This is a genomic window from Paenibacillus sp. FSL E2-0177 (assembly GCF_037992975.1).
In the GTDB taxonomy this organism is placed as follows: Bacteria; Bacillota; Bacilli; order Paenibacillales; family Paenibacillaceae; genus Paenibacillus_AQ; species Paenibacillus_AQ odorifer.
The window spans coordinates 6,459,207-6,516,877 of record NZ_CP150307.1 but is presented as its reverse complement, the minus strand read 5'-3'; the positions used below and the strand labels follow the sequence as shown (position 1 = coordinate 6,516,877).

Annotated in this window: 52 protein-coding genes (1 of these 52 only partly in view); all 52 read left to right on the top strand. The window is 43.8% G+C overall.

Features of this window, described 5'->3' with window-relative positions; all coding sequences use genetic code 11:
* Positions 1–373 precede the first annotated feature (373 nt).
* Entirely contained in the window at positions 374–1,003 is a 630-nt protein-coding gene (gene upp, locus MHI25_RS29060) for a uracil phosphoribosyltransferase (protein WP_036681583.1), read from the top strand.
* Between the two features lie 58 nt (positions 1,004–1,061).
* Positions 1,062–2,222, top strand: coding sequence for a UDP-N-acetylglucosamine 2-epimerase (non-hydrolyzing) (wecB, locus tag MHI25_RS29055; RefSeq protein WP_076123932.1), 1,161 nt, complete (start codon positions 1,062–1,064; stop codon positions 2,220–2,222).
* A 178-nt stretch (positions 2,223–2,400) separates the two neighbouring features.
* Positions 2,401–2,634: an AtpZ/AtpI family protein gene (locus MHI25_RS29050; RefSeq protein ID WP_036681579.1), complete on the top strand. Its 234-nt coding sequence runs from the start codon at positions 2,401–2,403 to the stop codon at positions 2,632–2,634.
* Complete coding sequence (locus tag MHI25_RS29045) at positions 2,627–3,004, top strand: ATP synthase subunit I (protein WP_036681578.1); 378 nt, start codon at positions 2,627–2,629, stop codon at positions 3,002–3,004. The genes MHI25_RS29050 and MHI25_RS29045 overlap by 8 nt, the downstream gene beginning before the upstream one ends.
* 29 nt (positions 3,005–3,033) lie before the next feature.
* On the top strand, positions 3,034–3,801 hold the full coding sequence (gene atpB, locus MHI25_RS29040) for a F0F1 ATP synthase subunit A (RefSeq protein WP_340394700.1): 768 nt from the start codon (positions 3,034–3,036) through the stop codon (positions 3,799–3,801).
* Positions 3,802–3,906: 105 nt separating this feature from the next.
* The gene (gene atpE / locus MHI25_RS29035; protein ID WP_036681574.1) at positions 3,907–4,119 is read left to right on the top strand and encodes a F0F1 ATP synthase subunit C; all 213 of its coding nucleotides are present in this window, start codon (positions 3,907–3,909) and stop codon (positions 4,117–4,119) included.
* Positions 4,120–4,216: 97 nt separating this feature from the next.
* Positions 4,217–4,705, top strand: a complete 489-nt coding sequence (atpF, locus tag MHI25_RS29030; protein WP_076123930.1) for a F0F1 ATP synthase subunit B — start codon at positions 4,217–4,219, stop codon at positions 4,703–4,705.
* Positions 4,702–5,253: a F0F1 ATP synthase subunit delta gene (locus MHI25_RS29025; RefSeq protein ID WP_076123928.1), complete on the top strand. Its 552-nt coding sequence runs from the start codon at positions 4,702–4,704 to the stop codon at positions 5,251–5,253. The genes atpF and MHI25_RS29025 overlap by 4 nt, the downstream gene beginning before the upstream one ends.
* Positions 5,254–5,264: 11 nt before the next feature.
* Positions 5,265–6,776, top strand: coding sequence for a F0F1 ATP synthase subunit alpha (gene atpA, locus MHI25_RS29020; protein WP_036681566.1), 1,512 nt, complete (start codon positions 5,265–5,267; stop codon positions 6,774–6,776).
* Positions 6,777–6,967: 191 nt separating this feature from the next.
* The gene (atpG, locus tag MHI25_RS29015; protein WP_036681564.1) at positions 6,968–7,837 is read left to right on the top strand and encodes an ATP synthase F1 subunit gamma; all 870 of its coding nucleotides are present in this window, start codon (positions 6,968–6,970) and stop codon (positions 7,835–7,837) included.
* A gap of 238 nt (positions 7,838–8,075) precedes the next feature.
* The gene (atpD, locus tag MHI25_RS29010; protein ID WP_036681562.1) at positions 8,076–9,476 is read left to right on the top strand and encodes a F0F1 ATP synthase subunit beta; all 1,401 of its coding nucleotides are present in this window, start codon (positions 8,076–8,078) and stop codon (positions 9,474–9,476) included.
* 102 nt (positions 9,477–9,578) lie between these two features.
* A complete protein-coding gene (locus MHI25_RS29005; protein ID WP_036681559.1) occupies positions 9,579–9,995 on the top strand; it encodes a F0F1 ATP synthase subunit epsilon in 417 nt (138 codons plus the stop codon).
* A gap of 195 nt (positions 9,996–10,190) precedes the next feature.
* On the top strand, positions 10,191–10,448 hold the full coding sequence (locus MHI25_RS29000) for a DUF1146 family protein (RefSeq protein WP_036681556.1): 258 nt from the start codon (positions 10,191–10,193) through the stop codon (positions 10,446–10,448).
* Positions 10,449–10,648: 200 nt separating this feature from the next.
* Positions 10,649–12,025, top strand: a complete 1,377-nt coding sequence (gene murA, locus MHI25_RS28995; RefSeq protein ID WP_076123926.1) for a UDP-N-acetylglucosamine 1-carboxyvinyltransferase — start codon at positions 10,649–10,651, stop codon at positions 12,023–12,025.
* Positions 12,026–12,242: 217 nt separating this feature from the next.
* Positions 12,243–13,385, top strand: coding sequence for a stage II sporulation protein D (spoIID, locus tag MHI25_RS28990; protein WP_340394699.1), 1,143 nt, complete (start codon positions 12,243–12,245; stop codon positions 13,383–13,385).
* Positions 13,386–13,446: 61 nt separating this feature from the next.
* Complete coding sequence (locus MHI25_RS28985; RefSeq protein WP_076123922.1) at positions 13,447–14,190, top strand: M23 family metallopeptidase; 744 nt, start codon at positions 13,447–13,449, stop codon at positions 14,188–14,190.
* 272 nt (positions 14,191–14,462) lie between these two features.
* Entirely contained in the window at positions 14,463–14,750 is a 288-nt protein-coding gene (spoIIID, locus tag MHI25_RS28980) for a sporulation transcriptional regulator SpoIIID (protein ID WP_036681548.1), read from the top strand.
* Positions 14,751–14,879: 129 nt separating this feature from the next.
* Positions 14,880–15,878, top strand: coding sequence for a rod shape-determining protein (locus MHI25_RS28975; RefSeq protein WP_036681546.1), 999 nt, complete (start codon positions 14,880–14,882; stop codon positions 15,876–15,878).
* Between the two features lie 47 nt (positions 15,879–15,925).
* Complete coding sequence (locus MHI25_RS28970) at positions 15,926–16,804, top strand: flagellar hook-basal body protein (RefSeq protein ID WP_038573634.1); 879 nt, start codon at positions 15,926–15,928, stop codon at positions 16,802–16,804.
* Positions 16,805–16,855: 51 nt separating this feature from the next.
* Positions 16,856–17,677: a flagellar hook-basal body protein gene (locus tag MHI25_RS28965; protein ID WP_076099680.1), complete on the top strand. Its 822-nt coding sequence runs from the start codon at positions 16,856–16,858 to the stop codon at positions 17,675–17,677.
* Positions 17,678–17,687: 10 nt separating this feature from the next.
* A complete protein-coding gene (locus MHI25_RS28960; RefSeq protein WP_081393511.1) occupies positions 17,688–17,912 on the top strand; it encodes a DNA-directed RNA polymerase subunit beta in 225 nt (74 codons plus the stop codon).
* Between the two features lie 263 nt (positions 17,913–18,175).
* Complete coding sequence (fabZ, locus tag MHI25_RS28955) at positions 18,176–18,598, top strand: 3-hydroxyacyl-ACP dehydratase FabZ (RefSeq protein ID WP_036681536.1); 423 nt, start codon at positions 18,176–18,178, stop codon at positions 18,596–18,598.
* A 42-nt stretch (positions 18,599–18,640) separates the two neighbouring features.
* Positions 18,641–20,362, top strand: a complete 1,722-nt coding sequence (locus tag MHI25_RS28950; RefSeq protein ID WP_076219973.1) for a phospho-sugar mutase — start codon at positions 18,641–18,643, stop codon at positions 20,360–20,362.
* 128 nt (positions 20,363–20,490) lie between these two features.
* Complete coding sequence (locus tag MHI25_RS28945; protein WP_076219972.1) at positions 20,491–22,527, top strand: DUF5693 family protein; 2,037 nt, start codon at positions 20,491–20,493, stop codon at positions 22,525–22,527.
* Positions 22,503–23,636 carry a polysaccharide pyruvyl transferase CsaB gene (gene csaB / locus MHI25_RS28940; protein WP_280753238.1) on the top strand — a complete coding sequence of 378 codons (1,134 nt, stop codon included), beginning with the start codon at positions 22,503–22,505 and terminating at the stop codon, positions 23,634–23,636. Before MHI25_RS28945 ends, csaB begins: the two co-directional genes overlap by 25 nt.
* Before the next feature lie 6 nt (positions 23,637–23,642).
* Complete coding sequence (locus tag MHI25_RS28935; RefSeq protein WP_340394698.1) at positions 23,643–24,398, top strand: WecB/TagA/CpsF family glycosyltransferase; 756 nt, start codon at positions 23,643–23,645, stop codon at positions 24,396–24,398.
* Positions 24,399–24,514: 116 nt separating this feature from the next.
* Positions 24,515–25,642: an MraY family glycosyltransferase gene (locus MHI25_RS28930; RefSeq protein ID WP_036681523.1), complete on the top strand. Its 1,128-nt coding sequence runs from the start codon at positions 24,515–24,517 to the stop codon at positions 25,640–25,642.
* Positions 25,643–25,802: 160 nt separating this feature from the next.
* The gene (locus tag MHI25_RS28925; RefSeq protein WP_036681521.1) at positions 25,803–29,729 is read left to right on the top strand and encodes an S-layer homology domain-containing protein; all 3,927 of its coding nucleotides are present in this window, start codon (positions 25,803–25,805) and stop codon (positions 29,727–29,729) included.
* A gap of 154 nt (positions 29,730–29,883) precedes the next feature.
* A complete protein-coding gene (locus MHI25_RS28920) occupies positions 29,884–30,225 on the top strand; it encodes a hypothetical protein (RefSeq protein ID WP_036681520.1) in 342 nt (113 codons plus the stop codon).
* 542 nt (positions 30,226–30,767) lie between these two features.
* Entirely contained in the window at positions 30,768–33,539 is a 2,772-nt protein-coding gene (locus MHI25_RS28915; protein ID WP_179086293.1) for an Ig-like domain-containing protein, read from the top strand.
* A gap of 87 nt (positions 33,540–33,626) precedes the next feature.
* Positions 33,627–34,166, top strand: coding sequence for a hypothetical protein (locus MHI25_RS28910; RefSeq protein ID WP_076279128.1), 540 nt, complete (start codon positions 33,627–33,629; stop codon positions 34,164–34,166).
* Between the two features lie 153 nt (positions 34,167–34,319).
* Positions 34,320–34,589 (top strand): alpha/beta-type small acid-soluble spore protein, encoded by a 270-nt coding sequence (locus MHI25_RS28905; protein WP_036681516.1) that lies wholly within the window; start codon positions 34,320–34,322, stop codon positions 34,587–34,589.
* Between the two features lie 340 nt (positions 34,590–34,929).
* Positions 34,930–36,132, top strand: coding sequence for a methionine adenosyltransferase (metK, locus tag MHI25_RS28900; RefSeq protein WP_036681514.1), 1,203 nt, complete (start codon positions 34,930–34,932; stop codon positions 36,130–36,132).
* Positions 36,133–36,332: 200 nt separating this feature from the next.
* Complete coding sequence (locus MHI25_RS28895) at positions 36,333–40,367, top strand: Ig-like domain-containing protein (RefSeq protein WP_340394697.1); 4,035 nt, start codon at positions 36,333–36,335, stop codon at positions 40,365–40,367.
* 215 nt (positions 40,368–40,582) lie between these two features.
* Complete coding sequence (locus tag MHI25_RS28890; protein WP_340394696.1) at positions 40,583–43,315, top strand: stalk domain-containing protein; 2,733 nt, start codon at positions 40,583–40,585, stop codon at positions 43,313–43,315.
* Positions 43,316–43,372: 57 nt separating this feature from the next.
* A complete protein-coding gene (locus tag MHI25_RS28885; RefSeq protein ID WP_036681511.1) occupies positions 43,373–44,533 on the top strand; it encodes a sensor histidine kinase in 1,161 nt (386 codons plus the stop codon).
* Positions 44,534–44,537: 4 nt separating this feature from the next.
* Entirely contained in the window at positions 44,538–45,260 is a 723-nt protein-coding gene (locus MHI25_RS28880) for a response regulator transcription factor (RefSeq protein WP_036681509.1), read from the top strand.
* A gap of 135 nt (positions 45,261–45,395) precedes the next feature.
* Positions 45,396–45,839, top strand: a complete 444-nt coding sequence (locus tag MHI25_RS28875; protein ID WP_076123908.1) for a glycosyltransferase family A protein — start codon at positions 45,396–45,398, stop codon at positions 45,837–45,839.
* 137 nt (positions 45,840–45,976) lie between these two features.
* On the top strand, positions 45,977–47,989 hold the full coding sequence (locus tag MHI25_RS28870; RefSeq protein ID WP_340394695.1) for a helicase-related protein: 2,013 nt from the start codon (positions 45,977–45,979) through the stop codon (positions 47,987–47,989).
* Positions 47,986–48,840 (top strand): ComF family protein, encoded by an 855-nt coding sequence (locus MHI25_RS28865; protein ID WP_340394694.1) that lies wholly within the window; start codon positions 47,986–47,988, stop codon positions 48,838–48,840. The genes MHI25_RS28870 and MHI25_RS28865 overlap by 4 nt, the downstream gene beginning before the upstream one ends.
* Before the next feature lie 166 nt (positions 48,841–49,006).
* Complete coding sequence (locus tag MHI25_RS28860; RefSeq protein ID WP_076182297.1) at positions 49,007–49,417, top strand: TIGR03826 family flagellar region protein; 411 nt, start codon at positions 49,007–49,009, stop codon at positions 49,415–49,417.
* Between the two features lie 103 nt (positions 49,418–49,520).
* A complete protein-coding gene (flgM, locus tag MHI25_RS28855; protein ID WP_036678454.1) occupies positions 49,521–49,808 on the top strand; it encodes a flagellar biosynthesis anti-sigma factor FlgM in 288 nt (95 codons plus the stop codon).
* 12 nt (positions 49,809–49,820) lie between these two features.
* A complete protein-coding gene (locus tag MHI25_RS28850; RefSeq protein ID WP_076301444.1) occupies positions 49,821–50,321 on the top strand; it encodes a flagellar protein FlgN in 501 nt (166 codons plus the stop codon).
* A gap of 54 nt (positions 50,322–50,375) precedes the next feature.
* The gene (gene flgK, locus MHI25_RS28845) at positions 50,376–51,959 is read left to right on the top strand and encodes a flagellar hook-associated protein FlgK (protein WP_076106998.1); all 1,584 of its coding nucleotides are present in this window, start codon (positions 50,376–50,378) and stop codon (positions 51,957–51,959) included.
* A 15-nt stretch (positions 51,960–51,974) separates the two neighbouring features.
* Positions 51,975–52,892, top strand: coding sequence for a flagellar hook-associated protein FlgL (gene flgL, locus MHI25_RS28840; RefSeq protein WP_076205587.1), 918 nt, complete (start codon positions 51,975–51,977; stop codon positions 52,890–52,892).
* Positions 52,893–52,907: 15 nt separating this feature from the next.
* Positions 52,908–53,474 (top strand): DUF6470 family protein, encoded by a 567-nt coding sequence (locus MHI25_RS28835; RefSeq protein WP_076123902.1) that lies wholly within the window; start codon positions 52,908–52,910, stop codon positions 53,472–53,474.
* Between the two features lie 108 nt (positions 53,475–53,582).
* Entirely contained in the window at positions 53,583–54,029 is a 447-nt protein-coding gene (locus MHI25_RS28830; RefSeq protein ID WP_076123900.1) for a flagellar assembly protein FliW, read from the top strand.
* Between the two features lies 1 nt (position 54,030).
* A complete protein-coding gene (csrA, locus tag MHI25_RS28825; protein ID WP_076123898.1) occupies positions 54,031–54,273 on the top strand; it encodes a carbon storage regulator CsrA in 243 nt (80 codons plus the stop codon).
* Between the two features lie 245 nt (positions 54,274–54,518).
* Complete coding sequence (hag, locus tag MHI25_RS28820; protein WP_076123896.1) at positions 54,519–55,331, top strand: flagellin Hag; 813 nt, start codon at positions 54,519–54,521, stop codon at positions 55,329–55,331.
* A 76-nt stretch (positions 55,332–55,407) separates the two neighbouring features.
* Positions 55,408–55,932: a hypothetical protein gene (locus MHI25_RS28815; protein ID WP_076123894.1), complete on the top strand. Its 525-nt coding sequence runs from the start codon at positions 55,408–55,410 to the stop codon at positions 55,930–55,932.
* Between the two features lie 2 nt (positions 55,933–55,934).
* A complete protein-coding gene (locus MHI25_RS28810) occupies positions 55,935–57,614 on the top strand; it encodes a 6-hydroxymethylpterin diphosphokinase MptE-like protein (protein ID WP_254856997.1) in 1,680 nt (559 codons plus the stop codon).
* 6 nt (positions 57,615–57,620) lie between these two features.
* A protein-coding gene (locus MHI25_RS28805; protein WP_340394693.1) for an NAD-dependent 4,6-dehydratase LegB crosses the window boundary here: on the top strand, positions 57,621–57,671 show its beginning. It continues 951 nt past the right edge of the window; 51 of the gene's 1,002 nt are visible here — the first part of the coding sequence; it begins with the start codon at positions 57,621–57,623; the stop codon falls past the right edge of the window.

Here is a 57,671-nt window from a genome sequence, read left to right as displayed (position 1 = left end):
CGGGTTTGATGGAGGCTTTTTTGTTGCATATTGTTCACAAATATTACAGTAGGTATTAGATGAAATTGAATGAAATTAATCATGAAAGTTCATGGAACTTTCAATAAAATTAGTGAAAATAATGTGAATAGTATGAAAAAGCCGAAGTTGCACAACATAATCTAGGTTTTATAAGTGATTGGTTTCCTAATTAAGCCAATCATTACCTTTAAAAACAAGGAAATACAAAGGAATATGTTCAATGTGAGTTCAAGTACCATTCTGAGGTGAAATGCAGCGGCGGGAGTGCTATAATAGACAGGATTTAGCCACTGAGAAGCAAAGCGCTTTCTATGGCTATAGACAAGACTTACAATTACCGGAGGGACAGTAAATGGGAAAATTGGTGATTTGCGATCATCCTTTAATTCAACACAAACTAACATTTATTCGCGACGTTAGAACAAACACGAAGGATTTCAGAGAACATGTTGACGAAGTTGCCACATTGATGGCTTATGAGATTACACGTGATATTCCACTAGAGACCATTACGGTACAAACACCCGTCACTGAGACGGAAAGCAAAGTGATTTCGGGAAGAATGCTGGGGCTTATTCCTATTCTTCGTGCGGGTTTAGGTATGCTTGAAGGTGTACTGAAGCTTCTACCTGCGGCTAAAGTAGGACATGTAGGGCTTTTCCGTGATCCAGACACTCTTCAACCAGTGGAATATTATATCAAGCTTCCAACGGATGTACAGGAACGTGAGTTGATAGTAATTGACCCGATGCTTGCTACAGGCGGATCCGCAATTGCTGCGATTACCTCACTGAAGAACCGTGGTTGTACACAAATCAAAATGATGAACTTGATTGCAGCGCCAGAAGGTGTTGCAGCAGTTCAGGAAGCTCATCCGGATGTTGATATTTATGTAGCAGCGCTTGATGATCATTTGAATGAACATGGTTACATCGTGCCAGGTCTTGGTGATGCTGGTGACCGTCTTTATGGAACCAAGTAATAAGTAATTAAGTATTAAGTATAGTAATGCGAGAATATTTGATGAGAGGGTAGGGGTTATGTCCAAAATCAAAGTAATGACTATTTTCGGAGTGCGCCCCGAGGCTATCAAGATGGCTCCTCTGGTTCTTGAACTGAAGAAGCATCCTGAGCATATCGAATCAATAGTATGTGTAACAGCACAGCATAGAGAACTGCTCGATCAAGTGTTGGAAGTGTTTAATATCACCCCTGATTACGATTTGGACGTGATGAAGGACCGTCAGACCTTGAATGAGATTACTATTCGTGTGCTTGAAGGTTTGGAACCTGTACTGAAAGAAGTTAAACCTGACCTCGTGCTGGTGCATGGGGACACCTTAACAACGTTTTTAGCTAGTTACGCTTCCTTCCTGCAGCAAATTCAGGTTGGGCACGTAGAAGCAGGACTTAGGACATGGAACAAGTTGTCTCCGTATCCTGAAGAAATGAACCGTCAACTCACAGGTGTGTTAGCTGATCTGCATTTCGCTCCAACCGATTTGTCAGCTAACAATCTGAGACACGAGAACAAAAAAGAATCAAGTATTTATATCACAGGCAACACCGTAACTGATGTGTTTCAATATACCGTACAGCCGGATTACCGGCATCCTGTTTTGGATTTTGCTTCAGGAAAAAGACTTATTTTGATGACCGCTCACCGCAGAGAATCTCAAGGTGAACCGCATCGTAATATCTTCCGAGCTATTAAAAGAATCGCTGATGAATTCGAAGATGTCGCCATTGTTTACCCTGTGCATCCGAGTCCTGCCGTTAAGGAACCTGCGCATGAGATACTGGGAGGACATCCGAGAATTAAGCTGATTGATCCGCTGGATGTCGTGGACCTGCATAATTTTTATCCGCATACCCACTTGATATTGACCGATTCCGGCGGTCTGCAAGAGGAAGCTCCTTCTTATGGAGTGCCTGTTCTTGTGCTTCGTGATACAACGGAGCGTCCCGAAGGGATAGAGGCTGGAACGCTGGAACTTGTGGGCACGGACGAGGAGAAGGTGTATCAACGGACACATGCTCTTTTGACTGATAATGAGCTCTATCAGTCGATGAGTCGGGCCGCCAACCCGTATGGAGATGGCAAGGCTTCCCAACGGATTGTCAATGCGATTTTGCACCATTTTGGTGTTAATAAGGAACGTCCTGAAGAGTTTCACAGAATGTTCACAAAAAATAAATAATTTCAATTAAACTAATATCTGATCTGATTAAAATCAACATACAGTGAAACTGTACGGTTTATATGGTTTTGGAACGTTTTGCTGTGATTATTTTCATGTTTTCAAGGGTTTTTAGGCAATGTTCAATGAATTGACAAAGACTCAGGAAATTCAGTAAAATTAGTTGGGATTGTAGCCCATGAAAGAACAAAATAGCAAGGACAGCTTGTTACAGACCGCGCTTGTCATTGGAAGTGCAGGCACTTTGCTTGCCGCTTACATTCTTATTGGTTTTTTTGCGGCAAGATGGCTGAAAGACCTGATGGAGGGGCCGAAATATTGGCTCGCCATTGGCACTATAACTGGAATGATTCTGGGAATTGTGAATGTCGCCTTGTTAATTAAAAAATTTTTGGGGGAGCAGAATGGATAATATGACTCCCATGATCAATACCGTCACTAGAGTTACGCTCGTCCTTATGGCAGGACTCTTAATGGGCTGGGTGCTTCATCATGAGACCCGGGCGATTACACTGGGCATGACTCTGGGTCTGGTGGCGGGATTGGTAAACTTTCGTTATCTGGCCGTCAAGGTTCGACGGGTTACGCAGTCGATTGCGAGCAACGAAGGGAATGCCTTCAGCCTCGGTTTTGTTACACGGATTAGCTTCGCAATTTTGGTCACCATGTTCTCGGTCAAGATTGAGCATTTCTCCCTGGTAGCAACTGTTTCGGGCGTATTCATTCCTCAGCTTCTCGCCATTCCTGCGGGGATATATCTGAGTGTGAAGAATAAGCTTTAACCAGATTAAAGAGAAAGGGGGATGATACTATGCATGACATGCCGAAAATATTTGTCGGGGGAATACCGATAGATTTATCCGCCGTGTTGATGCTTCTGATCAGTTGTACAGTGGTGTTTGTTCTGGTTATGCTTTCGGTTCGTAAGCTTTCCGTTGAAAATCCATCCAAGCTTCAGAACTTCATGGAATGGGTTGTGGAATTTGTAGAGGGTGTCATAAGCAGTGCCATGGATCTGAAGAAAGGAAAACCTTACATATCTTTAGGGTTGACATTGATTCTGTTTATCTTTGTTTCCAATCTACTTGGATTGCCTTTCTCCGTTGTAACTGAGGCGCATGGACCTGTAACAGTGTTTGGCCACGTGATTGAAGCAACTAAGAACTTGGCGAATGGTGAGCATGCAGAAATTTTATGGTACAAGTCGCCAACTGCTGACATTAACGTCACTGCAGGATTGGCAATCATAGTATTTGTACTGATGAACTTTCTGGGCATTAAGCTCAACGGCAAACATTATTTCAAACACTACATCGAGCCGTTTCCAATCTTTTTGCCACTGAACATTATCGAAAACCTGGCAAAACCTGTAGCGTTGGCTATTCGTCTATTCGCTAACATTTTCGCCGGAGAAGTACTGATTACAGTCATTTTGAAGCTGGGGATTCTCAGTATTCCGTTCCTGGCTGTATGGCAGGGCTTCAGTATTTTCGTCGGGGCACTACAAGCGTTTATCTTTACGATTCTGACGATGGTTTATATCTCACAGATGACGATTCACGAAGAAGAAGCACATTAATGAACTGCTGCGAAGAGAACGGCTATCGTCTGATTTTCCTTCGTGGGAGATATCTTATATCATTAAACACAAATATGAACCGAAATTAAAGGAGGATATTTACAAATGGAATTTTTAGCAGCAGCAATAGCGGTTGGATTGGGTGCACTTGGCGCAGGTCTTGGTAACGGTATGATCGTTAGTAGAACAGTTGAGTCCATCGCTCGTCAACCAGAAGCGAAAAATGCTTTGCAAACAACAATGTTTATTGGTGTAGGTATCGTCGAAGTTATTCCGTTGGCAGCAACAGTTATCGCATTCCTGATTATGTTTACTTAATAAACCGTAGTTACGGTTTGGCGGGGACGGCCGATGCCATCCGCGCCTTACTTTTGTATACGTCCGCATGACGCGGTAACGGAAGGGAGTGACCTCAGTGGATATTGTTTGGACAAACATAGTATTTTCAATTGTCGCCTTTGGGATTTTATATTTCTTGCTTAGCAAGTATGCGTTCAGCAAACTTTTTGCAGTTATGGAGAAACGCCGTGAGCTGGTAATGCAGCAAATGGACGAAGCTGCGAAGACTAGAGAACAAGCGGTCGCGTATGTGGAAGAGCAGAAGCAAGCGCTGAACAGTGCACGCCAGGAAGCTCAACAGATTATTCAACAATCGCAAATCACAAGCAATCTACAGGTAGAACAAACTTTGGCACAAGCCAAAGCAGATGCAGCACGTGTCAAAGAAGAGGCCGTGCGCGATATCGAGAACGAAAAGAACAAAGCAGTGGAAGAGTTGCGCAGCGAAATTGGAACGGCATCTGTTCGTATTGCTTCTAAACTTCTTAAGAAAGAAGTTAGTGCTAACGGCGAGCAGGAGCAACTTGTGAACCAATACCTCAAAGAGGTAGGAGGCCAATCATGAGCCGCGATACGGTAGTTGCCAAGCGCTACGCTAGAGCATTGTACAGTGCAGCGGTAGAGAAAGGGATTACCCTTGAAGTAGAAGAAGAGCTCAAGGCAGTGGTTGGATTATTACATTCCGACCAAGAGATAAAGCGGTTTATTCTTGCACCGCGCATCTCGGAGTCCGACAAGCTGAAAGTGCTGCGCACAGCGCTTCAAGATAAGCTCTCTCCCATCGTGATGAACATTGTAGAATTGTTAGTAGAGCGAGGCAGAACCGATATTTTTGCCGATCTGCTGGATACGTATATCAAGATTGAAGGAGACGCTCTTGGCATTGGTGATGCTAAGGTATACTCTGTTTATTCTTTAAGTGAAGAAGAAAAAGCAGCTGTAGCTGCAGAATTCGGCCAACTCGTAAACCGTAAAATCCGGATTACGAATGTGGTGGACCCAAGCCTGTTGGGAGGACTGAAAGTTTATATCGGCGATACGCTGTATGACGGCAGTCTGTCTAACAAATTGGAGCGTCTCGAGAAATCCTTTAATGATAAGCATAGAAGATAGGGGTGAGGATATTGGGCATCAGACCTGAAGAGATCAGCACTTTGATCAAAAGTCAAATTGAGGAATATAAAGCCGATATCGAAGTTGCCGAAGTCGGCACCGTCATTCAAGTCGGCGACGGTATCGCCCGTGTCTACGGTCTGGAAAACGCAATGGCTGGCGAATTGCTAGAGTTCTCCAACGGAGTAGTGGGCATGGCGCTCAATCTGGAAGAAAGCAACGTCGGTGTTGTTATTCTGGGTGAGTACAAGGAAATTCGTGAAGGCGATCAAGTAAAACGTACAGGACAAATTATGCAAGTTCCTGTTGGTGAAGCTCTGCTCGGTCGTGTAGTTAACGCACTTGGTATGCCGCTTGACGGCAAAGGCCCAATTGCTACAACTGAATTCCGTCCTGTAGAAAATAATGCACCAGGTGTTATCGATCGTAAATCGGTACATGAACCGATGCAAACAGGTCTTAAAGCCATTGATGCGATGGTACCAATCGGTCGTGGACAACGCGAACTTATCATTGGTGACCGTCAAACAGGTAAGACTGCAATCGCAATTGACGCGATTATCAACCAAAAAGGCAACGGTATGAAATGTATTTATGTTGCCATTGGTCAAAAGCAATCCACAGTAGCACAGGTTGTAGAAACTCTTCGCCGTCATGGCGCTTTGGAATATACAATCGTTGTAACTGCATCGGCTTCCGAGCCGTCCCCATTGTTGTACATTGCTCCATACGCAGGTTGCGCAATGGGCGAATACTTCATGTACAAGGGCGAGCACGTACTGATCATTTACGATGACCTTTCGAAACAAGCTTCGGCTTATCGCGAATTGTCCTTGCTGCTTCGTCGTCCACCGGGTCGTGAAGCATTCCCGGGTGACGTATTCTACTTGCACTCCCGTCTTTTGGAGCGTGCAGCTAAGCTTAGTGATGAGCTCGGTGGTGGTTCATTAACCGCACTTCCATTTATCGAAACACAGGCATCTGACGTATCAGCTTACATTCCTACGAACGTAATCTCGATTACAGATGGTCAAATCTTCCTTGAATCCGATCTGTTCTACTCTGGTCAACGTCCGGCGATCAACGTCGGTATCTCCGTTTCCCGTGTAGGGGGCTCCGCTCAAATCAAAGCGATGAAGAAGGTAGCCGGCTCGCTCCGTCTGGATCTTGCCCAATATCGCGAACTTCAAGCCTTCTCACAGTTCGGCTCAGATCTTGATAAATCTACACTTGCCCGTCTGAATCGCGGGGCACGTATGATGGAAGTTCTGAAACAAGGTGTGAATCAGCCGTTGTCTGTTGAGCATCAAGTGCTTAGCTTGTACACAGCTGTAAAAGGATATTTGGATGATATTCCAGTTAAAGACGTAAAACGTTTTGAAAAGGAATTCCTTGCTTACATGGATAGCAGTGCTGCTGATGTAGCTCAATCCATCAGGGATACAAAAGATTTGACAGCTGATAACGAAGCCGCTCTTAAAGCAGCGATTGATACCTTTAAAAGAGGTTTCGCTACTAGCTAATATAGATAGACTTTAACGGATTTTACTAAGTGAGCTTTGGCTCTGCCGAAGCTCAGGCTGTGCTTATGAAGTAGCTTTGACTTCGTCAAAGTTAAGAGAATGCTTACGAAGTTAGCTTTGACTCCGTTAAAGCTAAGATGATGCTTACGAAGTTAGCTTTGACTCCGTCAAAGCTCTAAGGTGGTGAAATCATGGCAAGAAGCATGCGTGATATTAAACGTCAAATTAAGAGTGTTCAAAACACAAGACAGATCACAAAAGCGATGGAAATGGTAGCCGCATCCAAGCTGAGAAAAGCTCAGGAGAAGGCAATTGCCGCCCGTCCTTATGCTGAGAAGCTAAAAGAGGTTGTATCGAGCATTGCTGCTGGCACAGAAGGTGTTCAACACCCTATGCTGGTTAGCCGCCCTGTGAAGAAGACTGGTTATCTAATCGTTACCTCTGATAGAGGGCTTGCAGGTGGTTACAACGCTAATATTTTGCGTAAGGTGACGATGCTCATCGCGGAGAAGCATAAGTCCAAAGATGAGTACGCATTGTTTGTTATTGGTCGTAAGGGCCGTGACTTTCTACGTCGCCGTGAATATCCGATTGTACAGGAAGTTACTGAGCTATCGGATGCGCCGAAGTTTGCTGACATCAAGTCTATCGCGAATTCGGCAGTACAGCAGTTTGTAGATGGTACGTATGATGAGTTGTATGTTTGTTACAATCAATTCGTCAATGCTATCACCCAGATCCCAACCGTTGAGCGACTGTTGCCTATGGATGGAGTAGGGAATCAAGAGCATCATGAAGCTTCTGCAAACTACGAATATGAACCTTCACCGGAAGGCGTGCTAGAAGTATTGCTTCCAAAGTACGCTGAAACTTTGATTTATAGCGCTATTCTGGATGGCAAGGCCAGTGAGCTGGGTGCGAAAATGACAGCTATGGGCAGTGCAACGAAGAACGCGTCGAAAATGATCGGAGAACTTACCCTTACGTACAACCGTGCCCGTCAGGCGGCAATTACGCAGGAAATTACCGAGATCGTGGCCGGAGCGAACGCGCAGTCTTAAAATACAAGAAAAGTTAAACTAAGTGCTTAACTTGTCTTGTGTTTTACGAGAAACAGTGTCGCTTGCTTAGGGTGCATAGCTCCTTAAGAACGGCACTGTAAGTTCTTCTTAAAATATAAGAAAGTATGGTTTTACACTATACAAAATGCTTATATTTCTACGAGAAACGGTTGTCATCTTTATATGACGACAACGTCGTTTCTTCTTGATGTAACAGCTTTCGAGGAGGGAAAAGAAGATGAACAAAGGACGCGTTGTAAGCATTATGGGTCCGGTTGTCGATATTGAATTTGAACGCGGCCAGTTGCCCGAGATTTTCAACGCTATCAAAATTGAAACCGTCTTGGACAATGGTCGTCAGCTTAACCTAACACTTGAGGTTTCCAATCACTTGGGAGACAATCTGGTACGTTGTATCGCGATGTCTTCTACTGATGGTCTGGTTCGTGGACTGGATGCGATCGATCAAGGAGGTCCAATTTCGGTTCCTGTAGGGGAAGCGACATTAGGCCGTGTATTTAACGTACTTGGCAATCCAATTGATAACGCTGGTGAAGTTCTTGCTGAGAAAAAGAACCCGATTCACCGTCTCGCACCAACATTTGACGAATTGTCAACACAAGCGGAAATCTTGGAAACAGGTATTAAAGTTATCGACTTGCTCGCACCTTATGCTAAGGGTGGTAAAGTCGGCCTCTTCGGCGGTGCCGGCGTTGGTAAAACAGTAACAATCCAAGAATTGATTAATAACATTGCCCAAGAGCACGGTGGTATTTCCGTATTCGCAGGTGTCGGTGAACGTACTCGTGAAGGTAATGACCTTTATCACGAAATGACGGATTCCGGCGTTATTAAGAAGACAGCAATGGTCTTCGGACAAATGAACGAGCCTCCAGGTGCACGTCTTCGTGTAGCTTTGACCGGTTTGACCATGGCGGAATATTTCCGTGATGTGGAAGGCCGCGATACGCTGCTCTTTATCGATAATATATTCCGCTTTACCCAAGCGGGTTCCGAAGTGTCCGCTCTTCTCGGCCGTATGCCATCTGCGGTTGGTTATCAGCCGACTCTGGCTACTGAAATGGGCCAGCTGCAAGAGCGTATCACATCGACTAAAAAAGGTTCAGTTACATCGATTCAAGCAATCTACGTACCGGCGGATGACTACACTGACCCTGCTCCGGCTACAGCGTTTGCTCACTTGGATGCAACAACTAACCTTGAGCGTAAAATTTCCGAGAAGGGGATTTTCCCAGCGGTTGACCCACTGGCTTCCAGCTCGCGTTTGCTCGCTCCAGAAATTGTTGGTGAAGAACATTACAACGTGGCACAAGGTGTTAAACAATTGCTGCAACGTTATACCGAGCTTCAAGACATCATTGCCATCTTGGGTATGGATGAATTGAGTGAGGATGATAAGGTTATCGTAGCTCGTGCTCGTAAAGTTGAACGCTTCCTGTCGCAGCCATTCCACGTGGCTGAACAGTTCACTGGCTTTAAGGGTAAATATGTACCAATCAAAGAAACTGTACGCAGCTTTAAGGAAATCCTGGATGGTAAGCATGATGATCTTCCAGAAGCAGCTTTCCTATTTGTAGGTACGATTGAAGAAGCAGTAGAAAAAGCGAAATCGATGTAACCTGAGCTTAGCTAATGCTTTCGATGCAAGCTTTACTTCGTAAAGCTTAGTGCATGCTTTCGAAGCGAGCTTTACAATGTAAAGCTTTAAGGAGGAATGGAAGTGAATACCTTTTTGTTGGAAATTGTCACGCCGGAGCATCTCGTTTACTCCAAGCAAGTGAATAGCTTGATTGTAAGAGGGGTCGAAGGCGAGTTGGGTATTTTGCCGGGACACATTCCGCTTGTGACTCCACTTCAGGTTGCTCCGTTATCCGTCAAATCGGACGGTGTTACGATCTCCATCGCTGTTCATGGCGGGTTCGTTGAAGTGCATAAGGACAAAGTAACCGTGCTGGCTGAAAGTGCCGAGCTGCCAACAGATATCGATGTTGAGCGCGCCGAAGCGGCTAGAGAACGGGCTCAACGCCGTCTCCAGACTCGGAGCAAACAAGATGATATCGATCACCGCCGTGCGGAATTGGCGCTGCAACGCGCTGTTACACGGATTAAAGTGTCCACTGGAAAAGGACAACAGTAGGATAAAAGCAGTCAAGCCTTAGGGTTTGACTGCTTTTTATTATAGTAATCTATTGAAAAAAGGTTAAAATTTCTTCATTATTTTGGATAATGGCGTTGAATTGTTTAAAAATTTGTAAAAGTACTGGATTCTTTTGCCCTTCACAAGTATGATATAAGAGTCGATTTCCGAGTAATACGAACACGGAGGGTTAGCATGGAGGATATATTGTCGGGTGGGTTGTCTAGCGCAGTTGGAACCAGCAGTATGGTCTCAATGATTGTATCTTTGCTCAGTGTTGTATTATCTTGGTGGGCATTGCAGAACCTTAAGCTCGATTTGGTCATAAGATATCCCAAGAGTCCTCAGGGAAGGCTGCTGCACTTGCTGTTGGCCATTGTACTTGGTCGTTTTGTAGCGGGGTTCTTCCTGGATTACCTGAGCTGGAGTGGGATGATCCGATATATGTTTTAAGGGGATGTAGTTTGGTTATAAGTGTCTTAGGTCGCAGTGGTCAAAAGGTGTCGAATAATAAGGTTTTATTATGTCAACACTGAACTTTAAGGAACATGCCCGAGTAAATGGGCGTATTGATGGAGTAGAGAACTTTTTTTGCAATTACTTTAATCTAAAAAAATAATTTAAGAAATAATGGACGCGGAGGGAAACCGAAAATGAGCAAATTTATCGTCCGCGGTGGCAACAGATTGACCGGGAGCGTGAAAGTTAGCGGCGCAAAAAATTCCGTATTACCGATCATAGCCGCCTCTCTATTGGCAGAAGAAGGAGTAAGCGTCATTGTAGACGCACCTCCGCTTGATGATGTGATGACGATATCAAAAATGCTGGAATCTCTGGGTGCAGGGGTTACATATCAGAACGATATTATCCAGGTGGATGCTACAAATATCACATCCTGTGAAGCACCTTATGAATGGGTTCGAAAAATGCGGGCGTCTTTTTTAGTCATGGGCCCACTGTTATCTAGACTTGGTCAGACAAGAATTTCCCTGCCAGGCGGCTGTGCCATTGGTACACGACCGATTGATCAGCATTTGAAAGGGTTTGAAGCACTGGGTGCGGAGATTAGTCTCGGCCAGGGCTACATTGAAGCGAAAAGCAACGGACGCCTGCGCGGTGCCAAAGTGTATTTGGATGTAGCAAGCGTAGGTGCGACCGAAAATATAATGATGGCAGCTACACTAGCCGAAGGCGTGACCGTTATCGAGAATGCAGCTAAGGAGCCTGAGATTGTCGACCTGGCCAATTACTTGAATGGTATGGGCGCAATCGTACGCGGTGCGGGAACAGGCGTTATCCGTATTGAAGGGGTAGAACGTCTGCATGGGGTCAAACATCATGTAATCCCTGACCGTATCGAAGCAGGTACGTACATGGCGGCTGCAGCAATTACCGGTGGCGATGTATATGTGGAAGGCGCAATTGCAGATCACTTAGGTCCTGTTATTGCTAAGATGGAAGAAATGGGTGTAACCATTATTCCTGACGAGAACGGTATTCGTGTAATCAGTGACAAGCCTCTCAAAGCTGTTGATTTGAAGACTTTGCCGTATCCAGGTTTTCCTACGGATATGCAGTCGCAAATGATGGCATTATTGTTGCGTTCTGAAGGTACCAGTGTCGTTACAGAAACTGTATTTGAGAACCGGTTTATGCATGTGGATGAATTCCACAACATGAATGCTGAGATTAAGATCGAAGGTCGCTCGGCGATCGTTACAGGTAATGCACAATTGGTCGGAGCTAAGGTTTGTGCTACGGATCTGCGTGCGGGAGCTGCGCTTATTTTGGCAGGTCTGGTTGCTGAGGGCACTACTGAAGTAAGCGGAACTCATCATATTGACCGCGGGTATGTTCATTTGGCTGAGAAACTATCCGGACTGGGTGCGGAAATTTGGCGCATCTCCATGGAAGATACTTCAGCGCAAACCGTGAAGGATGAAGTTCTTAAACCGGAAGTATCCAAGAGTGAATCGACTAAAAACGAAGAGGTTAAACCACGCTTTCAGGTTCAACCAACTTGGGTATAATATCAATCATTAGGAGAGACCAGGCTGCTGTTTGCAGCTTGGTCTTTTTTTATGGAATCCTCATCTGATGGGGATTTTTTTGTATGCAATTTAATAGCTTGTGGTCTAGTAATAGATTGAGGACAGGAACTCTCTTTCTCTCAAATTGTGTTCTAGCAGTTGCTGCAAATTCATATCTATAAGAATCACCAGTGATTCACGGAAGGGAGCCATAGAGATGAAAGATTTCCGCTACTTGCGAAAAAACAAGATAACGCGCTGGCACTCGCGTCCCCTTGCTCCCCGGCGCAGGCGACTCATCCCCGTCGCCTGGCTCGCAGCGCCTTTCCTGGCGGCGCTGCTGATTCCGGTGGCGGTTGTCCCGCTACACCGGGGACAACCGGCGCCTGTGGCCGTGCCGGCGGTCACGGCCCCTCCGGCGGCGCCGGAAACGGCTGCGCAGGAAGCGCCGCAGCCGGACGTCTCTGTCTATTTGTCGCACAGCGGACAAATAGAGACATTGCCGCTGGAGGACTACGTCCGCGGCGTGCTAGCGGCCGAGATGCCGGCCGACTTTGAGCTTGAAGCGCTCAAAGCGCAGGCCGTAGCGGCCCGCACCTTTATCATGCGCCGCCTGGTGGCTGGCGACAGAAGCGGCGTACCCGTTCCGGAGGCGGATGTAACCGATACGGTAAGCCATCAGGCTTACATATCTAAGGACACGCTGGAACGGCAATGGAAGCTCGGTGGAAGAAGCGCCGACCTTGCAAAGCTGCAGCGCGCGGTCCTTGAGACGCGCGGAGTGATCATGACTTATAAAGGGCAGCCGATAACGGCCTCCTTTTTCGCCTCCAGTGGAGGATATACTGAGAACTCAGAAGAGTATTGGAATGCAGCGATTCCCTATCTGCGCAGCGTGACGAGTCCTTGGGAGAAAGAGATTACCCCAAACTATGCAGTGACTAACACCTTTACTGTTGCTGAAATACTTACTAGATTGGGTCTGAACGATAAAGTCATTCCAGCCTCCAAAGAAACTACCAATTCAGGAACTACAACGAAGATTTCATCATCTTCGAGATTACCTATGGAAGTGTTGTCTCTTACCACTGGACATCGGATTAAAGAGGTCTCAATTGGAGGCTCTATATTTACTGGACGTGAAGTGAGAGAGAAGCTGGGCCTACGATCCAGCCAATTCAGTTGGAGTCGTAAGGGGAATAAGATCTTAATCACGACCTTCGGAAATGGGCATGGAGTAGGGATGAGCCAGTGGGGGGCAAATGGGATGGCTAAAGAGGGTGGAACTGCTACCCAAATTCTCAAACACTATTATAGTGGTATCTCATTTACACAAATCTCAACTCTTCTGAAAAAATAACTTGAAAGATACGTATAAAAGAGAAAACCCCGGTAACACTGGTTACTGAGGTGATAACCATATGAATGAACAAGACAAAAACAAAACAAACCAAGATGAATCTCTCAAAAAAACTCAGGGAGATTTACCTGGTGCAAAACCTTCTTCATGGAACAGACTGGTATCTAAACGTTGGGTATTCCCAGCAGTCTACACGGCGGCAGCGGCAATTATACTAACCTTGGTGTGGGTCTATCAGGATGCCGGCCAGAAGCCGCTCAACCAGGACACTGCCGCCACTTCGCAGCAAGTAGGAACTTCCGCTAACGAAGCTGGTACAACAACCGGAGGTCCAGATGCACTTGAAGTTGTTGCTTCAACGGAAAGTATGACTTGGCCAGTAGCTAATCCAGGTGAAGTAGAAGTAGTTAAGCCGTATTATGATGAGAATGGTACAGAGGACAATCACGTTGCCGCTATGGTGCAATATAACGACAAATTTATTCCTAATGTCGGAATCGATATTGCCCGTGAAGACAACAATACGTTCGATGTCAAAGCAGCGCTCAGCGGTGAAGTGACCAGAGTGGAAGATGTTGCGGTATTAGGTAAAGTGATTGAAATTACCCATCAAGGTAATTTGAAGACTGTATACCAAAGTCTTGGTGAAACAAAAGTTAAACAAGGCGATGTAGTGAAGCAAGGAGATACTCTTGCCACAGCTGGTCGCAGTGAGATCGAAAAGGACCTTGGAAATCATGTACACTTTGAAGTGTACGAAGATGGCAAAGTAGTCAATCCATCGGATTTACTGCCACAGCGATAAAAATTTCTATAGCAGGGGGCGAAAGCCCCCTATTTTTTTGTGTATATAAGGATTTTTAAGGTTGTGTTTGTGATGAGCCTTTTGTTTACGCGGGAAACGGTTGTTGACCTAAAGGGAGAACGACGGCTTTTCATCATGCTAATAACACGGGTTATTAGGTTGTCCATTAAATAAAATGAGCCCTCCATAGCTTGTCATGTCTTGAAAGCGCGAATATATAAGCCCGCCCCTCATATAATGTACCAAACTATCCACAGTTGGGAGGCGGGAGCGTGCACGATTACATCAAGGAACGTACGATCAAAATCGGACGCTGCATCGTGGAAACCAGGCATACGGTCCGGACCATAGCCAAGGAATTTGGCGTTTCAAAGAGCACGGTGCATAAAGATTTAACTGAGCGTCTGCCAGAGATCAACCCTGATCTGGCCGATCAGGTGAAGCACATTCTCGAATATCACAAGTCCATCCGACATCTTCGGGGGGGAGAAGCCACAAAAATCAAATATAAAAAATCGACGGGGAAAAAACGTGAGGTTGCTGTAGCATCAAAGCCATGAGATTTTCGGAAATTTAAGGAAATATTCAGCTTTAATACATTGTGTACTTCCCCTAAAGTATGGTATTTTTAAATTTAGTACTAACTGCTGTTTTTTCAATTAAAATAACACTTTGGGGGCTCTTTCATTATGTTTAGCAAGGATATCGGAATCGACCTCGGCACGGCCAATGTGCTCATACATGTTAAAGGAAGGGGAGTCGTTCTGGATGAACCTTCCGTGGTCACACTTGAAAGTGATACGAAGAGAGTCCTTGCGGTGGGAGAACAGGCACGTCGCATGGTTGGACGTACACCTGGAAATATTATAACAATCCGTCCTCTCCGGGATGGAGTCATTGCAGATTTTGAAATCACAGAAATGATGCTCAAGTATTTTATCGACCGCGTTGGCGGCCGGTCCTGGTACGCACGGCCCCGTATTCTGATTTGCGCCCCTACAAATATTACATCTGTGGAACAGAAGTCCATACGGGAAGCGGCAGAGCGGAGCGGGGCTAAGGAAGTTTTTATGGAGGAAGAGCCAAAAGCCGCTGCAATCGGAGCGGGAATGGATATTTATCAGCCTAGTGGGAATATGGTCGTCGATATCGGTGGCGGAACGACGGATGTAGCCGTACTTTCTATGGGCGACGTCGTTACCGCTTCTTCGATTAAAGTCGCAGGAGACAAGTTCGATGAGGCCATTTTAAGATATATTAAACAAAAGTATAAGCTGTTAATCGGTGAACGTACGGCAGAGGATATTAAGGTTACAATTGGCACCGTGCGTCCAGGCCTGATGCAGGCTGAAATGGATATTCGTGGTCGTGATATGGTAAGTGGACTCCCTCAGACGCTCACTATTACTTCAGGCGAGGTAAAAGAAGCACTATGGGATCCGGTTTCTTCTATTGTGGCAGCTGCTAAGTCCGTTCTGGAACGTACACCGCCTGAGCTATCAGCAGATATTATTGACCGGGGTGTTGTTCTAACTGGTGGTGGCGCTTTACTTAATGGATTGGACGAGCTCCTCTCAGAAGAATTACATGTTCCGGTGTGGATAGCGGAAGACCCGATGCATTGTGTAGTTAAGGGAACCGGAATAATGCTAGATAATTTGGACAAGGTCGTTAAGAAAAAGTTCTAAGCAGCCGATATAAAAGGTAGCAAAAGATTCGGAAGGGGACTACCTTCATGATAAGAGGATTATATACAGCCGCTGCAGGTATGGTTACACAGCAGCGTAGACATGATACGGCAACACAGAACATCGCTAACTTGAATACAACGGGGTACAAGCAGGTTGACAGTGTCAATCATGCTTTTCCGGATGTACTGATCTCTGCTATGAGTAATGGCAATACAAAGCCAGTGGGGCGCCTTAACACTGGGGTTTTTGCAGAACAATCGATATCCCAATATTTACAGGGTGATTTAAGGGAGAGCGGCAAGACCATGGATTTTGCTTTATCTACGGATTTGCAAGTAGCTGATCCAGTGACAGGTCAAAATATCTCCTTTGATGGTTCAGGCAAATATGTAAGCCCTGAGGGTGAGGTTGTTTATCGTCCACAGGCCTTCTTTACTGTACAGGATGCTGAAGGGAATAATCTGTATACGCGAAATGGGAGCTTCTCAATAAACGCGGCTACAGGAGAGGTACTGAGCAGTGGTGGCTTCAAGGTTCTTGATTCCACAGGCAAGCCCCTTGTCTTGACAGGAAATCAGGACACCCTTAAAGTGGACGGGCAGGGTAATTTGCTTAATCCAGTAACAGGACTTCCGACAGGGACCAAGCTTGGTGTGAGTGTAGTAACAAAGCCACAGGAGCTTGTACGTGATGGTAATGGTGTATTTCACGCTGATGATGTAGAGGCGGCAGATATCCGTTTCTCTAACGGAACAGATAACATGCAAGTACGCCAAGGTTACCTGGAAAGCTCCAATGTAGATCCTACTCAGGTTACTGTGGATTTGAATGCCGCCTATCGGGCTTATGAAGCGAACCAGAAGATTGTTCAATATTATGATGGCAGCTTGCAGAAGGCTGTAAGTGAAGTTGGCAGGGTATAGGCAGTGCTTAGGAATGAGCTTTACAGGTAGAGCTTATAGGAGGTTTGATCTATGAACAACTCAACGATTAGTGCAGCAGTCTCCATGTCGAGCCTTCAGCAGCGGCTTGATATTATAGCGGATAATCTAGCCAACATGGATACCAATGGTTATAAGAGCAAGCAGGGCTCTTTTGAGGACGTGCTGACTCGTGTACAACAGCAATCAGATGATTATGACCAACCGGGCCGTTCTACACCCCTAGGCTTTAATATGGGTTTTGGGACTTATGTGCCTTCGATCTCAACGAATTGGGAAGAGGGACCCCTTAAAGAAACAGGGAGTCCGACCGACTTAGCCATTCAGGGCAACGGGCTTTTTGGTGTTCAGGTCAATGGTACTACGGCGTATACACGTCAGGGTGATTTTCACTTTATTCCTGACACGACTGATGCCAAAAAGATGGTATTGGTTGATAACACAGGAAACTCCGTTTTAAATACAGAGGGCAAACCTCTAACGGTTCCTGTAGGTGTGAATGCTGCTATCGATGAATCTGGTCGTGTGTTAACAAAAAAGACAGAGAATGGACCTGTTCAGGTAGCGGGTACTATAATGATAGTAGAACCTAAGACACAGAATGCCTTAAAGGCTGTCGACGGGAATTTCTATATGCTTGCAGATGGGGTTACAGCACAGCAGGCTTTTGTACAAAGAGCGGCAGGCGAGGCATCTGGAATTGGAGTGCGCTCAGGATGGCTGGAGCAGTCGAATGTCGATATGACCTCAGAAATGACAGAAATGATGCAGATTCAACGCACGTATCAACTCGTAGCTCGGGCACTTTCGTCCAGTGATCAGATGTTTGGTCTAGCCAATAACATGCGCGCGTAGAGGTGAAGGAATGGATCGACAGGAAAAAGTTAAATCGGAAGAGAAGAAAGAACCCTCTTCACGAGGGATCTCCAAATGGACCATGATACAATGGGTTCTTATTCCCTTGCTTCTCGTAGCTGCACTTGGAGGCGGTCTGGCCGTCGGTTACGTTGTCCTGGGTAAGAAAGAGTTAAGCGATGCTCTGCAGTGGAGCACGTGGAGACATGTATATGATTTGGTTTTTGCTCCATAAATGAAGATGATTTAACCACTCCCTTGTTATATAAGGGAGTTTTCTTTTTTATGCTGAAAAATGTATAATGGTGGGGGGCCTCGGGCAGCAAAAAGGGCCCTCTCCGCCATGCTGCCGCATCCGGTGGAGAAAGCCCCTTATCTCAACCTCCACTTCTGCAGTTGGTGAAGGATAAATATAGTTTTTACCGAACCTGCCTAATTTTATGCATTTCGGCAAAGAATAAAAGAAAATGTGCAACATCCGAAAGGAGTTTTGTCATAATGCTGGATATCAACCAAATTCAAGAAATCATCCCCCATCGGCCTCCATTTCTGCTGGTGGACAAAATTATCGAGATTGAAATGGGCAAAAAAGCTGTAGGAATCAAAAATGTAACGATCAATGAACCGTTCTTTGTAGGTCACTTTCCGGGCTATCCGGTAATGCCGGGTGTACTGATTACAGAAGCCCTTGCACAAGTGGGTGCGGTTGCTATCCTGGGAGTAGAAGCTAATCGCGGCCGAATCGGTTTTTTAGCTGGGCTGGACGGATTCCGTTTCCGTGGTCAAGTGGTACCGGGCGATACACTTACTCTTGAAGTAGAGATCACCCGCCTTAAGGGCAGCATCGGAAAAGGACAAGCTACTGCTTCCGTTGAAGGTAAGGTTGTAGCCTCTGGAGAAATTATGTTTGCTCTGAGCTAAATATTTTATTTTTCTATAAATATATCTAAAGGAGAGATTCATATGACTCAATTAAGTGCGAAAGCGGCAGACACATTATCCCGCTGGTTGCAGGACCCTTCTGTTGACGAGGCTACAAAGGCAGAGCTTCGCGCTCTGGAGAATGAGCCACAGGAGCTTGAAGAGCGTTTTTACAGAGACTTAGAGTTTGGTACAGGCGGCTTGCGTGGGGTTATTGGTGCGGGCAGCAATCGTATCAATCGTTATACTGTTGGCAGAGCTACACAAGGCTTCGCTAATTATATTCTAGAAAAGCATACTGGAGAAGGCAGACCTTCGGTTGTTATCGCGCATGACTCTCGTCGCTTCTCGCCTGAATTCACACTTGAGGCTGCTCTTGTACTGGCTGCTAATGGCATCGAGGCGCATTTGTTTACCTCCCTTCGTTCAACACCACAGCTGTCATTCAGCGTGCGTTATTTGAAAGCAACGGGTGGTATTGTAATCACCGCGAGCCATAACCCTCCTGAATACAATGGTTATAAGGTCTATAATTCGGAAGGCGGACAGCTTGTACCACACGAAGCCGAAAAGGTCATTTCTTACATACTAGAGGTTGACACTTTTGATGGTGTAAAGCGGATTTCGCAAGAAGAAGCTGAAGCACAAGGGCTGTTGCACTGGCTAGGAGAGAAGGATGACGAAGCGTTTACCGATACTGTTGCTGCGGTCAGTCTTGCAAGTGAAGAGATTGCCTCTACGCTTGGAAAAGACTTTAAAATCGTATACACTCCGCTGCATGGTACAGGTAATTTGCCAGTCCGCCGTGTACTTGAGAAAATCGGCTTCACCCAGGTACATGTTGTACCTGAGCAAGAGCAGCCGGATTCTGAATTCTCTACAGTGAAATCGCCGAACCCGGAGGAACGTGAAGCTTTTACGCTGGCTATGAAGCTGGGCGAAGAGTTGAATGCTGACCTTTTGATTGGCACGGATCCCGATGCAGACCGTATGGGTGCTGTAGTTCGCGACAATGAAGGTAAATTTGTTGTTCTGTCCGGCAATCAATCCGGAGCACTGATGATTCATTACTATTTGAGTCGTTTGCAGGAACAAGGAAAGCTGCCTAGCAATGGTGCGGTTGTAAAGACTATCGTTACTAGTGAAATGGGGGCTGCTGTAGCTTCTCATTATGGTGCAACTGTATTTAATACGCTAACTGGCTTCAAATATATTGGAGAAAAGATGACCCAGTTCGAACAATCCGGAGAATACACATATCTTTTCGGATATGAAGAAAGCTATGGTTATCTTGCAGGCAATTATGCTCGTGATAAGGATGCTGTTCTTGCTGCTATGCTTATCGCTGAAGCAGGTGCTTATTATAAAGCTCAAGGCAAAACATTATATGATGTTCTTCAGGAATTGTACAAGCAGTTCGGATACTTCTTGGAAAGCTTGGAGTCCCGTACGTTGAAAGGCAAAGATGGCGTTGCGCAAATTCAAGGAATCATGAATGATTGGCGTTCTAATGCACCACAAGAAATTGCTGGATCTGCCGTAACAGAAATTCAGGATTATTCCCTGGGCTTAAATGGACTGCCGAAGGAAAATGTACTGAAGTATTTGCTGGCTGACGGATCTTGGTTCTGCCTGCGCCCTTCCGGCACAGAACCTAAGATTAAAGTTTATTTTGCAGTAGTGGGTGACTCCCTGCAGAATGCTAAGGACAAGGTTGCTGCACTGTCGAAACAGGTTATGGCTCGCGTTGACGGGGGACAATAATAAATATAGAGTGCCTTCTATATTGTGAATTATATTTTATGTAGAAACGGGTACCGTCTCTAAAAGGATGACGATCCGTTTCTACTTTTGTTAAAAGAGTTTTTAAAGCGAAAGAGGAGGTACTTTTGGTGCGGCAAAAATGGCAACGTTGGAATATTACTTCCCGAAAGTGGCTGTGGATCATAGTTGTGGTTGGCGTTATAGCAGCCTTGCCTGTGGTCTATGATCGACTGCAGACGGAGAAGTCTTCCAAGACAGTAGAATTTGTATTTGATTATCGTGATCTGGTTGATGTAGCCAGCTATCGTGCAAATCCACAAGATTATATTTCCGAACAGTTAGATCGCCTTAAAGACGCTGGTGTACAGAGCATGGCGATTTACGAAAGCACATTGGAAGATTACCGTAAGGCGCGTCGTCTAATGATATGGGGTGCGGCTGATATAGCTAATCTTACGGACACGATCATTCCTGAAAATGAGAACTATACCTATATTCTTTTTACCAGTGCTGATTACAGCGATACTTTAGCGCCTGTAATTAAAGAAGCATTTAGTAATCTTGGGATTAATTCAAGAGACTGGAGTTTCCGCGGACAGCAGGGGCTTATCATTGAGACTCCGCTAGAAGACGCTACATTGAAGCCGCTCCAGCCCGATCCATTTACACTGGACATGCTGCATAACAAGGGATTCAGTATTGTACCTCGTCTTGTGGATTCTCTGACTTATAATGAAGCCACGGTAAAGAAGCTGTTGGATCGTTATGAGGAATTGGGTGTTAAACGGATTCTATTTGAAGGTGAGTCTGTTAAAGGGTTTAATGATGATGCCGATACTGGCAGTATCACTGACTTTGCTAATCTCCTTAAGGAACGTGGAATGGGGATTGCAGCAATTGAGAATATTAAGAAACAGCAAAAGGGCTTTAACAGGCTCGCTTATTTGCTGGATTATAATGTGACACGTTTATATTCCCTTAGTGAGGGAGATTCTGCCTTAGATCCAAAAGTAATTTCGGACCGTTTCGCTCTGGCAACAAAGGATCGGAATATCCGCATGATCTACTTAAACACGATTCCTGCAAGAAATACTGCTAAGGCACAGGTTACAGATACATTAGATAACCTTATTACCAGCCTAAGCGAACCAGGCGGAGCAGTTGAGCAGATTAAAGACAATGGATTTAAACTGGGACAAGCTACGGCATTTGAGGTTGTAGATTCCTCTTATCAACGTTACTTTAAGCTAGTTGCGGTGGTTGGAGCAGTGTCTTTAGTGGCGCTGCTGGTCTCTTACTTCATTCCACAGCTCACGCTTGCTGCTTGGGTGTTAGGTCTGATTGGAAGTGCAGGCCTGATGCTAGTGAAGCCTGAAATGTTTGAACAAGCGCTCGCGCTTGCCGCTGCGATAAGTGCACCAACGCTTGCCGTTGTGCTTGCCATTCGTAAGGTTAATGAAATGGGGCCACCTCTACGGAGCAATCCCCTTACCTATAAGGCTATGAGCCCGCAACGCCGGTTTACACATAGCTTAGTGCTTTATTTTAAGACTTCACTGATCTCTTTGAGCGCTGTGCCGTTTATGATAGCACTGCTTAATAATGTAACTTATAGCCTTGTTCTCAACCAGTTCCGTGGTGTCAGTCTGCTTCATATGGCGCCTATCGGTCTTGTGGCACTTTACGTGCTTTTGTATCGCGGGGATTTTGTCTTTAACAAGACAGGTAAGCTGCTGCGGACACCAATCACATTTGCGATGATTATTATTGCCTTTGTTTTGGCGGTTGTTGGCTATTATTACATGACCCGTACAGGTAACGGTGGCAGTGTGAGTCCGTTGGAAATGGTTTTACGTACATTCTTGGAAAATACGGTTGGCGTTCGACCGCGTAATAAAGAGTTTTTGCTAGCGCATCCGTTATTAATTCTTGGCGCATTCTTGGCCTTTAGATATCGGAATGCAGCGTTTATCATGATTATTGCTGTAATCGGTCAGCTCTCGATGGTAGATACCTTTGCTCATATTCACTCGCCAGTTCTGATCTCGCTCATTCGTGGCTTGCTCGGTCTTGGATTAGGACTGATCATTGGTGTGATTGCCGTAATCGTATGGCAAATTGCAGAAGGGTGTTGGAAACGATGGTCGCCACTCCTAAAAAGATAGTTATTTCCGGTTATTACGGTTTCCATAACAGCGGGGATGAGGCGGTACTGCAATCTATATTGATTGCACTACAACAACATTCTCAAGCTGCAGGTATAGAGATCGAACCCATTGTCTTGTCCATCGATCCTGAGTGGACTAGCGCCACATATGGAGTGAAATCTGTGCACCGGATGAAGCTGGTTGAAGTCCGTCAAGCTATTTATGAGAGTTCTGGTCTGATTAGCGGTGGAGGCAGCTTGCTGCAAGATGTAACAGGAAGCAAGAGTATTCCTTACTATTTAGGTATTATTAAGCTTGCGCAGTGGATGGGTAAACCGACCTTTATTTATGCTCAAGGTATCGGACCTGTGCATCGTAAGCTTTTCCACCCATTAATCAAATCAGTGTTTCGCAAATGTACTTATATCTCTGTGCGGGATGAACAATCCCGCGAGCTTTTACTTTCTATGGGATTAGAACAGAAGAACATAGAGGTTGTTCCTGACCCGGTGATGGGCTTATCTTTACCTGAAGAGACTGATGCTGTTGAATTACCAGAGTCTTCAGATTCACTTCCGGTAGTAGGTATTTCGGTACGTTATTGGGAACAAGATCGCAAGGAGCTGGACGCTCTTGCTCAAGGCTTGATTAAGGCGAATCTTGAAAAACCATTGCATTTAAGATTCCTTCCGTTTCATCTTCCATCTGATATTGAAGCCTCACGTTATGTGATGGAGAAGCTGGAAGAAAATATAAGCCAGCATGGGGGGCAGGTCAGTATTTGTGAAGATGCCAGTCATCCGCAACACATGCTGCGGGAAGTAGGGCAATGTGAAGTGCTGATCGGAATGCGTCTTCATAGCCTGATTTATGCCGCAGGGCAGCGAGTTCCGCTGATTGGTATCTCTTATGATCCGAAAATTGATCATTTTCTAGACAGAGTTCGGTGTCAGCCTGTGGGCACGACCCAATCATTAGATGCTGGACAAGTTGCTGCTGAGATAGGCCATCTTTTGGAAACAGCAGAGGGATGGAGAAATGAGCGGGAGACGATCCTCTCCTCGTTGATTCAAGAAGCAGGGGCTCCAGCACGGCAAATCGTAGAATATTTTCACCATAAAGGATGATCTAAAGTGAAAGCAGAAAGCGCGGTACCTACAGTTCCTATTTTTGGGATTAGAGTCTCCAAGGTTGATATGGCAGCAACTGTTGCTTATTTGACAGAGGCGGTTCATACCCGTATCCCGCATCAAGTGATTACAGCTAATCCGATTATGGTTATGGCTGCTTTGGAAGATCCAGCTTATATGGAGATAATGAAGTCAGCTGAATTGGTTGTCCCAGATGGAACCGGTGTGGTATGGGCTGCTAATTATTGTAAGGAGCCTGTAACCGAACGGGTAGCTGGTTTTGACCTGTTACATGAATTGATGCAACAGGGTGAAAGATATGGTTGGAAGGTATATCTCCTTGGTTCTACACCTGAGGTGATTCAGGAAACCGCTGAAAGGTTACAATTGCAATATCCGCGTGTTATTATTGCAGGATATCATGACGGTTATTTTGGTCCGGAATCGGACGATGAAATTATTGCTGGAATTGTTAAAACCAATCCTGACTTATTATTTGTGGCCAGAGGCGCGGAGAGTCAGGAACCATGGATTGCAAAACACAAATCCAAGTTAGGTGTTCCGATCATGATGGGGGTCGGCGGCAGCTTTGATGTAATTTCTGGCAAGAGCAAGAGAGCACCAAAAGTTTTCCAAAAAATGAGAATTGAATGGTTGTACCGTTTATTAAAAGAGCCTACGCGGTACAAAAGAATGCTTGCGTTGCCGAAATTCGCATTAAAAGTGGTGCGTGAGAAAGATAAAGTAACAAAAGTCTAGTCAAATGCCGATATTCACCTAGAAAATCAGATGAATAGCCTAAAAAAGGGATTGGAATTTGTTTTTGTAACAGCGTATAATTCAATGCGGTAGAGAAATGGGGGTCGACTGATCAAATGTTAATCATATACATCGCTGGATTTATCGTATGCATGGGACTCGCACTTGGCCTCACACCTTTGGTGAAGAAATTCGCCATTAAGATTGGTGCGACAGATGTGCCGAATGCTCGTAAAGTGCACACGAAAATTATGCCCCGCCTTGGCGGATTAGCTATTTTTCTGGCGTTTGTGTTAGGCCTGCTTGCCGTATTGCCGATTATTCCATATGAGTTCACTCCGCGGGAGGCCAACTTCATCAAAGCGCTGCTGTGTGGCGGCGGACTGATTGTACTTATCGGAGGTTTGGATGACCGATTTGAATTATCAGCAAAGTTGAAGCTGCTGGGCCAAATTGTCGCAGCATGTATTGTAGTTTTCGGTTTTGGTATTACTGTAGATTTTGTGAATATTCCATTTAACAATACGTATTCTTCGTTGGAAAGCTGGATTGCTATCCCGCTTACGATTTTCTGGATTGTTGGTGTCACCAATGCTGTTAACCTGATTGACGGGTTGGACGGGCTTGCTGCTGGTGTATCAGGGATTGCGATTGCTACGATTGCGGTAATGGCTTTCTTGATGGGTAACACGATGGTTGCCATGTTATGCCTGTTGCTTCTGGGTAGCATAATCGGATTCTTGTTCTTCAACTTCCATCCCGCCAAGATTTTTATGGGGGATACGGGATCGCTGTTCTTAGGCTTCTGCTTAGCTTTACTTGCTTTGCTAGGGTTTAAACAGATTGCCGTGGTTTCGTTTATTACACCTTTGCTTATTATTGGTGTACCGTTGTCAGACACGTTCTTTGCGATCGTGCGCCGTAAGCTGCAGAAGAAACCAATCTTTGCACCAGACAAAGGTCACTTGCATCATTGCCTTCGCGAGCTAGGCTTTAGTCATCGTCAGACTGTGCTCATTATTTATGGTATTGCTGCATTTTTTGGAGTTTTAGCTGTTATTCAATCCTCTGCCGCTCTTTACGAGGCGAACTGGGTTACCTTCGTAGTCATCTGCATCATGCTCTTCTTCTTGCAGATCGGTGCGGAAGTTACAGGTTTGATCGGTAAGACTAAACGTCCGCTGATTGATTTCTTTTTAAGAATTCGTATGAAGGCTAATCCGGAAAGAGGTTCCAAATCTTAATTTATTAATGGTATTATTCTAATATTTTCTATAACTAACAAAACTCATCCCTTTTCGGATGAGTTTTTTGTTGTTTTCCCTAAAAATATCGCTTCCTATGACCGATAAAGAACAAAGTGAAGGTTTACGAGAATTTATACTCAAAGGAGAGATATAACACATGCAACGCTTTAAGAGACCGTTCGTTTGGCTGATGCTGGCGGCTTTGATCGTTTCTATGTTCCCAGGTAAATACACGCCCATAGCGGCAGCGGCTACCACGAGCTCCACGACTTTCTTCAGTCCGGATGATCTCACATTACGTAATACTGTTCTGTTGAAACAGGATGTTGTAGCAACAACAGCTAATCCTAATCCTGAGGGACTTATTGACCGTTCTAGTGTTTACAAAGTAAGTAGCCCTACCTTTTCAATTACAGGAACCTACTCTCAGGTAACATCTTCCACGATGAAGGTTACTGTAGAGCAGCTTACAAAAGATAGTCAATCTAATAAATGGGTAACAGATGCTACTCACCTGACTACGGGAGCGGTAACAACAGATACCAATAGCCCGGATAACCGTTTTGTAGCATCTGGTCTTGTTTTGTATACAGGATTTAATAAGGTGACCTTTTCTGGTATGCAAGGGAATCTCCAACGTTCAGAATCATTTTATGTTCTTTATGATAAAGTTCCCTATGTAACAGAATTAAAAGTTTTGGGTGGTCCTTCTGCGCTTAATTTAAATGAAGGAACACAAGTTGTCGTACCAGTATCTACAGTTACTCTTCAAGGTAAAGTAACGAATGCCACTAAAGTCAGTGTCTCCGTGAATGGAGGAACTGCATTACAAACTTCCCTATTGGAAGACGGAACATTTTTCACCCCCGCGCTGAACTTGAGTCCGGGATTAAGTACGCTTAAGATTGTTATTCAAAATGCTTCGGATTCAATAACAATAGACAGATCCGTATATTTCTTTGATAAGGATCAACCGTACGCTTCTTTGAACATCAACCACGACAATGCGGACTATAATATCTTAAATGATAATGTGCCTACGTTGACTGCTGATTTGACTCCAAGTGTTGCAGGTTTTACTGGACAGATCTTAGTTCCATATAACGTGGCTCCGTTTGCAACAAATGCTGTGCTAACTCTTAATAAAGGTAATAGTTCCGAAAAAGTTGTAACGATTAGTGCTGTGACAGAAGAATTAACAATTCCTGGTCCTGATGGCGTTACGCCAACGTATAAATTGGTTAAATTTAAGACTGCAGCTGATTTAGAAATCTTGGCGGGTGTAAATGACTTTAAATTGTCTGTAGATTATGGCAGCCACAGCAGTTCTCATCTTTATTCATATAAATTTTTGAAAAATGAGACTGTTATAACAGAAATGTACTACCTTCCTGGATATACAGGCTCAGGTGATCTTACCAATATCTCTAAATTGCCTTTGAATGGCCAACAGTTAGAGACGGATAGTTTCTATATAATGGCGAAGACAAATAGATCAACAACCCCAGCAGATATAACTGCAAACTATTTGCCTTTGAGTAATAAACCACTATCCATAGATTATGTAACTGCAGGCACAGGAACAAATGAATATATTTATAAAATATCAGGGTTCTCTAATGGTCAACAAAAGGTACAATTCCGTTATAAAGGATCCGAATCCTTCTATAATGCTGATATTTCATATGTATCGAAAAACTATATATATGTAAGTAATCTGCAAGATGGTCAGACCTACGAATTCGATTCCAGTGTAGAAAGAAAACTTAATGTCGCTGGGGAATATATCGGGTTCGAAAATATAGAAAATGCACAAGTGCAAATTAACGGCACAGACAGTAACTCATTATCTAGCAATCCTTTTAAGCTTGAAGTAGAAAAAAACTCAACAGTAAATAAAACAACTTTTAATTTCACTGTGACAATCAGTCAGACGGGACCACTGGTATACGGTGAGAATAAAATCGTGTTTACTGGAGTCTCAAGAGATAATGCTGGTAACCAACGTATTATCAAAAAAGAACTTAAAATTTACATCATTGATACCAACATTTCTGGGGTAAAACAATTCCATCCTACTTTAGGGGATAATCGTTTACCTTTTACAACTACAACCCTTTCTAATGAAGTCGAGCGTAATGCCATGCTGGCATTGCCGGCTGAGATTGTATATAAGGATGAAAAATATACAACAAGCAAAGATAAATTCGACTTGGTACTACAAGGTAGTGGTGCTACAACGCTGAATCTTTATCAGGGCTCTACTCTGGTGTTTACTTCGACGGGGCAGGATAAGCTGCTAATTGACGGTACGGAATCCGCTGGACCTATTGGTCCTAAACGTTATCCTGATGAAGTGGCTGCAAATGGTTTGTATTATGACTACATTGGCAGTGCTAAAAACTTTATTTTAAGATTACGTGACATTAAGTTTGATGCCCCAGGAAGTCAAGTTTATACCCTAGAGCTTATTAACAAAACAGGGGCAAGAACTACACAACGTCTTGAAGTAGTGCGGGAAGTTGCTCCATATCGTCTTCTGTCACCTGTAGCGACGGTAGGTGAGCAAATTGTTGTTAACAAAAACTTTGTTCGTTTTGATATTGAGGCTGAAGGTGCCACAAAAGTAATAATTGGCAAAGAAGAAGCAATTAAACGTACGGATTTGCCAAATCAAGATCGCTTCACCTATGATTATGTGGGTTTAAAAGCGGACAAATCGAATCCTATTAAGATACAAGTGGTTCGTGCTAACTCCACAATAAGCGATACTATAAATGTGTATTATGCTAGTGCAGTGCAGATTGATACACAATATATGGCGGAGAAGGTAGCTACGAAGTATAGTGTCTTTAATAAAACCTTGGAATTGAACTTCCCTAAAGGTACGATTATGAAGGGATATACTAGCTCTGGTGCTGCAAAATATTATCCTAATACAAAACTGTTGTTTGGTATCGCGGATCCCGCTGATGGCGTTGTTGAACGTAAGAATGATTACGGGAACATTATCAACGTAACGGGTAGTGACGACAGAACCGAAGGCGGGGGCGGGCAGCTTGTGATTCCACAGGATCTTGCTCTACGCTTTACATCAACCGTTTCTACTAATAACTTTTCGAGAGTATCGGATATCTATTGGCTTAGTGGTGGTCTAGGAAATGATGGCGTTAATCTTGAGACCAACGGGGTTACCCCGCATTTCGTGGATGCCAGTGGAAAGACTGGATACTTTACGCAGTATAGTCAAACAAGAAAAATCGTACCTTCCCAACGTGGTGAATTGACGCTTACTTTCAACTCCAGCATTGTGGATGAAGTGGGATCGACTATTACAGTATTCCGATATACAGATTCAGGTAAGTGGGAGAATTTGGGCGGCGTCGTAGATACGAAAAAACATACCATCACCGTTCCATTCGATGAATTTGGTTATTACACTGTTATGAAGCTGCGCCGTGGTTTTGTTGATATTACGAATCATCCTTGGGGCAGAAATATAATGAATGGATTGTATTCCAAAGGATTTATGACTAATCTTCGAGCAGATGCATTCGGGGCGGATGATTTGACCACTCGTGGTGAATTCGCTACATTGTTGGTGAAATCATTAAGTATTCCTTTGAACTATGATGCTAATAAACAAACCTTCTTTGATATTGTGCCAGAAGCCGTAGCGGCTACATGGGATTTCAAACACATTGAGACAGCTGCTAGGGCAGGTATTGTTACAGGCCTCAGTGATGGCTTCTTTGGGCCTGATCAAGCCTTAACACGTGAACAAGCCGCAGTAATGATAGCTAGGGCGTTGAAACTCAAGATGTCGTTGAATGACAGTAAACTGTTGGCAAGCTTAAGCAAATCATTTGTTGATACAAGCAACATGGATTTCTACTCACGTCCTGCAATTGAAGCTATATCTAAAGCTAAGATTATGGAAGGAAGTGCTGTGACCGTTACAGGCCAAAAGAAGCCCGTCTATAACTTTAACCCGAAGGGTAAGTTGACTAGAGCAGAGGCTGGTAAGATTACTGTGGCACTCTTACAGAAGAGTACAAGCATCTTCCCTAAGAACTTTAACTAAAGAATAAAAAAGTGCTCCGGCCTGCGAAAAGTATTCGTAGGTCGGAGTTTTGATGTAAAGATAACAATTACCAGCGACATAAATTTTGTAATCTGCACCGATTTACGATACAATAATGTAGAAAATATTATTTTCTGAAAGGTGAAAGCCATCGATGAAACCGATTTTATCAAAAGCACAGTTGGATTACATGAAAGCCAAGAATATGTTTGAGAATAGAGCAAAAGTGTTGGAGAAGGAAATTGCAGCTAAACGGGCACTACAGGAGATCACTCAAGAGGTCATGGAGGAACTGGTGCAAGCAACAGGATTCCACGATTCATACAACGAGCTTGTTGTTACTGAGAATGCTCTGATCGAATGGTCTCATACTACAATCAAGCATGAGAAGAGCTACCGCGAGAACCGCGCAGCTATTGATGCAATGTATGACAATGTGAACTCGAGTCCTGAGAAGCGTCAGGAATTGATCCAATTATCTATGAAGATTCGTTAGAAACAATGTAATAGAAGCAAGCGTCGGCAACGGCGCTTTTTTTGTTTTTTGTAGGAATGTTTAAATTAATAGTACAAGTGTTAATGATTCTTAGTAAATATTGCATAATGACGTTTAGAAAGCGACTATGATATACTGTTTTCCGTAGGCACCCATGATTAACAATAGTTAGTAGAACATACATATGTATCTTCTAATGGGATCACACCGGAAAATATAAAAAAGAAGATTTTTTTTGAGAAACCGCAACTTTTTCAAATCTTCTGCGTTTAAGGTGTAGAGTCATTTACACAGGGGCTGAAATTAACCGCTGGTAAAGCCAATTTAACAAAATGGAAAAATTAGCTTTACGTGACTTGAGGCACATTGTATAATACTTAGGTATAATTAGGAATCTAGTATTGTCATGTCCTAAATTCGTTTACCAGTTTCTGTGATACCCGTCACAGACATTATTTATACTTAATTTGCTCAACTCGGGAAAGGGGGTGCATCGGCTAATGAGTGACATGAGCTACTCAACTAAAGAAAAATCTCAGTTTATGAACGTCCAAGGAGGAGAAAAAAAGGTTATGAAGAAAATTTTATCCGTAGCATTATCTACAGCAATGGCATTCTCGATGTTTGCCTCTGTAGCGTTTGGTGACGCAGCAACAACTCCGCAACAAAAATTTGATGCTTTGGCAGCGAAAGGTATTCTCAACGGATACCCAGATGGTCAAGCTCACCTTGAAAAAGATCTTACTCGTGCTGAGTTCGCGAAGATCGTTACTAAATTGTTCGACCTTACTGAAGTAACTAACAAATTGTCTTACAAAGACAAAGGTTACAACGCATCGAACTGGGCTGTGCCTTACATCGAAGCTGTTACTGCAGTAAACTACATGCAAGGTAAAGATACTGTTAAAGGTATCTTCGATTACAACGGTAAAGTAACAGTTGAAGAAGTTGCGGCTGTATTGTTCCGCGCTTTGAAACTGGAACAACCAACTACAACTGACAACTCTGCATCCGCATGGGCTAAAGGTTACGCTCAAGCAGTAATCGACGCAGGTTTGGTTGCTAAAGACACTAACTTCAAAGCTAACGCTAGCCGTTCTTTGGTAGTTGAAACAGCATATGCTGTTGATCAATTGGGTCAAGCAGCTACAATCGCTTCTGCTGAAGCAGTAAGCCCAACTAAAGTAGTTGTAACTTTCTCTGACAAAACTACTACAACTGTTGAATTGACAACTGCTCTTGTAGCTGGAGTTGAAACTACAATCAACTTCAAACACAACGATCATGATTACACTACTAAAGTAACTTTGGCAGCTCCTAAGGTTGTTTCCGCAACTGCTCCAAATGCTAAACAAGTAGTAATCAAATTCAACCGTTCGATCGATGCAGATACACTGGCTGAATCCAGCAAAGTTATCGACGGTGTTGTAAAAGTAACTAAAGTTGGTAGCAAAGATGATGAAGTAGCTAACGCTTATGTAACTTTCAATGCTGACAACACAGAAGCTACTATTACTGTGCCAGGAACTAAAGGTCTTAAAGGTAACTACACAGTTGTTGTGAACGATGCTGTGAAGACAACTGCTGGTGAAGCTGTTCCAGCATTCACAACTTTGCTTCCTATCGCTGACACTGTAGCTCCAACTGTTGCTACTATTAGTTCTACAGCTAAAGCAACAACTAAAGACGTATACGTAACATTTAGCGAACCAGTTAAAACTACTGGCATCGTGGCTTACGTAAATGGTTCTTCTGCTTCCGCGACTGTACAAAATGACACTTACACTGAGTTCAAACTGAGTGGAGTATCGTTGGAAAGCGGTAAATCATATGATGTATCCCTGCTTAATGTAACTGACTATGCAGGTAATGTTGCTAATCCAAACCCAATCAAAACAACTGTAACTGTTGTTTCTGACGTTGCTGCTCCTGTAATCAAGAGCGTAACTCCAGTTAGCGACAAATTCGTTGAAGTTGAGTTTGACAAGAACGTTGACCGTGCATCTTTGGTTGGTAATGTTCGTCTCTTGAACTCTGTTGGAGAAAGCCAAGGTACATTTAGTGTTATTACTACTGGTAATGGCAAGAAATTCACCTTGCAAAGTCCTCTGAATAGCTTCCCATCCACTGGTACTTTCACTGGAACCGTTGTATTCGGAGCTACTGTTAAGGATACATTGGGTAACACATTGGGAACTGCTTCAAGTCAAGCGATCACTTTCACTAAGGACACTGTAGCTCCTACAGTTACTGGCATCACTTACTCAACTTCAACTTCTGTTAAAGGTCTAAAATTGACTTTCTCTGAAGATGTTGTAAACACTGGAGTAGGTTCTGTAGTACTGATCAATAACAAAACTGGTCAATCTACTGCGATTGCTAACACTACAAATGGTAGCGGAAAAACACATACATTAACTGCTGTTAATGTAGACACTGGTGAGTACACTGTTCGTCTGCCAGAAGGACTCTTTAAAGATAAATCTTTCTCTGGCAATAAGCTTGCTGCAACTGTATTGACTGTGAAAATCGGATCAGAATCTACTGATGGCGATGCTCCAGTACTGTTCAACAACGGCATTGTAATCAATGACAGCCAAAAAGTTGTAACTGCAACTGGAACTGTTTATGGTGATGCTACTGTCACTGTTGATCTGAAAGATGCAAGTGGTCTTAACGTTGCTTCTGTACTAGATGTTAATAGCTACACATTGGACGACAAGGCATTGCCTGCTGGTACTTATGTAAATATTAGTACTCTTGATGAGAAGGGTAATGTAACAACTAGCTCTTCCAGTCCGAAATATGCTCGTGCAACAATCAATATCCCTAGCTCTTCAATCACTGAAACTAAATCTGACTACAAATTTGTAGTTAACGGTGTTACTGATGTATCTGGTAACACTATCGAAGCAGTTTCCAAGACAGGTAAACTTACTAGCAGAACTAGCCCAGTGTTCGAATCTGCAGTGGTTTCCAGCGGCAACTCTTATGAATTGATTCTTGGATTCTCTAAAGAAATAACAAATCTAGACGAACAACATCTGGCAATCTACATCAACAATGATACCGTTGGAACTCGTCTTGATCAAAAGTATTACAAAGTAACTAAGATTGCTAATGGATCGGATAAAGGCAAATGGTCTGTTACTTTCTCGAAGCAAATCATTGATTCCAAAGCAAATATCAATGACGAATTGGATCTGAACTCCAATGAAGTTAACAGAATCATCGTTAAGATCGTTAAAGATGCAGACGCTCACGATGAAGTTGGTAACAAAATTACTGGCGAAACAGAAATCTCCGCTAAGTAATCTCCGATTACCGAAGCACAGAATAGCCTCTTCGGAGGCTATTCTTTTTTTATAGGTTTTTATCCCCAATAATGAGGAGGAACTTCTTTGAAATCGGTATGGAAAGTAACAACCGCAGCCGTATTGCTGGCTGGTGGTGTATGGGCTGGATCTCTGCTAAACATTACTGCTGAAGGTGCTGGTGTTGGCTCTCAGCCTGGCACAACGGATGATCCTGTAGTTACGAAAAGCTACGTAGATCAGCAAATTCAGAAAGCACTATCAGGTGGTACAGTGACGACTCCGGTAGCGAGTGCTACACCTGCGCCTAGTGCAACCACAGCGCCAGTAGCTACGCCTGGTCAAAATAGCAGTAATGAATCTGTGATTGTTGATGTGAAGCCCGGCCAAACTTTAATTGCTTCTGCAGGCGCTGAATTTATCGTTCGCGCGGGTAAAGCAGTAATCGTTTCACAAGATGCCAATGGTGTGGCCGATTTAACAGACGGTAAAGATCTTACAAACGGACTAGCTGCACCATCTAACCACTTATTGTCCTTCCCTCGTGATGGTCGTGGAATAGCTGTTCAAGAGGGTCAAACGCTTGGTCTTGTTGTGATGGTTCGTGGTGGATATACCTTGAAATAATGTGTAATGATATATATTCATAATGCCCGTAAACGGACTTAATCATACCTTCAAACTGTTTTCCAAAGTTACAAATCATTGGCGCGATTGAAGATTAAGTGATGGACGCACAATATTCCTGTAATCTTACAAATTCACAGGAGGTGCTGTAACATGGCACGTAATAATCGTACAGTCGTACCTGAAAGTCGGACAATGCTGAAACAAATGCAATATGAAATTGCAGCTGAATTTGGTTTATATGGGGCTCATTATGGAGGCGGGGCAGACACGGAGTTTGCTTCTGAGTTAGGAGCAGTCGGAGGTAGTGGTTCTGGCCGTAGTCAGTACCTTGGGCATCTGAGTTCAAGGGATAATGGGTCTGTTGGAGGAGAAATTACGAAGAGACTCATTAAGCAAGCTGAACAGTCTCTTTTTCAATAATATCAGGGGTTAGGATGGCCTTATTCCTTGTCTGATATTGCTTTTTTATAGCGTGAAATCAATATTCATACTCTCACGGGGGGTTCTGTGTTTAATTGACACCACCCCCTAAATAAGATAATATGACTTTTGAGGAAAGCCTTAAACCTTTTCCATATGGAAAAGGTTCATTTTTTTGAAGAGTTTAGTGAATGTAGGCATCAAATTTTGCAAAAATCCTTCATAAAAAGAAATCAGGCAAACCTGAATTATTTATATTATTTAGTTTTATTATTTGGCCTGTTATCATTAAGGAATCCCTTATACAGTGTCAGACTAACCATATGGGAGGTTGTTTTACTTGTCTATTAAAGGGCGTCATTTGTTTACTTCTGAGTCCGTTACGGAAGGGCATCCGGATAAAATCTGTGACCAGATTTCCGACGCGGTATTGGATGCATTTTTAGTTAATGATCCTAATGCACGTGTAGCCTGCGAAGTAGCAGTAGCAACAGGTCTTGTACTGGTGATCGGGGAAATCAGTACCAAATCAGAGTATGTTGATATTCCTGCCATCGTACGCAATACCATCAAAGAAATTGGATACACACGTGCGAAATATGGTTTCGACTATAATACTTGTGCTGTGTTGAGTTCTCTTAACGAGCAATCGGCTGATATTGCCCAAGGTGTTAACTCTGCTTTAGAACACCGTGATCCTGCTCAAGTAGCTGAAGAAACTGCTAATATTGGTGCAGGCGATCAAGGACTCATGTTTGGGTTTGCTACGAACGAGACACCTGAACTGATGCCACTGCCGATTGCTTTATCACATCGTATTGCACGTCGTTTATCTGAAGTTCGTAAGAACGGAACCTTGGACTATCTTCGTCCAGACGGTAAAACACAAGTTACGATTGAGTATCAAGATGAAAAACCTGTACGCGTAGACGCTATCGTAGTATCTACACAACATGCAGAGGAAATTTCTCTTGAACAAATTCAGGCGGATATTAAAGAACATGTTATTTTGCCTGTTGTTCCTGCGGAACTGCTTGATGCAGAAACCAAATACTTTATTAACCCAACCGGACGTTTTGTTATTGGGGGTCCTCAAGGGGATGCTGGTCTAACTGGCCGTAAAATTATCGTCGATACATACGGCGGATATGCTCGTCATGGCGGCGGAGCATTCTCAGGTAAGGATCCAACTAAAGTGGACCGTTCTGCGGCTTACGCGGCTCGTTATGTAGCTAAGAATCTTGTAGCTGCTGGTTTGGCCGACAAATGTGAGATCCAACTTGCCTATGCCATCGGTGTAGCTACTCCTGTCTCGATAAATGTGGATACATACGGAACAGGTAAAATCAGTGAAGAGAAAATGGTTCAACTGATCAGCAACAACTTTGATCTTCGCCCCGCGGGCATCATTTCTATGCTTGATTTGCGTAAACCGATTTACAGACAAACTGCAGCTTACGGTCATTTCGGACGTACTGATGTTGATCTTCCATGGGAACGCGTAGATAAAGCAGAATTGCTAAGAGATCAAGCAGGGTTGTAATTTATCATACGGTCTTATAATATGTTAGCCCGCAAGTTGGCCATGGTGTCAGCTCTGCGGGTTATTTTGCGTGCGAAAACGAGCAAGGCTAGTGAATCTAACCATAGAGAAGTAGACTACTAAACTTTGCCAGCCTTTTAGCCGAAATATAAGAATATACATAAAGACGATAGTATGGCTTGAGAGGAGTCTATCACGGAATGAAAAGAAAAATTTCAATATGGACGGCACTTATTCTAGCGGGAGAGTTAGTACTTGGTTCGGGTTATCCTGCTATTGGAATAGGGAATTCAGCAGTGTACGCTGCATCAGAGTTTGGTATAACAGTCTCACCAGCGCCTGGAGCAAGTTATGTAACTATCGGATCATCCCTTAGACTGAGCTTTGATCGTCAAGTAAACCCGCAGTCAGGTGAAATTACTATTACGGGTCAAGGTGATAGCTCACCTTTTTTAACGATTCCTATTGGTAGTTATGGTCTAATTGGTAGTTCAAAAGATTACGAGCTTAAGCTAAATCAACAGTTTACTTCAAACAAGACTTATACAGTGACAATCCCTAAGGGGTTGTTCAAGGATAATGATGGTAATGAGTCAGGTGTTACTTCATGGGCATTTACTACTGCGCCTGAGAGTAATACAGCGATTACGGCAGGCAACTTTTCACCTGCTAATAATACAAGAGTGGATGCAGGAGCCCTTAAGGAGCTAAGTCTAACCTTAAATAAAAACCTGATAAAAGGTGGAGGTTCCATTCGAATTTTGTCGTCTGCAGATAATGCAACCGTACAAGAGTTCAAAATTAAGGATGATGATACTAGAGTCAACGTTCAGACTGATGCTAACTCTACTACAGTTAAACTAACATTGGATAAAACATTGGCCTCCGGAAGTAACTATTATGTTCTTATAGATTCTTATGCTTTTAAGGATGTTGATAATCGAACGTATTCCGGGATTTCAAGCGGTGATGTGTGGAGCTTCTCTACTAAAGGTGTGGCAGAGATTCCAGTGACTCCTGCACCGGCAAACGGATCAGGTGGGGTATCTACCACTGGAGCCCTACAGCTTACATTTGATCGTCCTATGATGCCTGCAGCTGGAACCATAACAGTATCTCCAGGTGCAGCTAACGATGCTAGAACGAGATGGCTTAATGTAAACTCCCCAGCCGTTACAGGAGGAAGCAGCAGAACTATAACATTGCTTCCAGCATCAGCAGCATCACCCTTGCTAAACAGTACGCAGTATACGGTGACGATACCGCAGGGAGCTTTTTACGATCAAGACGGAAATGTATTTCCGGCTTCGGGTGCGTATACCTGGACATTTACAACGGCTTCTTTGACAGGACTTAACGTAAGTGCGCTAAATCCAGCTGATCGGAGTGAATCCATAGCTAACAACAGATCATTTTCTGTCACATTCAATCGTAATGTGAATTATAACAGTGCTGTGGAAAATGGCGTAGCACTTTATAAAAGTGGCGGCGCACAGGTTCCGGTTACTGTTAACCGGAGTACAACTGCTGCAAACGAATATGTAATTACACCTAAAACAGCTTTAGATAGCGACTCAACCTATTATATTGATATTGCTAAAGGAGCTTTTGTAGACGCTATTGATGCTAATGTTATCTATGATGGACTAAGCGGAAAAAATTCATGGAGCTTCCGGACCTTGTCTCAGGATAAAACAGCTCCACAGCTCACATCTGCATCACTCGAGAACAATCGGACCATTCGTTTAAAATACAATGAGAGCCTCAACTCTTCCATTGCACTGTTGATCTCCAGTTTTAGTGCTACGGTGAATGATGAGAGTCGTACAATTGAAAGTGTCTATATCCAGGGAGACAGCGCCTATGTGGTACTCAGTACAGGGGTAGCGGTTGGACAGAACGTGAAGGTTAGCTATACAGGGGGTCTGCGGACCATTCAAGATCCAAGCGGAAATGCAGCCAGCACCTTTAGCTCAAAGCAGGTTACTAACACTATCGAGTCCTCCATGCCTACACCCAAAGATGGACGGATCACGGGTAGAACGGTAGCGTTGAATTTCAATGACTCCTTAAAGGCAGTTTCCTCTTACGCACATAGTCAGTTTCTAGTGACTTCAGATGGGGGATCCCTAGGGGTCAACTCCATAAGCTCCAGCGGGAACACTGTATATTTAGGGTTAAATAGCGATGCTTCTAATGGCCAGACCGTTCGTGTCTCCTATTATGCAGGCTCTTATCCTTTGCAGAATTCTTTTGGACAAAATATTGCGGATTTCACAGATTTCTACATTCGCAACAGCAACGATACAATTCCACCCGTGTTCCAAAGTGCAACCGGAGGTGGCAATAAAATCCTTCTGAATTACAATGAAGGCTTGTCAACGACAAACCTCCCGATGAACAGCCAGTTCTCTGTGCTTGTTGGCAGCACTCCTAACTATGTTACGAATGTATCAGTCAGTGGCTCACAGGTCACGCTAACGCTCCAGAGTGCTTTGACGGTGAATCAGAATGTTACTGTATCCTATGTTCCGGGGACTACCGGAATAAGCGATTTAAATGGAAACCGTGCAGCTTATATTAACCTGCAGCCTGTGTCCATCTCGGAAAATAGCGGCACTAGCATACCTGAGATTAGTTCTGCCACCATCAATGGCGACGAGCTTACGGTTACATTCAGTAAAAACATGCAGGCATCTGGTTCCCTCTATGCTAATCAGTTCGGAGTTAGAGCAGATGGAAGCAGTATGGGTGTGCAAAACTACACTTTGTCAGGGGATATTTTGAAAATAACAACATCCTCAGTAGTAAAGACCGGGCAAACTATCGATTTGTCCTATATGTCAGGTTCAGGTACGATCAAGGATCTGAACGGTAATGTATTGTCCTCATTCTCTTCTCTCTCTGTTAAGAACCTAACCGGCGTGAGCACCGGAACGGGAAATCGTCCATCCTATCTAGGGACGCTTGCAACAAGTGAGTTTGGAAAAGAATACGCGCTGCTGAAGAGTGACTCTTCACAAATCGTGGATGACCGTTCGTTATACAATCAATCTGTAAAAAGATATACCTTAAACACAGATCGCCTGACGGCCAGTTATGAATATCTGTATAAGGCAAGTAGTGATACATTAGCTTTTGAGGTGCCTGCTACAGAACAATCGGCCTATGTGACTGTTCCTTTAAAGCCTTTGCTTGATGCTGTAAATCGCAGTAAAACCACAAAATTTATGATACGTTATGGCGATCACTTATATAGCGTAGGACTAGACGATATCGATATGAACGGATTAGCGACTAGCTTGATTGCAGACAGTAAAAATATCTCGCTGGTGTTCCGCTTAGAAAAGGTTCCGGCAGGTACGTTCTCCCCATTTGAGCAAAAGCTAAAAACTATGGGGATGCAGAGCGTTACTAGTCTTATGGATGTCCGGGTGACTGCGATAGTAAGCAGCAATTATTCTAATGCTAAGGCATTATCGGTACCTGGAGAATACACTGTGCGTACAACTTCTTCATTGAACAATGCGCAGACATCTGCTGCTAGACTGGATCTTTCCTATTACGATGCAGCCTATCTGCCAACAAAAGTAAGTACGGTAGGTAGCTATACGATTATTCGTGCTCGTACGGAGGGTAATCAGGTGTTAGGAACCTTTATATCAACCCGGGCCTTCTCAGATATGAGTAAGCATTGGAGTAATTCGATCGTAGCTGAGCTTAGTGCAAAGACTATCATCGATAGCAGTTACGGGACTACATTTAGTCCAGAAAAAAAGATTACCCGTGCAGAGTTTGCAGTAATGCTTAGCCGGGGACTTGGTTTGCTAGGCGATCGCGAGACCGCACAGCGCTTCCGGGATGTGCAGCCTTCCACACAAACTGGAGACTATATTGGTGCAGCAGCCAAGGCTGGTATTATTACAGGGAACACGGATGGCTCCTTCCGGCCTAATGATAATATCACTCGAGAGCAGATGGCAATCATGATGATTCGGGCAATGGAATACACCAAACATCCTATTACTTTAAGCGGCACTTCTGCCTCAACACTGGCTCGCTTTAAGGATAAGTCTAAAATTCAGAATCAAAGTGCAGAATTCGTAGCTAAAGCTGTGCAATCTGGGATTATTTTGGGAATGACCACAAGTGAGTTCCAACCTCAGGGTAATGCCACTCGTGCACAAGCTGCTGTGATGTTGCATCGGATGCTGAAGCAAACAGATTATTTGTAGAATAAATAGATTGGTAAAGCCTGGCATTCTGCTGGGCTTTTTTTTATGTTAATAGTTTGTGTTACGAGACTCTATAAAGCTTGAAATCTCTCAATTTCGCAACTTTTTCGCTTATTTTCAGTCTATTAAAAGAGTACTAGAAAAATAGGAACCAGTTTCCAGACTTTTGATAACGGACTTGAAGAGTAAAAAAGAGATGGGAGAGTTACGTCGAAATGAATGAAGTTTTCATGGAGAAGAAGAGTAGAGAAGTTGTTCGGGGAATAAAATTATCATCTACTAAAAAATGGGTTGCCGCTTCATTAGCAGGTGTGTTGTGGATTATGCCGGTAATTGGCAGTGAAGGCTTAGCTATGTTTGGTCATAGTTCCACACCAATTGCTGCCGCAGCCACATCTAATTTTAAAGTAAGCAAGCTGGGAGAAGAAGTAATTACTTCGGGCGCCATTATGATGAAATACAAATATACGGCTACACGTTCAGGAGCGAGCGCTTCTGGATTGGCGGATGTTATTCGCGTTGACCTCAACAATCCATATGTTTCTTTAGATGTTATGACAGGTAAGGGTGGAAACCTGACAACACGTCAAAGTACTGGCGGGATGGCTAAGGAAACTGGAGCCGTGGCTGCAGTAAACGGAGATTATTTTAATACAGGCGGGGAAGGCGCTCCGATTGGTGGACAAGTATCCAGTGGAGTCTTGGTTTCCACCCCTTCGCAATTGGATGGCATGTATGCCTTTGCAGTGACTAAGGATCGCAAGCCTCTTATTGATGAGTTCAGCTTTGAAGGAATGGTAACCGCACCTGACGGCGCACAGTTTGAGATATCCGGTATCAATAAAGGTGCTTATAGTCCTGAAGGTGGAAGCTCTACTTATAGCCATGCTAATGCAATGTATATCTATACGGATGTATGGACCGCACTCGATCGTCCCAAAAACAGCTCAACCACACCGACAGAGGTGCTCGTTGAGAACGGCGTAGTTACTCAAATATCTGAAAATGCTGCGCTTCCTACAGCGGTTCCAAAGGGAGCTTATATTTTGCGGGCCCATGGCTTAGCCGCACGGTATGTTACTGCCCATCTGACGGTAGGGCAACCGGTAACAAGTGTGTACTCCCTGAAATCCAAGACTACGCAGCAATCGCTAGATCCTGCTAATCTGCAAACAATGATTGGTGGACATACGATTCTTGTAAATAACGGAAAAGCTGCAACGTTCTCTCGCTCGACTAGCAGCATTGGCGGTTATCGTGCACGTACGGCTTTAGGATACTCTCAGGATGGACGTTATGTTTATATTATAGCTACTGAAAAAAATGGCAACAGCTCAGGAATGTCATTGACCGAGCTGCAATCTTTTATGACCAATATTGGAGTCTGGAAAGGGCTTAACTTAGACGGAGGCGGCTCTACAACGATGGTAGACCGGCCTCTTGGTGAAACCTCAGCCACACTAACCTTTAATACAGAGTATGGCACAGAGCAGCGCAGCATTGTTAACGCGCTTGGTGTTTATACTAACGCACCACAAGGTGAAGTAAAAGGAATTAAAATTAGCGGAAGCACTTCGCTATTAGTTGGACAAAAGGCTACTTATTCGTTAAAAGGTTATGACACTTACTATAACCCTATAGATGTAGCAGCAGGCAATCCTACTTGGACATCAAGCGGAGGAAGCGCAACTGTAAGTGCAGGAGAAGTAACGGCAGTGAAGCCAGGCACCGTTACCTTAACGGCTAAAAGCGGCGTAGCAAGCGCTTCTACAACCCTTACAGTCTTGGGTGGAGATGATCTATCCAGCATGAGTGTAGGCACTGCTACAGCGCCACTGACAGCTGGGACAACTGTATCTGTCCCTGTAAAGGCCTCTACGAAGAGTGGAGCAACCATAAGCGTTCCAGATTCAGCGCTGAAGTGGGAGTTTGTAGGCTTTAAGGGAGTCGTTCAAAATGGCAAGCTTACTGTAAACTCTGTGGATGCAGGGGTTACTACAGGTTACGCTATTGCTCGTTATGATGGATTTAGCACAGCGGTTGTATTATCGACAGCAGCAGCTACAACATGGGAAGATTTCGAGAAGGTAAGTTATCCAGTTAACTTTACTACCAATGTGCCAGCGGTACAGGGGACTGCAACAATAGTAGACGGATCGGCTGAAAGAGTAGGCTCCAAGGTGCTGTCACTCAGTTATGATATGACGGCTGGCAGCGGTAAAATGTACGCTTATGCTCAACTTAACGGCACAAGTGGAAAAGCCGTTCCAGCGCTTGCAACTTCGATGTCAGTTGATGTGATGGGCGATATGAGCTTAAATTGGCTGCGTGCTGAGTTTGTAGACAATAGTGGAGCTACAGCCTATGTAGATCTTGCGAAGATTATCGATTGGAACGGTTGGAAGAACATAAACATCGACTTGTCAGGATCAGGGATTAAATTCCCGGCTACGCTGAAGAGACTTTATGTAGTCAATGTAGAGGAAGGCCAAGATGAACGGGCGAAGACAGGTACGGTTGCTTTTGATAATATCACCTTCACAATGCCTTCACTTTCCAGTGATGCAGGGTTACCAAAGGGTACAGCTTCGATGAGCATCGGCTCCAAAGCAATGACCGTAAACGGAAATAAGAAGGCTATTGATGTAGCTCCAATTGTGAAAGACGGCAGTACTTATGTGCCGATCCGTTATGTGCTGGATGCTTTTGGAGGGAATGCTACCTGGGATCAGGTGAATAAGAAGATCATGGTGTTGCGGGGAGCCAAGGCACTGGATCTGACGGTAAATAAAAAGGAATACCTGTTAAATGGTAAGCGACAAAGTGCTGAAGTAGCACCTATTATTTTACAGGGTAGGACTTTAGTACCTCTGAGACTGGTTTCTGAACAGTTAGGATTAACTGTAAAATGGGAACAGAAAACGAAGACCGTAACTATCGAATCGTGATATGTTAATATATAAGGAAAACCTTAATACGATCCGATAGAAAAGGGGCAAGCATCCGTGGAATTTCAAGCCGATGCGATTGATCGCGTTATTAAAAATACCATCGACGTGATGGAGAGCAGCAAGTATCAGATTTTTGAAATATTGCAGGTTGCACGTGATGAACTTGCTGCACTCAACAAGGAACTGCAGCGGGTCATGGACGAAACGGATGAAACGTTGAAAAAGGTAGACAAGCTGGAGCTACAGTATCACCGCTCCAGAATCCGGCTGACAGAGGTCAGCCGGGACTTTGTCCGCTACTCAGAGAAGGATATCCGTATTGCTTATGAGAAGGCTACAGAGCTTCAGCTCGAACTCATGATGACGCGTGAGCGAGAGGTCTATCTTCGAAGCAGACGTGATGAATTACAAATGCGAGTGCGCAGTGTCGAAAATTCTGTAGAGCGTGCAGAGTCAATTGGTTCGCAAATGAGCGTAGTGCTCGAATATTTGTCGGGAGAACTAGGCCAAGTGACGAGAATTGTCGAATCTGCGAAGAACAGACAGATGATCGGACTCAAAATTATCCTGGCTCAAGAAGAAGAACGGAAGAGAATTGCCCGGGAAATTCATGATGGTCCCGCTCAAATGCTGGCAAATCTAGTCCTTAGGACGGAAATTGTAGAAAGAATGCTGGTAAAGCAGGAATTTGGGCTGGTGCAGGACGAAGTAGTAGATTTAAAAGGGCAGGTTCGTAACAGCCTGGAAGAAATGCGTAAGGTTATTTTTAATTTACGACCGATGGCTCTCGATGATTTGGGCTTGATTCCGACTTTGCGGAAATATGTGCATGATTTTGAAGAGAAGACGAAACTGCGGACGACTTTGGAAACCCGGGGACAGGAACACCGACTATCTTCAGCGATGGAGGCGGCGGTATACCGTCTGGTTCAGGAAGCATTGTCTAATGCAGCAAAACATGCCTACCCAAGCTTCGTATTGGTGGAGATTACATACCAAGCGCAGTTAATTAAGATTGTGATTAAAGATAACGGATTAGGCTTTAATGTACAAAAGTTAAAAAATCAGCAAGGTAATCGGGAAAGCTTCGGGCTAGTAGGTATGCGGGAACGTGTAGAACTGCTTGAAGGAAGAATGGAAATTGTATCAGCCGAGAATCAGGGGACAACAATCGTGATCCATATTCCGACGAATGTGGAGAAGGGGAAGGAGTAGTGTGATGGAGAACTTAAACTCTAGTAAAACGCCCATTAAGGTTCTTTTGGCGGATGATCATCAGCTTTTTCGTGAAGGGCTGAAACGCATTTTGAATATGGAGGAGGATATCGAGGTCATAGGGGAGTGCGGCGACGGTATTCAGGTATTAGAGTTTTGTAACGGTACTAAACCGGACATCGTATTGATGGACATCAATATGCCTGTTGAGAATGGCGTAGAAGCCACTCAAAAACTTCGGGAAATGTTCCCGGAGGTTAAGGTAATTATTTTATCCATTCATGATGATGAGAGTTATGTATTTGAGACCCTTCGTAAGGGCGCCAATGGTTATTTATTGAAGGATATGGAGGCCGAATCCCTTATTAATGCCATTCGTTCGGTCTGTGAAGGACATGCCTTTATCCATCCAAAGGTTACTGGAAAGCTTATCAATCAATTGCGGCGTATGACTTACCTTAACGAGACTGGTGTAACTACAGATACAGTGGTGAAGGAAGCTGGTGTTAAATTTATTGCTGGCGACAACAATCCTCTGACCCGTCGTGAAGCAGAAGTGCTGCGTCTAATGGCTGAAGGTAAGAGCAACAAAATGATTGGTGAATATTTATTCATTAGTGAAAAAACAGTTAAAAACCATGTTAGCAGTATTTTGCAAAAAATGGAAGTGGATGATCGGACTCAAGCCGTTATTAATTCGATTAAATATGGCTGGGTAACCTTGTAGAAGCTTCACGGTAATACGTTACATATAGGAAAGAAATTAAGTAGACACAGCTTGCTTCCCTGATGGGTGTTCTAGGCAGTCACCGACCTTTTAATGCCGGCATATAGTGTTGGTATACAGAGGAGGTGCATCTCCATGGTAGCCCAGTTGATATGGATTGCGGTTGTTTATGTATCCGCTGCAGTGATGATTCATATGTTGCATAACCGGCAGAAGGTGCGTAAAACACCGCAGTCCGGAAAATGGATTCATTATATTTTTATTACCCGCAATCATGAATCTGTTGTGGAATGGTACATTCGGGCACTGACATTTCAAGCTCTTCTAACCGGAAAACGATTGCGAGTAACGTTCATGGATGATGGTTCGAGCGATGGAACACTTGGGATAGTTTCCAAAATGGCCGCTAGCGGCTGCTCTATCGATCTTGCAACATCTATGTACTCTCTTCAGATGAGTGAAGAATTGCAGCATGAAGGAATTGTAGTAGACTTGCGGCTGTCAGGGCAGTCTGTATCGCTGCCTTTTATGGGGATGGCAGGAAGTAGGGGATGCGAATCAAAGCGCAACAGATCTTAAGTAAATATGTAAGTAACGGGTGAAGCACACTCTCCAAGAACTGGGGGAGTGTGCTTTTTGCATTTGGGGAGACGGAGTCGTGAATTTGGGATCAAATATGGAGTTGCTAAGTACAAGCGAAAGGTAGGAGGGATTTTATGCAAGTCGCTGTATATGCTGTGGAATGCAAGGGGAGCTGGAGGGTTGAAATTTCATTAGATCTTAGCGTGGATAGATGGTGGTGGTCTGTAGCTAGACCGGAGAAGAAAGCTGGGAGTTCCTTAGCGGCGAATAGTTTGGTTCTGCTTTCTTCTGCGTTGCCGCTAGGTTGGGCTGTGAAGCTCCGGGACAACTTTAAACAAAGAAGCGCAATGAGCACCTGGGGGATTAAGGAGTGGGGGCAATATATTAATAGTATGCTTGAGGCTGAGTTGAGAGAGGAGAAAGAGGCAGGGGGACAGTGGGAGGCTCAGTGGTTGAATGATGGAATATTCATATGGAAGCCTAATGAATCAAGTTTCGGAATAGATCAGGACAATAAGAAGAATGAAAGATACGATTGGTGTGAAAAAGAGGATTTTGAATCTGGATTACTAGAATCGGATTCAGAACAATTATTGCGGGCTGTGGCCGGGCGCTCTTTATTGGAGCCGGAAGTAGAAGCGCTGCTGGCAGAAGAATTGCCAGAGCTAGGGGGTTGCTGGCGCCAGGCGGCACAACTGGCGCATCTGCAGGGGCGGCTGATGCTTACAGCCGCCGTAGGCAGTGCGACCCCGGCTGCGCACGGGGCGCGAGCCCGCCAGCTCCCTGCGGGTGCTGGCGTTATGATGCGTGCGGCGGCTAGGCTGCCGCACTTATTGTGGCGCGGCGCTGTCGCTCGCCGCGCGGTTTCGCGCTGCCTGCGTTGCGGCAGCGTGCCCACCGGCCGCACGGCATGCGCCGCGTGCGGGCTAATGGGCTGCGCCTATTGCGAGGCCTGCCTCGCGCTTGGGCGCAGCCGGGCTTGTGCGCTGCTGCTGCGCAGCGCAGCACTTCCGGCCGTGCGGTGCACGGCCGCCCTTGACCCCGCCGCGGCCGCAGGCCGGTGGGGGCTGAGCCCAGCGCAGGCGGGAGCCGCTGGCGCTGCGCTGGGTTTTCTGGCGGAGGCGCGCAAGCGCTCCGCCAGTACATGCCCAGAGCGGTTTCTGCTCTGGGCGGTAACGGGAGCGGGGAAGACGGAGATGACCTTCCCGCTCCTAGAGGCCGTGCTCGCCGCCGGAGGGCGGGCGCTGGTAGCGACGCCGCGCCGCGACGTCGTACTTGAGCTCGCGCCGCGGCTCGCCCGGGCTTTTCCGGCGGAGGTTCTCGCCGTACTTTATGGCGGCAGCGCAGATCGCTGGGTGAGCGGTCGCTTAACGCTTTCGACCACCCATCAGCTCCTGCGCTTCCATCAAGGTTATGATCTCGTAATCATCGACGAGCTGGATGCGTATCCTTACCACAATGATCCTATGTTGGCCTATGCCGCTGAACAAGCCTGTAAAGTGGACGGCTCTTTCATCTATTTATCAGCTACGCCACCACAAGAAATGCAGCGTTTGGTCCGGTTAGGCAAGCTTCCACATGCCAGAGTGCCTGTCCGCTTCCATGGTCATCCCTTGCCTATCCCGCAGCATTTGAGTATACCCTCGGTTCTAACCTGTCTGAAGCGTGGGAGTTTGCCAAGATCGCTTATACAAAATCTTCAAAAGTCACTGGAGCGAAAAGCACAAATTTTTCTATTTGTGTCTCGAATAGCTCAAATCGAAGGATTGCTGATCCTACTTCGTCGTAGCTTTCCCGGCGTGGTTATTGAAGGCACCTCGTCCAAGGATTCATTTCGGGCAGAAAAGGTGACTGCTTTTCGCAACCGTATCATCTCTTTGTTAGTAACTACTACGATCCTGGAACGGGGAGTTACCGTGCCACGCAGTGACGTATTTATTTTGGATGCAGACAGTGGTCTTTTTGACGAAGCCTCTTTGGTACAGATGGCAGGCCGTGCTGGTCGTTCTAAAGATGATCCTGATGGCCATGTTGTATTTGCCTCCTCTCAGTGGAGCCGATCCCAGCGTGGAGCGATTGCTCAGATTCGTACTATGAATATCATCGCTCGCCGCCATGGATATTTCCGTAAAGGTGGGGCTAAATGAATACCATGCTTATAGGGGTACGAAAATCTTTGTCTCTCCTCCTCACCCCCTCGTTGTCTCAATGTCTAACCTGCGGGAAGCACAGCCCACAGTCCTCACAGCTGCCTGGTATCTGTAAGGATTGTGCGGAATCCATTCCTTGGATACGCGCTCCACGTTGCTTGGTTTGTGGGCGGCATGTAGGCTGTCCAGACTGCACTCGCAGCGCTGAGCCCTCACCCATTGTATGTAACCGGAGTGCGGTAGCCTACACTAATGAGATGAGAGAATGGCTCGGTCAATATAAATATCGCGGGAATGAACGATATGCCCCTCTACTTGGACTCATGCTGGATAGGGCATATTTAACCCTAAAGGAGGAAAAGCAACAGGGGGCTCTTTCATCCCAGAAGGCATCGTTTTTTCATCTTATTCAACATAAAAGGTACAAAAAAAACAGCCTTTGGTCAGCTGATTTATTAGTTCCGGTACCTGTCAGTGATTCAAGGCTTCTAGAACGGGGGTTCAATCAAGCGGAAAGATTGGCCGATGTTCTATCTCGGCATAGTAAGATTCCACAGCTACCGCTACTAATTCGTACGCATCATACAGGTAAGCAGAGCTTTAAAGGACGTGCGGAGAGACTGGCCGATATGAAGAATGCTTTTGGAGCGAATCCGGCAGTCTCCACACCATTTAAGGATTGGCTGAAAGATAACTCACCTGTAAGCCGTCCTATTCGAATTATTATTGTTGATGATATCTATACAACCGGAAGCACGATTCGTGCTTGTGCCGAAATTCTAAAACAAATGGTTTCTAACTATGATTATGCTGCAGAAATCTATAGCCTAACCTGGGCGCGTTCCTAAAGCGAAAATGCATGATTGTGAACAGCTATATCCATTCCATTAAGGATTAGTTGCGGTTGGGAGCGTTTCTTCTGTCCCATAGACGAATTCCTTGCAATCATGTAATCTAGGAGCATAAGAATATTATGCATTGCACAGAATGTACGGAGAGGAGCGGCTGCTTGTTATGAATCTAGACAATTGTCCAAGGTGCGGCCGGTTGTTTGTCAAGAATCTTATGGGGTTGTGCCAGGTCTGTATCAAAGAGCTGGAGCATGAATATGAGATCTGCGTGAATTATTTACGGGAAAACAAAGGAACCAACATTCAGGAGCTCTCCGATGCTACGGGGATTTCTATTAAAGAGATTACCCGCTTTATTCGAGAAGGCCGGATTTCTATAGCTAATGCACCCAATATGATGTACCCTTGCGAAGTGTGTGGTACACTGATTCGGGATGGCCATATGTGTGACAGCTGTCGTAGTCGGCTCAGGAAAGATCTCACGAATGCTGTCAAGGAAAATTCTGCTGAGGATACTACTAAAAAGACATCTGATGGTGCATATCGTGCCATAGATAAGCTACGTGACCTATAAAATCTGCAAAAAAACGTTTGCAGCTATAAAGAATGTTTCAGTCTACGCCGATAAACTTAGTAAAGATTATCGGCTTTTTTATATTAGAAGGAAGGTGGAAGTTATGAAAATTAACGAGACCGGACGAATTAACGCGATTAATCCGTATCAACGCAGCGCGGAAGCGCAAAGGCAGGAACAAATGAAGAAAAGCACACGCAAGGATGAGGTTTCGATCTCTGATGAAGCGATTCAACTCTTGCAAGCACAAAACACTGGCAAGAATGATCCAGAACGCGCACTTAAGATCGACAATCTAAAGCAGCAGGTCTCCGCAGGTACCTATCAAGTTGATGCATCTAAGCTAGCAGAGAAACTCGCCCCTTACTTTAAGCAATCCTCCGAGAATTAGGTGAAAACATCCATGGCATTGACGACATTAATAGAACTATTGGAGCGGCTAGATGGAGTGCATAATCAAATGCTGGATCTGGCCGCTGAGAAGAAACAGACGATTATGGATAACAAGGTGGATGCGTTAATAGACATCCTTAACCGTGAGTCCAAGCTAATGAAGGTAATTGGGCAGCTCGAGGAAGAGCGAATATTAGCCGCATATACCGTTTTGCAAGGCGTGGGTATTCGTTCCAACCTGAACCTGAACCTAACGGAGCTGTCCAGGCTTATATTTGACCCTGAAGACAAGGCACGACTGCTGCATATTCAGCAGAAGCTTTCGGGCACTTTACATCGCCTGAAAGAAGCCAATGACCTAAATCAGAAGCTGATAGAGCAGTCGCTTACATTTATAGATTATTCTTTGGATCTGTTGGTCGGAAGACCAAATCAGGATATCACTTATCATCGTCCGTCCGACAAAGGCAACAACGTAAATCGGTCGGGGATTTTTGATGCACGAGGTTAGAATTGTACTGATGAAGTGTTCTGCCGGAGCAGAACATAAGGAGGAGTAAGAAGCATGACATCCACATTTCACTCGATAGAGACGGCGAGACGCAGCCTTTTTACTCAGACCGCAGCTCTTAATACAACTGGACACAATATCGCTAATGCGAATACCGAAGGTTATACTCGTCAACGTGTTAATATGCAAGCCTCTTTACCTATAGAAGCGTACGGATTGTTAAAATCTACCGTTCCAGGTCAAATGGGTACAGGGGTGGAATTCTCATCTATCGATCGGATTCGAGAAATGTTTCTGGATGATCAGTACCGTGGTGAGAACGCTGCTTTCGGCAACTGGAGTCTTCAAGCAGATACGCTCTCTAAGCTGGAAGCTATCGTTAATGAGCCATCGGATACAGGCATTCGTACAGTTCTGGATAACTTCTGGAAATCGTGGTCGGATCTAAGTAAGAACCCTGAAGATCCAACGGCCCGTAAGATTGTAGTGCAAACTGCACAATCTTTGACGGATGCTATGAACTATATGAGCACGCAACTGAATAATCTGGAGCGGGATCTAACCACTAATATAGATGTTAAGGCAAAAGAAGCTCAGGGTTACCTGACCGCGATCGCAGATCTAAATAAATCGATCTATAAGATTGAGGGTATGGGGGATCATGCGAACGATCTACGTGATCAACGCGACTTGATGGCGGACAAGCTCTCCAAAATTGCTAATATTACTGTTGTAGAGACGGAAGCGGGTTATAACATTTCTTTGGGTGGACAACCTCTCGTAGAGGGTGGAGAAGTAACTGCAACCGTAGATGGCGCGTTTCTTAATAATGCTTATGCCTCCGGAACTTTGAAGGGCGGCGAGGCTTACGGAATGATTTTTTCCAATAATACCTATGTTGCCGATTACAAGAAACAGCTCAATGATTTGGCGAGCACTATTGCTACAGGTGACGTTGAAATTACAGTGCCAGCTGGCTCCAATCTTCCTGAGGGCACAGTGTTGACTAGTGATGCCAAGATTACACAAGCTGACGGTACCGTAGTTACTCTGACCGCTGGTCAGGCCATGCCTAAGGGCGCAACAATGTATGAGGACGCCAAGACCATTGTCAAAGGGTTAAACGGACTTCACAAGTTAGGTTACGCGATGGATGGAAGCGTCGGACGCGATTTCTTTGTAACATCAGGTGAGGCTGGAACGATCAAACTGAATCCGGAAATTGCAGCTGACGTAAACCTATTTGCAACTTCGTTACGTACAACTGTTGATGCGAATGGAAATACGCAAGTCGTTAAAGGAAATAACACCTTGGCGCTTCTATTGACGAACTTGAAGGATAGTAAATTTACTAAGCCAGACGGTAGTGTGAGCAACACTGTTGGTGGGCTTTTCAGCTCTATGGTTGGTCAGCTGGGTATTCAATCCCAAGAGGCTGCACGTCAGACGGATAACTCAGATTATCTCGTAGAGCAAGTTAACTCCCGTCGTCAATCAGTCAGCGGTGTATCCCTAGATGAAGAAATGTCGAATATGCTAGTATTCCAGCATGCTTATAGTGCCGCAGCGCGTTTTATGACTACTTTTGATGAACTGCTCGACAAATTGATCAATTCCACCGGCACAGTCGGCAGATAAAAGGAGATATAGCGTATGTTGAGAGTAACCTCTAACATGATGAATTCACAGCTTCTGCTTAACTTAAACCGTAATGCACGTACGATGAACGATACACAGTTACAGCTTTCTAGCGGACGCAAGATCAATAAGCCTTCCGATGATCCGGTAGGAATCACGTATTCCCTGCGCTATCGTGCGGAGCTTTCCTCTAATGAACAATATACTAAGAATGTAGATAGCGCTCTTTCGTGGCTAGATTATAATGATACAGTTCTAGGTCAAGCTGGAGATGTTGTTCAAAAAATCCGTGAATTGACAGTACAAGCAGGGACAGGAACTAATCCGCAGTCCGCACTTGATAGTATCAATTCAGAAGTGTTGCAATTGAAAGAACAGCTTGTGGATATTGCTAACAGCACACTAAATGGTAAATATATCTTTAATGGTGAACAATACAATACCAAACCTTATGATTTTGCTAAAGGTGCAGATGGTACCTATGATGTAACTAAGCCGATTACTACAGATACTGGGCAGATTCAGTTTATTGTAGGTGAGGGTGTACGTATGCCTATTAGTACTAGTGGCAATGACGTGTTTGGCAGAACAGGTGAAGCGGATAATTTATTTACCATTATTAATAATATTTCCGGTGCCTTACAATCGGGTGATATTACTGCAGTTTCTAATCAACTTGCAAATATTGATACGCGCATGGATAACCTATTAACGGTCCGTTCAGAAATAGGAGCTAAGACCAATCGGGTAGAACTAATGCAGGAGCGTTTGAGCGATTTAAATATCAATCTTACCGATTTGCAGGCCAAGACGGAAGATGCTGATTACGAAGGTTTGATTATGCAGTCGAAGATTCAAGAAAATATATATAACGCCTCATTATCTGTAGGTGCAAAGATTATATCTACAACTCTCGTGGACTTTATCAGATAACGGAGGTGGTTTTCATTGCTTCAGCCGATATTGCAAATCCGTCAGACGCCTGCTGTGATTGGGATTGATGCTGATCCGGGCACCTATTCGATTTCTCAGCCTAAAGCTGAAGTCAATGTAACAACGACACCGGGACAACTAACGGTTAAATCCACTCGGCCTGAGCTTACCATAGATCAATCTCGTGCATGGGCAGCCTATAATGGTGGCAATATGTTTGATATGAACAAACGTATCTATTCTGGCATCCAGCAGCTTTATCTTCAGGGTATCGCCAAAAAGGTTGAGCAGGGGAATCGAATGGCAGAGTTTTTTAAACCAGGTAATACGATTGCAGAAGTGTATGGCACAGATACGGAACCTAATTCATTTCCTGAGACTCGTGGGCCAGCATCATATGATAATGTCGATATTCACTTTGAGACTAGAGCTCCTCAAATTAATTTTCGGGCCGCCCATGTTGACGTACAGGTGGAAAAACGTAATCCTGAGATTGAATATACCCGAGGTAAGTTAAATATATATATGCAGCAATATGCAACCATAAAGTTTTTTTTACCTGAAGTTAACGTTCAATTGTAGGTCTTTAAAGCTATAGATGTGCTGGGAAGCGCCTCTATAGCTTTTGTGCTATAAATAGTTTGGTAGTAGTATTTTTATAATGCTAGTTATTTTGAGGAGTGAACAACTTTGATTATAGAAACATTATCTTGGGGCGAGATCGATGTAGATGAGGAACAGTTATATCATTTCCCTAAAGGATTACCCGGTTTTGATGAAGAAACAGACTTCGCTTTAATTGCTGTGGAAGAGACACCTTTTTGGTACTTACAGTCTATGAAGGAAAAGGGACTGTCCTTTTTGCTAAGTGACCCATTTGTATTTTATCCATCTTATGAGTTTGATCTTCCAGATGATGAAGCGGACGAGCTAGGGATCGACAAACAGATTGTCGTTCGTTGTATTATTACTCTGAAGGAACAAGCTGATCAGTCTACGATTAATCTCCTTGCACCCATTGTATTGAATCCAGTGAAGCATTCCGGGAAACAGATCGTTCTGCATACAGCTCCTTATCATACGAAGCATAGCCTTCTGCAGGAACAGTCGGTTATCGATGGAAAGGATGGTGTGTGATATGCTGGTACTTACTCGCAAAAAAGGCGAATCCATCGTTATTCAGGACCAGATAGAGTTGACGATCCTAAGTGTGGAAGGTGATACAGTAAAGGTAGGCATCTCGGCGCCTAAGCATGTCGATATTCTGCGTAAAGAAGTATACCTTTCTATTCAAGAGGCTAATCGTGAGTCTGTTGCTCCTTTACAGACTGATTTGAATGCCTTGATCCATCGATTTCTTGGAGAAAAAAAGAACGATTAACAGACATGTTTTTAATCGTAGAAACTGAAACCTAGAGCTGCTCAAATGCAGACTTAGGTTTTTTTATTTGGTTTGATTATGTTTTTTGAGAAAAATTTTAAAAAAACATCGAAATACTCTAAACTGTTGGGCGTACGCCGTCGATATATGTAGTAGACGCTGAACCTGCAGGGCGGCCGACCTTAAAGGTTTAGCGTTTACCACATGGATGTGGAACTAACTTAATTTCAGGGAGGAAATATCAAATGATTATCAACCACAATATCGCTGCAATGAACACACACCGTCAGTTGGGTGTAAACACTGCTGCAACTAGCAAAAACATTGAAAAATTGTCTTCAGGTCTTCGTATTAACCGTGCAGGTGATGATGCAGCTGGTCTAGCAATCTCCGAAAAAATGCGTGGACAAATTCGTGGCTTGGATCAAGCTACTCGTAACGCTCAAGATGGTATCTCGTTGATTCAAACAGCTGAGGGTGCATTGAATGAAACTCACTCCATCCTGCAACGTATGCGTGAGTTAGCAGTACAATCTTCGAATGATACGAATACTGATGCCGATCGTACAGAGCTTCAAAAAGAAGTTACAGCTCTTACAGCTGAAATTGATCGCATTTCTACTACTACAGAATTCAATACTCAAAACTTGCTTGACGGTAAGTTTACAGGTAAACAAATTCATATCGGTGCGAACGCTGGACAAACCTTGTCAGTAAAAATCTCAACTATGGGATCTAAAGCTCTCGGAATTAGTGGTTTGAGCTTGTCTAAACAAACTTCAGCGAATAAAGCAATTACTGCAATTGCTAAGGCAATTTCACGTGTATCAGCACAACGCTCATCTTTGGGTGCGATTCAAAACCGCTTGGAACACACAATTAACAACTTGGGTACATCTTCTGAAAACTTATCGGCTGCTGAATCCCGTATTCGTGACGTTGATATGGCTAAAGAAATGATGAACCAAACTAAGAACTCTATCTTAGCTCAAGCAGCACAAGCAATGTTGGCTCAAGCCAACCAACAACCTCAAGGGGTTCTTCAACTTCTTAGATAATAGTTTGAGTTAAGATTATAATGAGGTAGATGGCGTAACCGCTATCTACCTTGTTTGCTAATGAGGAGAATGAAAAATGATCTATTATATTAATGGAGAAAAGTTCAACCAGAAGGAAAACCTCCAAGAAACTTATCAAGATTTGGTTTTATATCTAAATCAAATTTCATCAATCATTGTGAATAATGCGGGAGAACCTCTCGATGAATTGGATATAAAGGATCTTTTAAAGGGAAATAACAATCTAATTTTTGAAACAAAGTTGATTATAGATCATGAACAAGAAGTACTTTTAAACGTCTACCAGTTTTCAAAAGAACTTTTATTAACAATTGAGAACTTGAATTTGAAAAGCAATGAAGATATATTGTCAGCGTTTTCTGAGTTGTCTTCCACATTATTAGAGTTATCGAATGTGGATAGTTATTTTAATCTCAATAAGATTAATAAGGCGAGTATAGAATTAACTGTGAGACAAGCAGAAGAAAAAATAGTGGAAAATGATTACTCATCTGTTGTTGAGATTATCGAACTAATCTACTCAGAATGGATTGAGGATTTTATAGAGGAATTAGAAACCAGAAAGGGAATCATTCATTGAGCATGTATGAAATAATAAATGGAACAGCCGATGATGGAAGTCAGATATATATTTATAAATCAGATTGTGTAAATATTCCATTAAATTCTAAAATCTCTCCTAAGAGAGAAATAGCTAAACTTTTAAAAAAAGAAATATCAGAGAAAAATAAAATTACATTTGTAATAGGCATTGGAAATGGTGAGATTGTTGAAACGCTTCATTCAGTCTATCAAGATATTCCGAAGGTAATTATAATTGAGCCCTTTCAAGAAGTTAAATTGAACAATGTCACATTAAATGAAATAAAAAAAAGTAAAAATATTGAATTTTATTATTTGAAAGATTTACTGCCAATAATGATAACTTCTATTTTAGAACAATTTAGAGGACTTTCTTCGCAAATAATTATTCATCCTAAGTATGACCAAACTGATTCGGTACTTATAAATGATACTCTAAAACTAATAGAAAAAAGCTTGAGCTTGTATGTAATCAATAATAATACAGTGAATTTTTTTAAAAAAAATTGGATCATAGAGCCTATACTAAACTTAGTATACACCTATGAAATGGATCCTATAGATAAGTTGTTGGGCGAGTTTCGAGGAAAAGGAGCTATATTAGTCGCTTCTGGCCCTTCTTTAACGGATAATATAGATTTTATCAAAAAAGCAAAAGATCATATGTATGTTTTTTGTGTAGGATCTGCTTTAAGGGCGTTGATGAAATATGATATTCATCCTGATTTTGTTGTTTCTATTGACGCTAGTTTAACAAATTATGAAGCTCACTTCAAAGGACTAGAGTATAAAGGTATTGCAATATTTGATACTATGACACATCATTTGATTGTGGAAAACCATCAGGGTCCTGCTCTGAAAATGTTAAGTGAGATGGATGGTATTACGGGAAGTTTATTTCCTGAAATGACTCGATTTATATCTGTTGCTTCGGTCGCTATCTCTACCTTAAACCTAACACATCAACTTGGATTTGAAGAAGTCTATTTAATTGGGCAGGATTTATCCTTTATTGATAAGAAATACTATGCCGAAGGTATAACAATACATGAAGGAGTTAGGATAGAAGAGGAATTATGGGTAGATAGTAATGATGGGCGAAAGGTTTTAACTTCTGAAACACTATACGCACAGATAGATTCATTCAATCAATTAACGAATCTTATAAAGGATCATATCAAAATTTATAATGTTTCGGCAAAAGGTGCAAAGATTAACCACGTTCCATATATCCCTTCTGAAAAAATTAATTACCAGAGGTTTGAAAAAAATGTTTCTTTTAATGTTAATGAAAACATAACGAAAGTCATTGGGAAAGAAAAAGCAATTGATGTAATAAAAAATCTATATCAAATTCTTGATGTGGTAAAAGTAGAAGAAAGAAAAATGAAAAAAATACGTGAAAATATAGTTAATATTTCCGATATAAGAACGTTGTTGAAAAGCGTGAAGAAGTTAAGAAAAGAGCCGCTCGTTGAAGGTTCTTTATTAAATCAGCTGATAGACGATGTTCAAAGAATAAGTAATCATTTTGAATACAATTATAATGAGACACAGACTACAAATGATCAAAGAAAAGAAATGAGAGATAGTATTCACGTGTTATTTATAAAACTAAAGAAATATTTAGAACTATTATTAAACGATGATGAGATTCAAAAGTTTTATTCTAAAGGGTGAATGTAAATGAAGAATAAGGTATTAATAACAGGAGCGGACGGATTCATCGGCTCACAT

Excerpts from the sequence above, each read along its gene's own strand:
- MHI25_RS28985 (WP_076123922.1), top strand. The coding sequence starts at position 13,447 with ATGAATGAACAAGACAAAAACAAAACAAACCAAGATGAATCTCTCAAA.
- fabZ (WP_036681536.1), top strand. The coding sequence starts at position 18,176 with ATGCTGGATATCAACCAAATTCAAGAAATCATCCCCCATCGGCCTCCA.
- MHI25_RS28865 (WP_340394694.1), top strand. The coding sequence starts at position 47,986 with ATGAATACCATGCTTATAGGGGTACGAAAATCTTTGTCTCTCCTCCTC.
- spoIID (WP_340394699.1), top strand. The coding sequence starts at position 12,243 with ATGAAAGATTTCCGCTACTTGCGAAAAAACAAGATAACGCGCTGGCAC.
- MHI25_RS29025 (WP_076123928.1), top strand. The coding sequence starts at position 4,702 with ATGAGCCGCGATACGGTAGTTGCCAAGCGCTACGCTAGAGCATTGTAC.
- MHI25_RS28915 (WP_179086293.1), top strand. The coding sequence starts at position 30,768 with ATGAACGTCCAAGGAGGAGAAAAAAAGGTTATGAAGAAAATTTTATCC.
- MHI25_RS28960 (WP_081393511.1), top strand. The coding sequence starts at position 17,688 with ATGGATCGACAGGAAAAAGTTAAATCGGAAGAGAAGAAAGAACCCTCT.
- MHI25_RS28890 (WP_340394696.1), top strand. The coding sequence starts at position 40,583 with ATGAATGAAGTTTTCATGGAGAAGAAGAGTAGAGAAGTTGTTCGGGGA.
- atpG (WP_036681564.1), top strand. The coding sequence starts at position 6,968 with ATGGCAAGAAGCATGCGTGATATTAAACGTCAAATTAAGAGTGTTCAA.
- hag (WP_076123896.1), top strand. The coding sequence starts at position 54,519 with ATGATTATCAACCACAATATCGCTGCAATGAACACACACCGTCAGTTG.
- MHI25_RS28950 (WP_076219973.1), top strand. The coding sequence starts at position 18,641 with ATGACTCAATTAAGTGCGAAAGCGGCAGACACATTATCCCGCTGGTTG.
- flgM (WP_036678454.1), top strand. The coding sequence starts at position 49,521 with ATGAAAATTAACGAGACCGGACGAATTAACGCGATTAATCCGTATCAA.
- MHI25_RS28880 (WP_036681509.1), top strand. The coding sequence starts at position 44,538 with ATGGAGAACTTAAACTCTAGTAAAACGCCCATTAAGGTTCTTTTGGCG.
- csrA (WP_076123898.1), top strand. The coding sequence starts at position 54,031 with ATGCTGGTACTTACTCGCAAAAAAGGCGAATCCATCGTTATTCAGGAC.
- MHI25_RS28930 (WP_036681523.1), top strand. The coding sequence starts at position 24,515 with ATGTTAATCATATACATCGCTGGATTTATCGTATGCATGGGACTCGCA.
- wecB (WP_076123932.1), top strand. The coding sequence starts at position 1,062 with ATGTCCAAAATCAAAGTAATGACTATTTTCGGAGTGCGCCCCGAGGCT.
- atpB (WP_340394700.1), top strand. The coding sequence starts at position 3,034 with ATGCATGACATGCCGAAAATATTTGTCGGGGGAATACCGATAGATTTA.
- MHI25_RS29050 (WP_036681579.1), top strand. The coding sequence starts at position 2,401 with ATGAAAGAACAAAATAGCAAGGACAGCTTGTTACAGACCGCGCTTGTC.
- flgK (WP_076106998.1), top strand. The coding sequence starts at position 50,376 with ATGACATCCACATTTCACTCGATAGAGACGGCGAGACGCAGCCTTTTT.
- csaB (WP_280753238.1), top strand. The coding sequence starts at position 22,503 with ATGGTCGCCACTCCTAAAAAGATAGTTATTTCCGGTTATTACGGTTTC.
- atpE (WP_036681574.1), top strand. The coding sequence starts at position 3,907 with ATGGAATTTTTAGCAGCAGCAATAGCGGTTGGATTGGGTGCACTTGGC.
- MHI25_RS29000 (WP_036681556.1), top strand. The coding sequence starts at position 10,191 with ATGGAGGATATATTGTCGGGTGGGTTGTCTAGCGCAGTTGGAACCAGC.
- upp (WP_036681583.1), top strand. The coding sequence starts at position 374 with ATGGGAAAATTGGTGATTTGCGATCATCCTTTAATTCAACACAAACTA.
- MHI25_RS28965 (WP_076099680.1), top strand. The coding sequence starts at position 16,856 with ATGAACAACTCAACGATTAGTGCAGCAGTCTCCATGTCGAGCCTTCAG.
- MHI25_RS28815 (WP_076123894.1), top strand. The coding sequence starts at position 55,408 with ATGATCTATTATATTAATGGAGAAAAGTTCAACCAGAAGGAAAACCTC.
- MHI25_RS28875 (WP_076123908.1), top strand. The coding sequence starts at position 45,396 with ATGGTAGCCCAGTTGATATGGATTGCGGTTGTTTATGTATCCGCTGCA.
- MHI25_RS28850 (WP_076301444.1), top strand. The coding sequence starts at position 49,821 with ATGGCATTGACGACATTAATAGAACTATTGGAGCGGCTAGATGGAGTG.
- MHI25_RS28895 (WP_340394697.1), top strand. The coding sequence starts at position 36,333 with ATGAAAAGAAAAATTTCAATATGGACGGCACTTATTCTAGCGGGAGAG.
- flgL (WP_076205587.1), top strand. The coding sequence starts at position 51,975 with ATGTTGAGAGTAACCTCTAACATGATGAATTCACAGCTTCTGCTTAAC.
- MHI25_RS29045 (WP_036681578.1), top strand. The coding sequence starts at position 2,627 with ATGGATAATATGACTCCCATGATCAATACCGTCACTAGAGTTACGCTC.
- MHI25_RS28860 (WP_076182297.1), top strand. The coding sequence starts at position 49,007 with ATGAATCTAGACAATTGTCCAAGGTGCGGCCGGTTGTTTGTCAAGAAT.
- MHI25_RS28810 (WP_254856997.1), top strand. The coding sequence starts at position 55,935 with ATGTATGAAATAATAAATGGAACAGCCGATGATGGAAGTCAGATATAT.
- MHI25_RS28905 (WP_036681516.1), top strand. The coding sequence starts at position 34,320 with ATGGCACGTAATAATCGTACAGTCGTACCTGAAAGTCGGACAATGCTG.
- MHI25_RS28925 (WP_036681521.1), top strand. The coding sequence starts at position 25,803 with ATGCAACGCTTTAAGAGACCGTTCGTTTGGCTGATGCTGGCGGCTTTG.
- murA (WP_076123926.1), top strand. The coding sequence starts at position 10,649 with ATGAGCAAATTTATCGTCCGCGGTGGCAACAGATTGACCGGGAGCGTG.
- MHI25_RS28970 (WP_038573634.1), top strand. The coding sequence starts at position 15,926 with ATGATAAGAGGATTATATACAGCCGCTGCAGGTATGGTTACACAGCAG.
- atpD (WP_036681562.1), top strand. The coding sequence starts at position 8,076 with ATGAACAAAGGACGCGTTGTAAGCATTATGGGTCCGGTTGTCGATATT.
- MHI25_RS28870 (WP_340394695.1), top strand. The coding sequence starts at position 45,977 with ATGCAAGTCGCTGTATATGCTGTGGAATGCAAGGGGAGCTGGAGGGTT.
- MHI25_RS28920 (WP_036681520.1), top strand. The coding sequence starts at position 29,884 with ATGAAACCGATTTTATCAAAAGCACAGTTGGATTACATGAAAGCCAAG.
- MHI25_RS28975 (WP_036681546.1), top strand. The coding sequence starts at position 14,880 with ATGTTTAGCAAGGATATCGGAATCGACCTCGGCACGGCCAATGTGCTC.